The organism is Bhargavaea massiliensis (assembly GCF_050480245.1).
Taxonomy (GTDB): Bacteria; Bacillota; Bacilli; order Bacillales; family Anoxybacillaceae; genus Anoxybacillus.
Genome location: NZ_JBCNEQ010000002.1, coordinates 1 through 55,314, shown reverse-complemented (window position 1 = coordinate 55,314; position 55,314 = coordinate 1). Strand labels below are relative to the sequence as shown.

General features: G+C 43.1%; 58 protein-coding genes, 6 pseudogenes and 1 riboswitch. Of the genes and pseudogenes, 18 read left to right on the top strand and 46 right to left on the bottom strand.

Going from position 1 to position 55,314, the window contains the following annotated elements:
* Positions 1 to 181 precede the first annotated feature (181 nt).
* From ABEV15_RS00720 to ABEV15_RS00695, 6 genes are all read right to left on the bottom strand, one after another.
* Entirely contained in the window at positions 182 to 379 is a 198-nt protein-coding gene (locus ABEV15_RS00720; RefSeq protein WP_498852107.1) for a CZB domain-containing protein, read from the bottom strand.
* A gap of 6 nt (positions 380 to 385) precedes the next feature.
* Complete coding sequence (locus tag ABEV15_RS00715) at positions 386 to 2,554, bottom strand: PAS domain-containing sensor histidine kinase (protein ID WP_498852110.1); 2,169 nt, start codon at positions 2,552 to 2,554, stop codon at positions 386 to 388.
* Between the two features lie 149 nt (positions 2,555 to 2,703).
* Positions 2,704 to 3,369, bottom strand: a complete 666-nt coding sequence (locus ABEV15_RS00710; RefSeq protein WP_498852106.1) for a LutC/YkgG family protein — start codon at positions 3,367 to 3,369, stop codon at positions 2,704 to 2,706.
* Positions 3,370 to 4,788, bottom strand: a complete 1,419-nt coding sequence (locus ABEV15_RS00705; RefSeq protein WP_429632135.1) for a LutB/LldF family L-lactate oxidation iron-sulfur protein — start codon at positions 4,786 to 4,788, stop codon at positions 3,370 to 3,372.
* Positions 4,789 to 4,800: 12 nt separating this feature from the next.
* A complete protein-coding gene (locus ABEV15_RS00700; protein ID WP_498852105.1) occupies positions 4,801 to 5,517 on the bottom strand; it encodes a (Fe-S)-binding protein in 717 nt (238 codons plus the stop codon).
* Between the two features lie 106 nt (positions 5,518 to 5,623).
* On the bottom strand, positions 5,624 to 6,388 hold the full coding sequence (locus ABEV15_RS00695) for a FadR/GntR family transcriptional regulator (protein WP_498852104.1): 765 nt from the start codon (positions 6,386 to 6,388) through the stop codon (positions 5,624 to 5,626).
* Positions 6,389 to 6,421: 33 nt separating this feature from the next.
* On the opposite strand from ABEV15_RS00695, the gene ABEV15_RS00690 reads away from it, so the two are divergent.
* Positions 6,422 to 6,676, top strand: coding sequence for an L-lactate permease (locus ABEV15_RS00690; RefSeq protein WP_498852103.1), 255 nt, complete (start codon positions 6,422 to 6,424; stop codon positions 6,674 to 6,676).
* On the top strand, positions 6,673 to 6,927 hold the full coding sequence (locus ABEV15_RS00685; RefSeq protein WP_498852102.1) for an L-lactate permease: 255 nt from the start codon (positions 6,673 to 6,675) through the stop codon (positions 6,925 to 6,927). The genes ABEV15_RS00690 and ABEV15_RS00685 overlap by 4 nt, the downstream gene beginning before the upstream one ends.
* A 37-nt stretch (positions 6,928 to 6,964) precedes the next feature.
* Here ABEV15_RS00685 and ABEV15_RS00680 read toward each other — a convergent pair whose 3' ends face one another.
* Positions 6,965 to 7,675 (bottom strand): HEPN domain-containing protein, encoded by a 711-nt coding sequence (locus tag ABEV15_RS00680; protein WP_498852101.1) that lies wholly within the window; start codon positions 7,673 to 7,675, stop codon positions 6,965 to 6,967.
* Positions 7,662 to 8,921: an AAA family ATPase gene (locus tag ABEV15_RS00675; protein ID WP_498852100.1), complete on the bottom strand. Its 1,260-nt coding sequence runs from the start codon at positions 8,919 to 8,921 to the stop codon at positions 7,662 to 7,664. Before ABEV15_RS00675 ends, ABEV15_RS00680 begins: the two co-directional genes overlap by 14 nt.
* A 197-nt stretch (positions 8,922 to 9,118) precedes the next feature.
* On the opposite strand from ABEV15_RS00675, the gene ABEV15_RS00670 reads away from it, so the two are divergent.
* Entirely contained in the window at positions 9,119 to 10,846 is a 1,728-nt protein-coding gene (locus tag ABEV15_RS00670) for a B12-binding domain-containing radical SAM protein (protein WP_498852099.1), read from the top strand.
* A 12-nt stretch (positions 10,847 to 10,858) separates the two neighbouring features.
* On the opposite strand, the gene ykzE is transcribed toward ABEV15_RS00670, so the two are convergent.
* Genes ykzE through ABEV15_RS00655 form a run of 3 tightly spaced genes read right to left on the bottom strand, consistent with a single transcriptional unit; the run spans position 10,859 to position 11,288 of the window.
* The gene (gene ykzE / locus ABEV15_RS00665; protein WP_498852098.1) at positions 10,859 to 10,993 is read right to left on the bottom strand and encodes a protein YkzE; all 135 of its coding nucleotides are present in this window, start codon (positions 10,991 to 10,993) and stop codon (positions 10,859 to 10,861) included.
* Complete coding sequence (gene ykzP, locus ABEV15_RS00660) at positions 10,990 to 11,145, bottom strand: protein YkzP (RefSeq protein ID WP_035018793.1); 156 nt, start codon at positions 11,143 to 11,145, stop codon at positions 10,990 to 10,992. The genes ykzE and ykzP overlap by 4 nt, the downstream gene beginning before the upstream one ends.
* Before the next feature lie 2 nt (positions 11,146 to 11,147).
* Positions 11,148 to 11,288, bottom strand: a complete 141-nt coding sequence (locus tag ABEV15_RS00655) for a hypothetical protein (protein WP_498852097.1) — start codon at positions 11,286 to 11,288, stop codon at positions 11,148 to 11,150.
* Between the two features lie 83 nt (positions 11,289 to 11,371).
* Between ABEV15_RS00655 and ABEV15_RS00650 the strand changes: the two genes are divergently transcribed.
* Both ABEV15_RS00650 and ABEV15_RS00645 read left to right on the top strand, forming a co-directional pair.
* Positions 11,372 to 11,707 carry a DUF3905 domain-containing protein gene (locus ABEV15_RS00650; RefSeq protein WP_498852096.1) on the top strand — a complete coding sequence of 112 codons (336 nt, stop codon included), beginning with the start codon at positions 11,372 to 11,374 and terminating at the stop codon, positions 11,705 to 11,707.
* A 58-nt stretch (positions 11,708 to 11,765) separates the two neighbouring features.
* Positions 11,766 to 11,903: a hypothetical protein gene (locus ABEV15_RS00645; RefSeq protein ID WP_171700663.1), complete on the top strand. Its 138-nt coding sequence runs from the start codon at positions 11,766 to 11,768 to the stop codon at positions 11,901 to 11,903.
* Here the strand turns inward: ABEV15_RS00645 and ABEV15_RS00640 are convergent.
* Positions 11,883 to 12,014: pseudogene (locus ABEV15_RS00640) on the bottom strand (carbohydrate ABC transporter permease); the annotation flags it as partial. The gene ABEV15_RS00645 and the pseudogene ABEV15_RS00640 sit on opposite strands and share 21 nt — an antisense overlap.
* 141 nt (positions 12,015 to 12,155) lie before the next feature.
* Between ABEV15_RS00640 and ABEV15_RS00635 the strand changes: the two are divergent.
* From ABEV15_RS00635 to ABEV15_RS00620, 4 genes are all read left to right on the top strand, one after another.
* Entirely contained in the window at positions 12,156 to 13,922 is a 1,767-nt protein-coding gene (locus ABEV15_RS00635) for a methyl-accepting chemotaxis protein (protein WP_498852095.1), read from the top strand.
* Between the two features lie 77 nt (positions 13,923 to 13,999).
* Entirely contained in the window at positions 14,000 to 15,103 is a 1,104-nt protein-coding gene (locus tag ABEV15_RS00630; RefSeq protein WP_429634220.1) for a CdaR family transcriptional regulator, read from the top strand.
* A gap of 96 nt (positions 15,104 to 15,199) precedes the next feature.
* Positions 15,200 to 16,612, top strand: a complete 1,413-nt coding sequence (gene glcD, locus ABEV15_RS00625) for a glycolate oxidase subunit GlcD (protein ID WP_498852094.1) — start codon at positions 15,200 to 15,202, stop codon at positions 16,610 to 16,612.
* Positions 16,609 to 17,955, top strand: coding sequence for a (Fe-S)-binding protein (locus ABEV15_RS00620; RefSeq protein WP_498852093.1), 1,347 nt, complete (start codon positions 16,609 to 16,611; stop codon positions 17,953 to 17,955). Before glcD ends, ABEV15_RS00620 begins: the two co-directional genes overlap by 4 nt.
* 11 nt (positions 17,956 to 17,966) lie before the next feature.
* On the opposite strand, the gene ABEV15_RS00615 is transcribed toward ABEV15_RS00620, so the two are convergent.
* The 5 genes and pseudogenes from ABEV15_RS00615 to ABEV15_RS00595 form a co-directional block, all read right to left on the bottom strand.
* Entirely contained in the window at positions 17,967 to 18,833 is an 867-nt protein-coding gene (locus ABEV15_RS00615; RefSeq protein ID WP_498852092.1) for a DnaD domain-containing protein, read from the bottom strand.
* 63 nt (positions 18,834 to 18,896) lie between these two features.
* Positions 18,897 to 19,400 carry a ferritin gene (locus ABEV15_RS00610; RefSeq protein ID WP_429634213.1) on the bottom strand — a complete coding sequence of 168 codons (504 nt, stop codon included), beginning with the start codon at positions 19,398 to 19,400 and terminating at the stop codon, positions 18,897 to 18,899.
* Positions 19,401 to 19,451: 51 nt separating this feature from the next.
* Positions 19,452 to 20,237 carry a TerC family protein gene (locus ABEV15_RS00605; RefSeq protein WP_498852091.1) on the bottom strand — a complete coding sequence of 262 codons (786 nt, stop codon included), beginning with the start codon at positions 20,235 to 20,237 and terminating at the stop codon, positions 19,452 to 19,454.
* A gap of 55 nt (positions 20,238 to 20,292) precedes the next feature.
* A riboswitch (yybP-ykoY riboswitch) is annotated at positions 20,293 to 20,446 on the bottom strand.
* Between the two features lie 57 nt (positions 20,447 to 20,503).
* Positions 20,504 to 20,710 (bottom strand): annotated as a pseudogene (locus ABEV15_RS00600) (amino acid permease C-terminal domain-containing protein); the annotation flags it as partial.
* A 32-nt stretch (positions 20,711 to 20,742) separates the two neighbouring features.
* The gene (locus ABEV15_RS00595) at positions 20,743 to 21,999 is read right to left on the bottom strand and encodes a sensor histidine kinase (RefSeq protein ID WP_498852090.1); all 1,257 of its coding nucleotides are present in this window, start codon (positions 21,997 to 21,999) and stop codon (positions 20,743 to 20,745) included.
* A gap of 137 nt (positions 22,000 to 22,136) precedes the next feature.
* Here ABEV15_RS00595 and ABEV15_RS00590 point away from each other — a divergent pair, with 137 nt between their 5' ends.
* Positions 22,137 to 23,303, top strand: coding sequence for an MFS transporter (locus tag ABEV15_RS00590; protein WP_498852089.1), 1,167 nt, complete (start codon positions 22,137 to 22,139; stop codon positions 23,301 to 23,303).
* Between the two features lie 67 nt (positions 23,304 to 23,370).
* Here ABEV15_RS00590 and ABEV15_RS00585 read toward each other — a convergent pair whose 3' ends face one another.
* Positions 23,371 to 24,042, bottom strand: a complete 672-nt coding sequence (locus ABEV15_RS00585) for an N-acetylmuramoyl-L-alanine amidase (RefSeq protein WP_498852088.1) — start codon at positions 24,040 to 24,042, stop codon at positions 23,371 to 23,373.
* A 391-nt stretch (positions 24,043 to 24,433) separates the two neighbouring features.
* Between ABEV15_RS00585 and ABEV15_RS00580 the strand changes: the two genes are divergently transcribed.
* The gene (locus ABEV15_RS00580; protein ID WP_498852087.1) at positions 24,434 to 25,069 is read left to right on the top strand and encodes an FMN-dependent NADH-azoreductase; all 636 of its coding nucleotides are present in this window, start codon (positions 24,434 to 24,436) and stop codon (positions 25,067 to 25,069) included.
* Between the two features lie 747 nt (positions 25,070 to 25,816).
* On the opposite strand, the gene ABEV15_RS00575 is transcribed toward ABEV15_RS00580, so the two are convergent.
* A complete protein-coding gene (locus tag ABEV15_RS00575) occupies positions 25,817 to 26,116 on the bottom strand; it encodes a MerR family transcriptional regulator (RefSeq protein WP_111645790.1) in 300 nt (99 codons plus the stop codon).
* Positions 26,117 to 26,292: 176 nt separating this feature from the next.
* On the opposite strand from ABEV15_RS00575, the gene fbpA reads away from it, so the two are divergent.
* A complete protein-coding gene (gene fbpA, locus ABEV15_RS00570; protein ID WP_111645820.1) occupies positions 26,293 to 26,469 on the top strand; it encodes a Fur-regulated basic protein FbpA in 177 nt (58 codons plus the stop codon).
* 2 nt (positions 26,470 to 26,471) lie between these two features.
* Positions 26,472 to 26,609, top strand: coding sequence for a protein YkzB (gene ykzB / locus ABEV15_RS00565; protein ID WP_181502894.1), 138 nt, complete (start codon positions 26,472 to 26,474; stop codon positions 26,607 to 26,609).
* Positions 26,610 to 26,708: 99 nt separating this feature from the next.
* Here the strand turns inward: ykzB and ABEV15_RS00560 are convergent, their stop codons facing one another.
* The 6 genes and pseudogenes from ABEV15_RS00560 to ABEV15_RS00535 all read right to left on the bottom strand — a co-directional run.
* Positions 26,709 to 27,926 carry a nitrate/nitrite transporter gene (locus tag ABEV15_RS00560; protein WP_498852086.1) on the bottom strand — a complete coding sequence of 406 codons (1,218 nt, stop codon included), beginning with the start codon at positions 27,924 to 27,926 and terminating at the stop codon, positions 26,709 to 26,711.
* A gap of 177 nt (positions 27,927 to 28,103) precedes the next feature.
* Positions 28,104 to 30,245 (bottom strand): assimilatory nitrate reductase catalytic subunit NasC, encoded by a 2,142-nt coding sequence (gene nasC, locus ABEV15_RS00555; protein ID WP_498852085.1) that lies wholly within the window; start codon positions 30,243 to 30,245, stop codon positions 28,104 to 28,106.
* 15 nt (positions 30,246 to 30,260) lie between these two features.
* Entirely contained in the window at positions 30,261 to 30,566 is a 306-nt protein-coding gene (gene nirD, locus ABEV15_RS00550) for a nitrite reductase small subunit NirD (protein WP_035019520.1), read from the bottom strand.
* Positions 30,567 to 30,578: 12 nt separating this feature from the next.
* Positions 30,579 to 33,008 (bottom strand): nitrite reductase large subunit NirB, encoded by a 2,430-nt coding sequence (gene nirB / locus ABEV15_RS00545; protein ID WP_498852084.1) that lies wholly within the window; start codon positions 33,006 to 33,008, stop codon positions 30,579 to 30,581.
* A 650-nt stretch (positions 33,009 to 33,658) separates the two neighbouring features.
* Entirely contained in the window at positions 33,659 to 34,423 is a 765-nt protein-coding gene (locus ABEV15_RS00540; RefSeq protein WP_498852083.1) for an enoyl-CoA hydratase, read from the bottom strand.
* Between the two features lie 179 nt (positions 34,424 to 34,602).
* Positions 34,603 to 35,355: pseudogene (locus tag ABEV15_RS00535) on the bottom strand (aldehyde dehydrogenase family protein); the annotation flags it as partial.
* On the opposite strand from ABEV15_RS00535, the pseudogene ABEV15_RS00530 reads away from it, so the two are divergent.
* Positions 35,353 to 35,478: pseudogene (locus ABEV15_RS00530) on the top strand (GNAT family N-acetyltransferase); the annotation flags it as partial. The pseudogenes ABEV15_RS00535 and ABEV15_RS00530 sit on opposite strands and share 3 nt — an antisense overlap.
* Before the next feature lie 202 nt (positions 35,479 to 35,680).
* On the opposite strand, the gene ABEV15_RS00525 reads toward ABEV15_RS00530, so the two are convergent.
* The 16 genes and pseudogenes from ABEV15_RS00525 to ABEV15_RS00450 all read right to left on the bottom strand — a co-directional run.
* Complete coding sequence (locus ABEV15_RS00525) at positions 35,681 to 36,313, bottom strand: urease accessory protein UreH (protein ID WP_498852082.1); 633 nt, start codon at positions 36,311 to 36,313, stop codon at positions 35,681 to 35,683.
* Between the two features lie 23 nt (positions 36,314 to 36,336).
* Positions 36,337 to 37,152, bottom strand: coding sequence for an urease accessory protein UreD (locus ABEV15_RS00520; RefSeq protein WP_498852081.1), 816 nt, complete (start codon positions 37,150 to 37,152; stop codon positions 36,337 to 36,339).
* Positions 37,149 to 37,763 (bottom strand): urease accessory protein UreG, encoded by a 615-nt coding sequence (ureG, locus tag ABEV15_RS00515; protein WP_339170705.1) that lies wholly within the window; start codon positions 37,761 to 37,763, stop codon positions 37,149 to 37,151. Before ureG ends, ABEV15_RS00520 begins: the two co-directional genes overlap by 4 nt.
* A 26-nt stretch (positions 37,764 to 37,789) precedes the next feature.
* On the bottom strand, positions 37,790 to 38,461 hold the full coding sequence (locus ABEV15_RS00510) for an urease accessory protein UreF (protein WP_498852109.1): 672 nt from the start codon (positions 38,459 to 38,461) through the stop codon (positions 37,790 to 37,792).
* Between the two features lies 1 nt (position 38,462).
* A complete protein-coding gene (ureE, locus tag ABEV15_RS00505) occupies positions 38,463 to 38,912 on the bottom strand; it encodes an urease accessory protein UreE (protein ID WP_064220633.1) in 450 nt (149 codons plus the stop codon).
* A 12-nt stretch (positions 38,913 to 38,924) separates the two neighbouring features.
* Positions 38,925 to 40,634: an urease subunit alpha gene (gene ureC / locus ABEV15_RS00500; RefSeq protein WP_498852080.1), complete on the bottom strand. Its 1,710-nt coding sequence runs from the start codon at positions 40,632 to 40,634 to the stop codon at positions 38,925 to 38,927.
* The gene (locus ABEV15_RS00495; RefSeq protein ID WP_498852079.1) at positions 40,631 to 40,960 is read right to left on the bottom strand and encodes an urease subunit beta; all 330 of its coding nucleotides are present in this window, start codon (positions 40,958 to 40,960) and stop codon (positions 40,631 to 40,633) included. The genes ureC and ABEV15_RS00495 overlap by 4 nt, the downstream gene beginning before the upstream one ends.
* 12 nt (positions 40,961 to 40,972) lie before the next feature.
* Positions 40,973 to 41,275: an urease subunit gamma gene (locus ABEV15_RS00490; protein WP_498852078.1), complete on the bottom strand. Its 303-nt coding sequence runs from the start codon at positions 41,273 to 41,275 to the stop codon at positions 40,973 to 40,975.
* A gap of 34 nt (positions 41,276 to 41,309) precedes the next feature.
* On the bottom strand, positions 41,310 to 42,011 hold the full coding sequence (urtE, locus tag ABEV15_RS00485; protein WP_064220636.1) for an urea ABC transporter ATP-binding subunit UrtE: 702 nt from the start codon (positions 42,009 to 42,011) through the stop codon (positions 41,310 to 41,312).
* Entirely contained in the window at positions 42,005 to 42,754 is a 750-nt protein-coding gene (gene urtD / locus ABEV15_RS00480; protein ID WP_498852077.1) for an urea ABC transporter ATP-binding protein UrtD, read from the bottom strand. Before urtD ends, urtE begins: the two co-directional genes overlap by 7 nt.
* Positions 42,711 to 43,784, bottom strand: a complete 1,074-nt coding sequence (urtC, locus tag ABEV15_RS00475) for an urea ABC transporter permease subunit UrtC (protein WP_042535400.1) — start codon at positions 43,782 to 43,784, stop codon at positions 42,711 to 42,713. Before urtC ends, urtD begins: the two co-directional genes overlap by 44 nt.
* 13 nt (positions 43,785 to 43,797) lie before the next feature.
* The gene (gene urtB, locus ABEV15_RS00470; protein WP_064220639.1) at positions 43,798 to 44,697 is read right to left on the bottom strand and encodes an urea ABC transporter permease subunit UrtB; all 900 of its coding nucleotides are present in this window, start codon (positions 44,695 to 44,697) and stop codon (positions 43,798 to 43,800) included.
* A gap of 60 nt (positions 44,698 to 44,757) precedes the next feature.
* Positions 44,758 to 46,017: an urea ABC transporter substrate-binding protein gene (gene urtA, locus ABEV15_RS00465; RefSeq protein WP_064220640.1), complete on the bottom strand. Its 1,260-nt coding sequence runs from the start codon at positions 46,015 to 46,017 to the stop codon at positions 44,758 to 44,760.
* 357 nt (positions 46,018 to 46,374) lie between these two features.
* Positions 46,375 to 46,864: pseudogene (locus tag ABEV15_RS00460) on the bottom strand (IS66 family transposase); the annotation flags it as partial.
* Complete coding sequence (locus tag ABEV15_RS00455) at positions 46,857 to 47,015, bottom strand: DUF6444 domain-containing protein (RefSeq protein ID WP_498852108.1); 159 nt, start codon at positions 47,013 to 47,015, stop codon at positions 46,857 to 46,859. The gene ABEV15_RS00455 and the pseudogene ABEV15_RS00460, both read right to left, overlap by 8 nt.
* 6 nt (positions 47,016 to 47,021) lie before the next feature.
* Positions 47,022 to 47,252: pseudogene (locus tag ABEV15_RS00450) on the bottom strand (ISNCY family transposase); the annotation flags it as partial.
* A gap of 570 nt (positions 47,253 to 47,822) precedes the next feature.
* Between ABEV15_RS00450 and ABEV15_RS00445 the strand changes: the two are divergent.
* On the top strand, positions 47,823 to 48,353 hold the full coding sequence (locus tag ABEV15_RS00445; protein ID WP_429633757.1) for a helix-turn-helix domain-containing protein: 531 nt from the start codon (positions 47,823 to 47,825) through the stop codon (positions 48,351 to 48,353).
* Positions 48,354 to 48,379: 26 nt separating this feature from the next.
* The gene (locus ABEV15_RS00440) at positions 48,380 to 48,883 is read left to right on the top strand and encodes an IS630 family transposase (protein ID WP_498852076.1); all 504 of its coding nucleotides are present in this window, start codon (positions 48,380 to 48,382) and stop codon (positions 48,881 to 48,883) included.
* 105 nt (positions 48,884 to 48,988) lie between these two features.
* Here ABEV15_RS00440 and ABEV15_RS00435 read toward each other — a convergent pair whose 3' ends face one another.
* The 5 genes from ABEV15_RS00435 to ABEV15_RS00415 all read right to left on the bottom strand — a co-directional run bounded on the left by ABEV15_RS00435 (position 48,989) and on the right by ABEV15_RS00415 (position 53,832).
* A complete protein-coding gene (locus tag ABEV15_RS00435) occupies positions 48,989 to 49,426 on the bottom strand; it encodes a GNAT family N-acetyltransferase (protein ID WP_339170717.1) in 438 nt (145 codons plus the stop codon).
* Positions 49,427 to 49,575: 149 nt separating this feature from the next.
* Positions 49,576 to 49,995, bottom strand: coding sequence for an Rpn family recombination-promoting nuclease/putative transposase (locus ABEV15_RS00430; protein ID WP_498852075.1), 420 nt, complete (start codon positions 49,993 to 49,995; stop codon positions 49,576 to 49,578).
* A gap of 138 nt (positions 49,996 to 50,133) precedes the next feature.
* The gene (locus ABEV15_RS00425) at positions 50,134 to 51,273 is read right to left on the bottom strand and encodes a conserved virulence factor C family protein (protein WP_064220790.1); all 1,140 of its coding nucleotides are present in this window, start codon (positions 51,271 to 51,273) and stop codon (positions 50,134 to 50,136) included.
* A 17-nt stretch (positions 51,274 to 51,290) separates the two neighbouring features.
* Complete coding sequence (locus ABEV15_RS00420; RefSeq protein WP_498852074.1) at positions 51,291 to 53,189, bottom strand: ABC-F family ATP-binding cassette domain-containing protein; 1,899 nt, start codon at positions 53,187 to 53,189, stop codon at positions 51,291 to 51,293.
* Entirely contained in the window at positions 53,170 to 53,832 is a 663-nt protein-coding gene (locus ABEV15_RS00415; RefSeq protein ID WP_498852073.1) for an HD domain-containing protein, read from the bottom strand. The genes ABEV15_RS00420 and ABEV15_RS00415 overlap by 20 nt, the downstream gene beginning before the upstream one ends.
* Before the next feature lie 489 nt (positions 53,833 to 54,321).
* On the opposite strand from ABEV15_RS00415, the gene mntA reads away from it, so the two are divergent.
* On the top strand, positions 54,322 to 54,717 hold the full coding sequence (mntA, locus tag ABEV15_RS00410) for a type VII toxin-antitoxin system MntA family adenylyltransferase antitoxin (protein ID WP_268853069.1): 396 nt from the start codon (positions 54,322 to 54,324) through the stop codon (positions 54,715 to 54,717).
* Entirely contained in the window at positions 54,707 to 55,126 is a 420-nt protein-coding gene (hepT, locus tag ABEV15_RS00405; protein WP_014195290.1) for a type VII toxin-antitoxin system HepT family RNase toxin, read from the top strand. Before mntA ends, hepT begins: the two co-directional genes overlap by 11 nt.
* Positions 55,127 to 55,314 lie beyond the last annotated feature (188 nt).

The window sequence follows — 55,314 nt, the reverse complement described above, 5'->3', positions numbered from 1 at the left end:
CTTGCACGACAGAGGAACGGGCTGGAGAAGCACCCGAACGTGTCATGACATCTATAACGTAGGCTCTGTTTCAAGCCTTGGTCTGGTCAACATGGGGCTTACAAGCCCATGACTTTAGTCATTGGGTTGTTGACTTCTGCAGATGCTTGCTCAAGTTCGATTAATTGCGCTCCGGCACCTTTTAGATCGCCTTTGGTGTACGCTTCCACTGCTTTTTCGCCGCAACGTGCACCCGTTCGTGCGGAGCGTTTAATTTTTCATGCGCTGGCGTGCCCTGCAGTTGTTTTTTCGTCTGTTCATCAAAATACCATTTGCCTAATCGGCATTGATAGTGCGAAGCAACATCTTCAGGTCGTACAGTTTCATAGCCAACGATCATATCGGCTCATCTCATGTCATTATTTATTGGTAAAGTAATATAAAACGTTGTGCCCACGCCGACTTCGCTTTCGACATCAATGCGTCCATGATGTTCTTCGATAATTTTATAGCTGACCATTAAGCCAAGTCCGGTTCCCCGCTCTTTCGTCGTATAAAACGGCGCGCCTAATTTTTTGATTTTATCTTTCGGAATGCCGCTTCCTTCATCGCGAATGGCGATGCGTATGTCGTCTCCGACATGCTCAACGGAGACGGTAATCGTTCCGCCGTTTGGCATCACTTCAATCGCATTTTTTAATATGTTAATAAATACTTGTTTTAATTGTCTCGGCTCGCAATATATAGGCGGCACTTGTTCATACGTTGCTTCAATTTGAATGTTATGCATCGTCGCTTGCACGCTTAATAAATCAACCGTCTCTTGCATAATTTTCGCCACGTCGCCTCGTTCATAATGAATCGCTTGCGGTTTCGCTAATACGAGAAATTCGGTAACAATCGACTCAACGCGCTTTAATTCCGACATAATGACGTGAAAGTACGTATTATATTGCTCGCAATCATTGCCTATACTTCCTTGTAATAGTTGAATAAACCCTTTTAACGCCGTCATCGGATTGCGAATTTCATGGGCGATGCCAGCCGCCAACTGCCCGACGGCGTTTAACGTATCAGACTTCCGCAGTTGCTCTTCCATTTCTTTTTTCTCTGTTATATCGCGCACCATCATAAGCCCGACATGTTCAATAATGTTCGGTTTAAACGATAATTCAACAATTTTTTTCTTTCCTTCGCCGTCCGTAATCGCAAATTCTTCTTCTTCCTCTCCATGCTTTAGCCACGTTTGAAATTTAGCTAAATCGTTGCTTCCGATAAAGGCGTGTACGCACTTTTCAACGAGCTGTTCTTTCGGAAGGGCAAAAATGCGGCATGCCACCGAATTGGCATCAAAAATGCGCTGCTGATCGTCAATCAACACAATGCCGTCCATCGCATGATTAAATACGCTGCGAAATTTTTGTTCTTGTTCGCGCAACTCTTTTTCCATTTTTCTTCGTTCGCTTACGTTGCGAAAAATCGTTAAATGATAGCCGTTAATGACGCTTTTTTTCGAGGTAAACTCGAGTTGCTTTATTTCTCCGTTCGGCATATGAAATGTTAATTCATCGCGAATTTCTCCGTCGCGGAAAAATTGTTGTAATACGTGGCGTACTTTGTCTTGTTTTAAATCAATAAACTGCCTTAAATTCGCACGAACGAGATCGTGAAGCGGCAATTCAAACGTTCGGCTTGCGGCAGGGTTGGCGCGCAAAATGTTTCCGAAATCGTCGCAAATTAAAATCGCTTCATGGGCTTGTTCAAAAATGGCGCGAAACTGCTCTTCACTTCGTTGTAAATTGATTTCCATATTTCGCTTTTCGGTCACGTTGCGCATAATCGCCATAAAAAAGCCGCTATGTACGTTCGTTGTTAACGTCAGTTCAAACAGCTTTTGCATGCCGTCCCTTGAAATAAACGGAAGCTCGCTCGATACCGTTCCGTTTCGTTTTAACGTAAGCAATAGTTGGTCGAACAAATCGTGATATTCAATTGGGATAAATGTTTGGATCGAAAGTTCGAACAGATCTTCTTTTTTGACGTTGATGCTCGCACAAAAGGAAGGATTCGCGTCAATAAAGCGCCCTTGCTCGTCAAAAATGACGATGCCGTCGCCAGCATGATTAAACAAATCTTTAAATAACGTTTCGTTAATCGTTCGTTCACGCTCTAGCGCTTTTTTTGAGGTAATATCGCGAATGATATATACATCAAACGGTTGTTGTTCATGGCGGCGCATAAACAATTGCACATGCTTCAATTCGCCGTCCGTTAAACGAATGGTCAACTCATCATCGTATGCGCCAAATTTGCGCAACATTCGTTTTTGGAATTGGAAAATATGTTCGGGAACAAGATATAAATAGTCTTGAAAATTTTTTTGCAATAACTCTTCTTGCGACGCACGGAACAAACGGCACGCCGCCTCATTCACGCCAACGAACGTCCCGTCATCTTTCACTAAAATAATCGCATCTGTCATTTGCTTTAAAATAATTTCATATCGGCTCATTCGCTCACTCAACTCTTCCATTTCCTGTCTAGAAAGCTGAACAAATGGCGAATCTTCCAACATACTTCTATTCAAACTCAAACGTTTTCCCTCCCCACAAACTCCCCCGTCATAGTTATGATGTATATTCGCTACATATTTTGTTATTCCTTCTCATATTTCTAAAAATTTCACTAATCTTATCTTTTAAAAAAGAGCAGCTGATTTGCTGCTCAACGATCTGTAATGACGATATATGTTGCTTTCACCGGTCCGTGTACGCCAACGACTAAGTTCATTTCAATATCTGCCGAGTTGCTCGGACCTGTAATAAAGTTGATACATGACGGTACGTGTCCTCGTTCGCGAATGGTGCGAGCCGCTTGCGTCATGCGCGGAACGATAGTACTTCTCGGGATGATCGCAACATACGTTTTTGGCAAAAAGCTAATCGTCCGCCCTTGATCGCGGTTGTTTAATAGCACAACCGTTCCCGATTCGGCTAATGTGATGTCGCTAAATGTTATGCCGATGTTTGCCCGCTCTGCCGCTTCAATATTTTCACGCCCAAGCGCTGCGTTCCATACGTGCACATCTTCTCGCTTTAAAAAAGAAGATAGACCAAACTGCTCGTAACGCTCATCGTTGGCGACGACAATCGGGCCGCCGCCATGCGCAGCCACGACGTGTTCGATCGCGTCATGAAGCTCGGCTATTGTCGTTTCAACGAGCGTCGTATGAATGCGGGCACATTGTTTTTTTAATACGTCAAGCAGTTCATCTTGGCTATATCCTTGAAACACTTGATGTTGCGGTGCATGTTTCCACTGCGGGCGCTCAACGGACGTGCGCACATCGCGTCCAAGCCGGGATGCAATGCGCTGTAAAAAAGCTTCCATTTATTCATTCCCCCTTTGTTTCAACCAGTCGCGGAATCGCTCTTTTTCTGGTGCTGGAAATTCACGAATGTCCGTCCACGCTTTTAACGGTCCCGGACCTTTCGAAATGCGGTCGTTTGCCGTAAATGGATGGACGGCGGTCGGCGCAATTTTCGAACCGAGCTTATATAACAGCGACGATGCCGCACCTAATCCGAACGCTTTCATCGCCAACTTTTCCGAAATTGGCGCTTTTCCTTCCCGTTCGACAATCGTTTGACGATGTTTTAATAACAGTTCATGAAGCGGAATTTTTACCGGACATGCTTCCGTACAAGCGGCGCATAATGTTGACGCATACGGCAATTCTTTATAGTCATCATATCCGCCAAGAAGCGGCGACAACACCGCCCCGATCGGTCCTGAATAAATGGAACCGTACGAATGACCGCCAATATGGCGATATACCGGACAGACGTTGACGCAAGCAGCGCAACGAATACATTGCAGCACCGACTGAAATTCTGTTCCTAATATGTCGGAACGTCCGTTATCGACGATGACGAGATGAAATTCCTCTGGTCCGTCCACTTCCCCTTCTTCTCGCGGACCTGTTAACACCGTAATGTAGCTCGTCAATTTTTGCCCGACCGCACTTCTTGTCAGTAAACTAACGAGCACTTCCATTTCTTCAAACGTCGGTACGATGCGTTCCATCCCCATGACCGTAATTTGCGTTTTCGGCAATGCGGTCACTAAATCGGCGTTTCCTTCGTTCGTCACAAGCGTAATCGAACCGGACTCGGCAATCGCAAAATTGCATCCGGTAATGCCCACATCAGCTGTCATATATTCATGGCGAAGCATATGGCGCGCATGAAGGGCAAGCTCTTCCGGCTTTTCCGTTTTTGTGTACGCTAACTTTTCCTTAAATACGTCGCGAATTTGTTCTTTATTTTTATGAAGCGCAGGCGCAACGATATGAGACGGTGGATCGTGGTCGTCGACTTGCAAAATGTATTCACCAAGATCCGTTTCAATGACTTCACAGCCAAGCTTCTCTAGCGCAGCGTTCATATGAATTTCTTCCGTCACCATCGATTTCGATTTCACAATTTTTTTCGCTTGTTTGCTTTCAACGACGCGACAAATGTAGTCGTTCGCTTCTTCCGCTGTTTGCGCAAAAAAGACGTGTCCGCCACGTTTTTTTACGTTTTCGCTAAGTTGCATTAAATAGTAATCTAAGTTTTCGAGCGTATGTTGGCGAATTTCTTCTCCGAGCGCGCGCCATTCTTCCCAATTGCCAAGCTCAGCAGCTGCTTCCAACCGCCGCGTGCGCAGTCGCTCTTGCGCTCCAGCAACCGCTCCACGCATAAACGTATTATGAATTCCTTTCTCGACCCGCTCGTGAAATTCTCCCATGTTAATTTTCATCGCCATATGAGTCCCCCCTTATCTGCTATTGAGCACTTCGGCAATATGCATGACGCGAATCGGTTTGCCTTTTCGCTCGATTCGCCCACCGATATTCATTAAACAGCCACAGTCTGCACCGATTAAATAGTCGGCTTCGACTTGTTCAATACATTGAATTTTTTCATCGACCATCTGTTCCGAAATCGGTCCCATTTTTACTGAAAACGTACCGCCAAATCCACAACAATTGTGCGCGTTCGGCAAAGGGACAACTTCAAGCCCTTTTACGTGTTGTAAAAGCGTAAGCGGCGCATCTTTGACGCCAAGTAAGCGCGTCATATGGCATGACGTGTGATACGTCGCTTTTCCTTCTAGCCGCGCCCCCACATCTTCTACCTTTAACACATCGACGATAAATTGTGTTAATTCATACGTTCGATCGGCAACGCGTTTCGCTCGCTCTTCCCATTCGCCGTCGCCTTTGAAAATGTGCGGATATTCTTTAAACATCGTCGCACACGAACCCGATGGCGTGACGATATATTCCGCATGTTCAAACGTGCGAATCATATGTTTCATCGCTTCTTTCGCTTCTTTTACATAACCGCTATTGTACGCTGGCTGACCACAGCATGTTTGCGCCTCTGGAAAATGAATTGTACATCCAAGCCGCTCTAACAGCTCTACTGTCGCTTTTCCGACATTGACGTGAAATAAGTCGACTAAACATGTAACGAATAATGTGACGTTCATCCGAAATCCCCTCTCCAAGAAAACGTTTTCTTTTCTTTCACTTTACATGCAATTGCAAAATTAGTCAACCGGTCATCTGATGATTAAGGGCGGAGGGAGCCCCCCATCATAAAGATATGTAGTTAGCAAGCACTTTTTCAACATGTCCTAAATGTTCTTTCATTCGCTCTTGGGCAAGTTCAGCGTTTTGGTCGCGAATCGCTTCAAAAATGGCGATATGGTCTTCAAGTAGCTGTTCTGTCGTCGCTTGTTTGGCAAACAGCCAAATGCGTCGCGTTTCACGCATCGTCTCCATCATCATGCCAGATACGTTGTTCATTAAGCTAACTAACAACGGATTTTTCGTTGCCTCCGCAATTGCCATATGAAATAAAAAGTCGGCTTTTTCGCCAAGCTCTTCATCGCCGATCACCTCACGCATTTGCGTAAGGGCGCTTTGCATGGCGCGCAAATCTTCTTCCGTCCGTTTTAGCGCCGCCAATCCAGCTGCGCCAACTTCAAGTAGTTTTCTTACTTCTAATAAATGGGCCACGTCTTCTTTGCTCATCAGTATAGCGGTAGAAATCGGGAACGATAACATCGCTGGGTCAAATTCACGCACGTATGTGCCTTCCCCTTGTCTCATTTCAATAAGCCCCATCGCCCTAAGCGCCGTTAACGCTTCGCGAATGGCTGCGCGCCCAACTTGGAAATTTTCAGCTAGTTGTTGAACGGAATCGAGTTTATCGCCCGGTTTTAACTGTCCCGTTTGAATCATATGTAAAATGGCTTCGGCTACTTCTTCATATATTTTTTTCGGTTTAATTTGTTTGTACACTCTGTCCACCCCATCATCTCTTGTTTGCTCCCCCCCACACAAATAGAATATCATATCATATTTTTTTGCAAAACAAAGGGGATTCATATGAGCATCGGTATGTTATCTTTTATCGTACTATTGCCAATTTTAACAATTTTCTTATTTCTTGTTGTGCTGAAATGGCCAGCGAGTCGCGCGATGCCTGTTGCGCTCATTGTCACCGCAGCTATTGCCCTATTTGTTTGGGGAACGAAAAGGAACGTTGTCGCCGCCGCAAGCGTCAACGGTATAAAAACGGCGATTGAAATTATGTTTATCGTCTTCGGTGCGGTGTTGCTTTTAAATACGGTGAAAATATGATTTGCGTCCATAACGTCGTCGCTGCTTCTGCAACAGTCGGCCTCGTCGGTCAAGAAGGAAATTTAATTCGTAAAGCGCTCATTCCGATGACATATTACGTTTTAGCCGCGGGTATGCTTGGCATGGGGCTTGTCGTTGGCGGCTTCAACATATGGTTCATTTTATACGCTGGCGTCGTCGTCGCATTCATTTTGTTTATAATGTCAAACCGCGGCAAAACGAAACAGGCCGAAAACCAAATTTCAACATAGTACAAAAGGGTGTCCTACGAAAAGGGCACCCTTGCGATTAATCTTTACTTTCTTCTTCCATCAACAAGCGATGAACGTGTTGGACAAACTTTTCAATAAAGTCGATATACTGCTCCACTTCTTCTTTACATATGCGGTGTTGCTTCTCCTCATTATGTGGGCGATCGGCTTGATGAGCAATTTCGTTTCTTCGGCGATATATGTCATCCATGTACTTAGTGGCCGTCGTATGTTCTGTTTGCAACGCTTGACACGCTTGTGCAAATATTTTCTCCCTCGATATTAAAGAAAGTACTTCTTTAATCGCTTTACTTGCCATAAATGTTTTATGGCTATGTCGAAGGATAATTTCTTCTGACAGCCAGTCGATCGTCTCCGGATTTTTCAACGCTTCTTCCACTGTTTCAAGGGAGACGATAAATGTTTTGTAGCTCTCCGTTTTGCGTATTTCTCCGGAAAACATTTTTAATAAGCGATATCGTACTATTTCATGCATATAAAAATCAAGTGCGCTCATCAAAAAGACGATTTGGCTTCGTAAAACATCTTCCGCATGTTGTTTTTTTCCGTTCTCAAACAACTCATCATAAATAGCGAACTTCTCTCTAATCGATTGAATGTTATATTGAAATTGGTTCATGATGTCGTTTGCTTTTTGTTCCGCAATAACCACTCGTCTTTTCTCTAACTGTCTTGATTCACGCGTTAAAGAAATATTTTTTAAAAATCGCTCTTTACTCATGAACATAATCAACCCACTTATTTAAAAAGTTCGTTTGAATAAGCGGAATACCACCGTACTTTCCTTTCATATATCCTTTTTCAATATTTTCATCTTTCCGCACATGTTTGACATCGGAAATGGAATATAAGTCTGTACTCGCTAATGTGCTATTTTTTTCTGTAATCCATATTTGATCTCTCCGTAAAATTGACAAATCTAATAAATTTGTATCATGTGTTGTGAAAATGAGTTGTGCGTGTTTTGGATTTAAGTTTGGCGTTTGGAATAGTTGAATAATTTGTAGCACTAATAGCGGATGTAAACTCGTTTCCAATTCATCAAATATTAAACATTTCCCGTGACTTAAAATATCAAGAACAGGCCCCATAATTTCAAATAAACGTTGAATGCCTCGTGATTCTTCTGAAAGATGAATGGTCATGTCAGGATAGACGAGTTTCACTTCGTAGTTGACATGAGATCCTTTAAGCAATAGCATTTTGATTTCCTCGGGCATTTGTGGAGGCAAATCTTTGTAAGAAAGCTGCTTTTTCTCTACTTTCGTTATAATGTTTTCAACAGGAATATGAAAGTAGTTTAACATATGCAAAAGGATATTTTTATTCGTTTCGTTTGTCGAAATTTGTTCGATCGTATAATGCAGCCAATTTTCATTGCTTACAAACTGATTAATGACAAGGTCATTGCGTAAAAATAAAAATGGATGTTTCACCTCTTCCGTATTTGACCAAACCCCTGCAGTCGCTAAAAAAAGACGGTTTGGCTTCGTTTTTGATGCTTTAATTTCATCCAACTCTTTTTGAAACTTATTGCCGAACGTATATTGTTCTTCTATTCGTTCAAAAATTCGCGTTTGTCTTCCGTTTGGAAAAAAGTATAAATACTCTTCTAAAATTTTTTCGCGTGTAATCGAAAAACCGTATGCGTAGCGAATACCATTAGAAATAAATTGTAGTTCAAATGTACTTGGGTAATTTTCGTTTAGTTTGTGAGGAAAAGTCGGAATGGAATCTCCTTCATGAAACGAGTCAACCTCAGTAATTAAAAACTTAACGAAACCGATCGCCTGCAATACATTCGACTTCCCTGACCCATTCGCACCATATATAGCAACTAAAGGAAGAAGTTGTATCTTTTCATCTACTTTGATGATACATTCTTTATGCTCCCCATCTTTCGTTGCAAGCATCGAGAGCGTCACTTTTTCACGTATCGACTTAAAGTTTTCACATGAAAATTTAATAAGCATACATATCCCTCAAATCATCATTTTTTATCTATGTTATCACGTTATACGGATAGTTTATTCGTTATTTTTGCGAAAAATCCTCTAAAATATAAAATAAAATTATCATTATAACTATTTTATACTGTCTATCTTTTTTCCTTCCTTACCAATATGATATAATATTTCGTTGCAACCTACATATGAAGGAGTCGTTTGCAGTGAACATTATCTGTACAACGTTAAATGCGAAATATATTCATACAAACTTAGCGATCCGGTATTTGAAAGCATACGCCCAACCGGAGTTTCATGTGGAGCTTGTCGAATATACAATTAAAGACCCGGTGTTAAACATCGTCACCGATTTATATCGCCGCAAACCCGATGTCGTCGGGTTTAGCTGTTACATTTGGAACATCGAACAGACGATTGAAGTTATTCAGCTTTTGAAAAAAGTGCATCCGAACGTGACAATCGTCGCCGGCGGACCGGAAGTGTCATATGACGTCGCTTATTGGCTTGAGCGCGTGCCGGAATTTGATTATATCGTCATCGGCGAAGGAGAAGAAACGTTTAAGCAGCTTCTGACAGCGCTTCAAAATGGCGATGATGTCGCAAACATCGCTGGTCTTGCGTTTCATCAAGACGGCAAAGCGGTCATTAACCCGCAACGAAATAAAATCAACTTAGCGAACATGCCGTCGCCGTTTCGCTTTCCGGAAGATATTCCGCATTTGTCGAAGCGCGTCACATACGTCGAGACGAGCCGCGGCTGTCCGTTTAGTTGCCAATTTTGTTTATCGTCGATTGAAGTTGGCGTACGCTATTTTGACCGTGAAAAAATAAAGGAAGATTTACGTTATTTAATGAAACATGGAGCAAAAGTCATTAAATTTGTCGATCGCACGTTTAACATTAGCCGAAGCTATGCGATGGATATGTTTCAATTTTTAATTGACGAGCATGTGCCCGGCGTCGTTTTTCAATTTGAAATTACAGCCGACATTATGCGCCCAGAAGTCATTCAGTTTTTAAACGAACATGCGCCACCGGGACTATTTCGCTTTGAAATTGGCGTGCAGTCGACAAACGATGAAGTGAATAAACTCGTCATGCGAAAGCAAAATTTTGAAAAGCTCACCCGCACCGTCACGATGGTCAAACAAGGCGGAAAAATTGCCCAACATCTTGATTTAATTGCCGGGCTTCCGGAAGAAGATTACACATCGTTTCGCAAAACGTTTAACGACGTATTTGCGCTCCGTCCTGAAGAATTGCAACTCGGCTTTTTGAAAATGTTGCGCGGCACAGGCTTACGCCATAAGGCAAACGAGTACGGTTACATCTTTATGGACCGCGCACCGTATGAAATTTTGCGAAATAACGTGTTGTCGTTTGATGACATCATTCGCCTAAAACAAGTCGAAGATGTGCTTGAAAAATATTGGAACGATCATCGCATGGACGAGACGATTGAATATATCGTCACCCATTTATTTGACACACCGTTTGACTTTTTCCAATCGTTCGGCACGTATTGGGACGAACAAGGATGGGCGCGCATCGGACATCAGCTTGAAGATTTATTCCGCCGTCTCTATTCGTTTTTACAAACGTTACACACGAACGACTTGCCGATCGTCGAAGCGCTCATGAAATACGACTATTTGCGCAATCAAAAACAAAAACCACGCAAACCGTGGTGGGACGAAAAAACGGACAAGAGTGCGCGCGCGCGCGTATACGAAAAACTGTCCGAACAACCGCATCTTCTTTCCCTAAGCGAAAAAGAATTATTTAAACATACCGTCGTCGAAATGATTCCTTTCGACTTGCCGCATTATTTACAAACGAAACACATTCGCCGTTGCAACATGGCGATGATCGTATACTTTAACCAAACGACAATGAAAGCAGAGACGTATTTTTTGGAAATGGAAAAGTAGGAGCCTCCACTCCTACTTTTTCTTCTTTGCCTCTTCCATTAACTCCATCACTTTATGCGCATTAATGTCGCCTTGTTCGCTCCCGAATTCTTCCTTTAATATATCGCTTGGAATCGGAATCGTTTTCCCTGCTTGTTTCTTTTTCATTTTCCTTGCCGTCCTTTTTTCGAGTTTCGGTTCGCCCCTCGGCTCATATCTTCGCCACCGGCGTATTGCGCAGCAAATTCGTCTTTTGGCATGCTTTCCGTCGGTGTTTGATTGTTCGTCTTCGCTGCATCGTGTGTCACTTTTCGCTTCATCATCATTCACCCCGTCCGTCTGTTTGTTCTTTTTTGTATGCAATGAGTATGATGTTTTCGCCTGTTTGTTGGCGAAGTTGTCGTTCAAATTGTTGCACTTGGGCGATGTCGCGTTCATGCAACTGCGCAATAGGAAAACGCATGTGAATCCCCCCTCATGAGTAATGTCACGCAAAGCGACATATTTTATACGCCATTTAGCCACATTAATAGCGAGGTGATAACAATGAAAAAAGAAATCGAATCGCCCATTTTCGATGAAACGCAACCGCATCAAATCCATGCCCCTTCATTTAAAGGAACAGGCATGCGCATGCAGCCGCCGTTTGTGAACAAATATGGCGTCGTCATTGGCGATAGTAAATACAATTCGCCAAACTCCCCACTTCATGAATGGAGCGACGAAACCGATCCAAGCGTCATGGCGGGTGATGAATGGGTGCACCCGACAAACGACATCGGTTGGAATACACCGGAAAACCGCGCCTTACTCGAAGAAAAACGGAGCGAACTAGCACCGTTTACCCATCCAGATAAAGACGTCGGATACGGGGCGGATTGATACATTCGCCCCGTTTTCGTCATACATTGAAGGAGCAATACATGACGAGGTGGCGTATATGGACCGCGAATGGATTCAACTTATGGAAGTGATTGGTGTCGGCATTATTGTGACGGGATATATTCTTTTATTTATAGGCGAATATCGTGAGCTAGAAGAAATGAAACAAGAGGGATCATTTTCCCCCTGTAAATGAAATGCCTTTAATGAAATAGCGATTGAAAAATGCATAAATGACTAATACAGGCATCGTAAACACCATCGACGCCGCCATAATGTAGTTCCAATAGCTAATGTATTGTCCTTGTTAATTTGAATTTCAACCGAACTTGAAACCGATTGCAACAAAAAATTTGTAACAAAATTCGTGGCATTTTGTCCAAAAATGTTCTCCCCTTCCCACGAACTATCGTGCTATAATGATACAAAAAGTAAAGGGGGCTTCTTCATGAAAGGCCGATGGATGAGCCGTTTTCTGAAAAAAGCGAAAACGGATGAGCAGAAAAACAAAACGACGATCGGGAGAAAGTACGGGATCGTTTTCAGCTTTGCTACACTTTTATTTGTCAGTGTTTTCATTTTTGTCGCCTTGCTTATTCATAACTTAACGAACGTCGTAAAACAAGTGGAGCAAAAAAGCGACCAAGCTATTTTAATTACCGATCTGAACGCTTTATTTGAACAAAAATATATTGTCATCACCGACTACATGACAAACCCTCGCCCTGAAACATTATGGAACTATGAAGATTTAACGAAGCAATTTAACGATAAAATGAAGCAGCTCGAACCGTATATGCAAACGGAAGAAGCGAAAACGATTTACCAATCAACGATTTCTATCGAAAACCAGCTGAACGAACTGCTTCATAAAACGATTCAACCGACCGTCTTATCATACCGCGACCGTGGGGAAATTATAGACCTTTCTCAAATTATAAGCTTCCAAAATAAAGCGGCGATGATTCGCGATATGAGCATTGAAAAGCTCGACATATTAAAGCAGCTCGTTACTCGTGAACGTCATGACCTCGTCGCGCAACTGCATGATACGATCACGAAAAATATATTGATGATGGTTATAGCGGTCGTTGTCGCCCTCGCCTTATCGGTCGTTTCTCTTACCGTCGTTAGCCGTAAAATAAGCAATCGGTTAAAACGAGTTGTGCACATTTGCCATGAGCTTGCGCGCGGCAATTTGCGCGTTGAGCGTTTGACGGATACGAACAACGATGAAGTCGGGCAAATCGCTCATGCGATGAATGAATTAATGGACGGACTAACGCAATCTATCGCCCAAATTCAAGCGGCAGCGAAGTATGTAAACGATATGTCACAAACGTTGCGATTGAATGCAGAAACGACGACGGAAGCGAACGAGCAAATTACACAAGCGATATTGCAAATCGCTTCAGGTGCTGAACAACAAGTTGACGTCTCACAAAAAACAAACGACGCGGTGCACGATGTGTCCAATGCATTAACGAGCGTAATAGAAAAAGTAACCAATACGACGAAAGTAACGACAGAAGCGGCGGCGCGCGTCAACGAAGGAACATCTTTAGTAGAGCAAACGGTTGCACAAATGAAAGTCATTCACGAACAAATTGAACGGCTTGCGACAGTTATTGAATCGCTAAACGATAAATCGAAAGAAATTCATCAAATCGTCGGCTTTATTGCAAACATTTCCGATCAAACGAATTTGCTTGCGTTAAACGCCGCCATTGAAGCGGCGCGCGCCGGAGAGCACGGAAAAGGATTCGGCGTCGTTGCGGAAGAAGTGCGCAAACTTGCGGAACAAACGGCCCATGCGGCAGGTAATATTCGCGCGCTTGCCGAACAGTCGCAAACGCAAACAGCCCATGCGGTGACAGTGATGAATGAAAGCAGCGAATCGTTCCAAGCTGGACATTCGCTCGTCGAACAAGTCGGAAACATTTTCTACTCGATTTCGACTCATATGGCGCGCGTCCAAGCTGAAAGCGATGCGGTGCACGATACGATTCGTTCCGTAGAAGAAAAAGTGAAAACGATGACGGCATTCGCTGACCAAATTATTGATATTTCATCTCAATCCGCCCATAATATTGAACAAGTCGCCGCAACGACAGAAGAACAAAACGCAACGATGCAAGAGTTGCTCGCCTCGTCGCAAGAGCTCGCAAGCACAGCGGAGCAACTTCGTCAGTCGGTCGCACGCTTTCAAATGTAACAAATAGATAACCGTCCTTTCGCATCATCAAAAGGACGGTTTCTTCGTTTGTATTCACTCAGAAAGGAAGTGAACGTATGCTTTCCCCTCACCTTGCGAAAAAAATTGTGTCTGACGTGCGGCGCCTGATCAATGAAGATATTATTATCGTCGACACGCATGGCATCATTATCGCCAGCACCGACCCGACGCGCATCGGGCAATTTCATGAAGGCGCGTTTCTCGTTTGCCAAGAAAAACAAAAACGAATCATTACGAAAGAAGACGAAGGAAAGCTCAAAGGAGTAAAAGCTGGCATCAACTTACCTGTTTTTTTTCACGGTGACGTCATCGGCGTCATCGGCATTACAGGCGACCCGGCAAAAGTGTCACCATATGGAGAACTATTAAAAAAAATGACCGAGCTACTCATTCAAGAAAACTATTATACGGAACAACTCCAGCTTGAAGCGCGGGCGCTGGAAACGTTCGTCTTCGATTGGCTGCAAGCGCACGACTGGTCGCCATCCTTGCACGAGCGAGCCCAACTGTTTCATATCGACCTCGCTAGCTCGCGGCGCGTCATTATCGCTTCGTTAAATACAACAAAACAAACGATTTCCATTGACATGTGGAAATACGTTCAAACCGTTTGGAGCGATGCACGTGATGTCATCGTCCGTTGGGGAAACGATCGCCTACTTATTTTACAAACAGACGACGACAAAGAACGAACGACCGCTAAACTCAAAACGATGCAACGCGCATTATTAGACAAATACGATGTGACGCTTCATATCGGATGCGGAAAAATGGGAGATAGTAAACAGGTGTACCATTCGTATAAGCAAGCTGAACGTGCCCTTCATATCGCCAAACAAACAGGCGACATCGTTTTCGATGAAGATTTACGATTGGACATGTGTTTAGAAGACATTTCGCTTGCGACAAAACAAGAGTTGATTAAACGAACGATTGAACCGCTCATACACGATGAAGAATTGTTGCATACGCTGCGGACGTTGTTCGCTAACGACTTATCGCTCAAACGAACAGCAGAGGCGCTTCACATTCACATTAATACACTTCATTACCGGCTAAAAAAAATACAAGATTATACGAAACTGAACGTGCGCCATCTCGAACATATCATCACCTTATACTTAGCTGTCCGTTTTTTAGATGAAACAACAAAAAAATAACGTGTAAGCGTTTTATTTTTTATATGTTTATACATAGCGGGTTTTCCCGCTTTTTTATATGCTTACAGTACAAACAAAGGAAAGAAGGTGGATGATATGATTACTGAACAAGTGAAACGACAGTTCATTGAAATTGTTGGCGCAGAAAACTACGACGATTCGAAAGCCGGACGGCTCGTTTATTCATATGACGCCACCCCAAACTTTCAATCGCTTCCTGACGCAGTTATCGCCCCGCGCAACACAAAAGAAGTGAGCGAAATTGTAAAGATTTGCAATGAGCACCGCATTCCGATCGTGCCGCGCGGATCAGGAACAAATCTTTGTGCAGGCACATGCCCAACCGAAGGCGGCATCGTCATGTTGTTTAAACATATGAATCGCATATTAGAAATTGACGAAGAAAATTTGACGGTGACCGTTCAACCGGGCGTTATTACACTCGACCTCATTCAAGCGGTCGAAGCAAAAGGACTATTTTATCCGCCCGATCCAAGCTCGATGAAAATTTCAACGATTGGTGGAAACATTAATGAAAATTCCGGCGGCTTGCGCGGCTTAAAATACGGTGTGACGCGCGATTACGTCATGGGGCTTGAAGTCGTGCTCGCCAACGGTGACATCATTCGCACGGGCGGAAAGCTCGCGAAAGACGTCGCTGGCTACGACTTAACGCGCCTTTTTGTCGGCTCAGAAGGCACGCTCGGCATTATTACAGAAGCAACGTTAAAACTCATTCCGATGCCGGAGACGAAAAAAACGATGCTCGCGCTATACGAAGATTTAGAAGCAGCGGCACGTTCCGTTTCTGCCATCATCGCCAATAAAATCATTCCGACGACGCTTGAATTTTTAGACCAGCCGACGTTACAAGTCGTCGAGTCGTTCGTCAACATCGGCTTGCCGACGGACGTTAAAGCGGTGTTGCTCATCGAACAAGACGGCCCGAAAGAAGTCGTTGAGCGCGATATGGAAGCGATGGCGCGCATTTGTCGCGAACAACACGCCATTTCCGTCCAAGTAGCCAAAACAGAAGAAGAAGCGAATAACTTGCGCACAGCGAGACGTTCGGCACTATCGGCGCTCGCTCGCTTAAAACCGACGACGATTTTAGAAGATGCGACCGTTCCGCGCTCGCAAATTGCCAATATGGTAAAAGCGATTAACGACATTGCAAAAAAATATAACGTCACCATTTGTACGTTCGGCCATGCTGGAGACGGCAACCTTCATCCGACATGTCCGACCGATGTGCGCGACAAAGACGAACTACATCGTGTCGAGCAAGCATTCGAAGACATATTCGCCAAAGCCATTGAACTTGGCGGCACGATTACAGGCGAACATGGCGTCGGCGTCATGAAAGCGCCGTATTTAGAATGGAAGCTCGGCAAAGAAGGGATCGCTGCGATGCAGGCGATTAAACGAGCGCTCGATCCGAACAACATTATGAATCCGGGAAAAGTGTTCGCAAAAAGCACGCGCAAACGGGTGGTGGTGACAAGATGAAAAATAAACAGCACATCCAACAACAATTTCAAGCGCGCATGAATGAAGACGAGTTATTAAACTGTATGCGCTGCGGCTTTTGTTTGCCGACATGTCCGACGTATATTGAGTCGGGCTTTCAAGAGTCACACTCGCCGCGCGGACGCATTGCGTTAATGAAAGCGGTCGTCGACGGGCTCATTGAACCGGACGAAGATGTCGAACGTTCGCTCCAATTATGCCTCGGCTGTCGAGCGTGCGAGCCCGTTTGCCCTTCTGGAGTGCGCTACGGCCATTTACTAGAAGAAGCGCGCGATATTATTGCGCAACATAAACGATATCCGTGGTTCGTTCGTCTCGTTCGCCACATTGTATTTAAACAACTTTTTCCGCATCCAAAGCGGATGCGCATGTTGACGGCACTTATCGGCTTTTATCAACGCTCTAGGTTGCAAGCACTCGTTCGCAAACTCGGCTTATTGCGCGTGTTGCCAAATCATTTAGCGATGATGGAAAAAGTGTTACCGAACGTGCCGACGTGGAAACAAATGAACGAACGACCAACGCACATCGAAGCGGAAACGAAACGAAAAAAACGGGTCGCCTTTTTTAGCGGCTGTTTAATGGATACGATGTTTATGGACACGAACGATGCGACGATGAAACTATTGCAGCTTGCCGGCTGCGACATCGTCATTCCGCCATCGCAAACATGTTGCGGGGCGCTTCATGGGCATAGCGGCGAAAAAGCGGACGCCAAAGAACTAGCGAAGCGTAACATTGAAGCGTTTGAAGCGCTCGATGTCGACTATATCGTCACAAACGCTGGCGGGTGCGGGGCGTTTTTAATCGAATACGACCATTTATTAAAAGACGATCCTGTTTGGGCGGATCGTGCGAAGGCGTTTGTCGCAAAAATAAAAGATGTGTCCGTCATTTTAGTCGAACTCGGCTTTCATAAGCAAGGATGGCGCTTGCCTGAGCAAATCGTGACGTATCAAGATTCATGCCATTTACGCAACGTCATGAAAACCGCAAACGAGCCGCGCCTTCTTCTTCAATCCATTTCCGGCGTCGAGTTTCGCGAAATGAAAGATGCCGATCGATGCTGCGGCTCAGCAGGCATTTATAACATCATCGAGCCAGACATGTCGATGCAAGTGCTTGATTACAAAATGGCACAAGTGAAACAAACGAAAGCGACGACGATTGTGACCGCCAATCCGGGTTGCTTGCTGCAAATGAAGCTCGGCATTGAACGAGAAGGACTCACAAACGTGCGTGCCGTTCACCTCGTCGAGCTGCTTTTAGAAGCGGTAGAAGCGACAAAAGAAGCAAACGAGCCGGTGAAACAAACAGGGTAAGGGTATGACCTTCATGCCCTTTTCTTTTTTAATCGTTCTTCTAACTCACGCCGCTTTTGTTCGAGTTCCGCTTCGTTATACGTTCTCCGCTCATATTGCGTATAGTCGATATGTAGCCATTCCGGAATCAATTCCGTTCGCACCGCTCGTTTTTCTTTTTTTATGCGACCATGCTTCTTCCAATTGCGCAAAATCCCCTCGGCATATTTCCACGTTTTCACTCCGTTTTTTAACGCGATCGTTAACGCTTCGAGCACCCATTCCGCTGACGTGTCATTCACCCATAGCGCCATCTGTTCACCGACATAGCTACTGATCGTCCCGAAACCGTTTTGTTCATAAAAATAAATCAAGTTTTGTAACGTATGATCTGTTGTTATTTCTGTTTGTCTGTTCATATTGCGACGTGCGTCTTGGCAAGTTGACGCGTGCGATGCGTCATGTTGCATCGTCCGCTCGTCATGTTGACCGTTCGTTTTTTCGATACACATGTTCTCGTCATCTTCCGTCACTTGCTCGTCATGTACAACGTTTGTGTCAAGCACTTTGGCAAGCACATCGTAGTCAATGCGATACCATTTCGTTTTATCCATCTGTGAGCGATAGCGCGAGACGACGATCCCTTTTTTCTCAAGCCGTACGATCGTGCGCCGAATCGTACTTTCTGACCAAAACGGAAATTGCTTTTTCCACCCTTCGTACGTGTTGTACACCCATACATGTCCATCATGCGTATGCGTGCTTTTTCCGAGCCAATAATGAAGCTGCTGTAAAAAAATGCTTTCATTTAGTCCAAGCTTTACCGCCACCGTCGGCAATACGAACAACGGCTCATCATCGACTAACCACTTCTTCATCACAATCCCCCCTATATCCATTTATCGCCTCATACACGACATTTGGTTAGGGGGAATAAAAAAGAGAATGCCTTTGCATTCCCTTTACGGTTCTGGTGTGAATGTGCGCTGGGCAAGTTCGTTGTCGAGCATAAACAACGAATTGCTGTCGCCTTCGATGCGTTTCAGTTTTTGAATAAGCGTATCAAACATCGACTCTTCTTCTACTTGTTCGTCAATGAACCATTTTAAAAAGTTCATCGTTGCGTGTTCGCGCTCGTCCAACGCTAAGTCGGATAGTTGGTAAATGCGGCGCGTCACTTCTTTTTCGTGAGCGAGCGCTTTTTCAAAGCAGTCGCGAACGGAAGTGAATTCGTTGTTTGGCGATGGAAGGCCGGTCATGATCGCACGCTCGCCAAGCGCGTTAATAAAGTTGTAAAACTTCATCGCATGGAAACGCTCTTCTTCCGCTTGGACTAAAAAGAAATTCGCGAAACCGTCCAATCCTTCTGCCGAGCAATATGCCGCCATCGCCATATACGCATGCGCAGAATAAAATTCAAAATTCATTTGTTCATTTAGTCCGTTTAACAATTTTTCACTTAACATCCATATCAACACTCCTTTCTTTCCCATTATAACAAAAAGTGGAGGAGTGTCTTACTCTTTTTGTGCTTTTTTTAGCGTCTGTATCGCTTCTTTTTGCTGTTTTGTTTCTTTTCCCGAGAAAAACCATCCGCCAGCCGCAATCGCTAAAAGCACGGTCCAGAATATCGCTTTCCATAGCCCCGAATGTGCAAAATGCTCAGAAATGACCGCTAAACTTGGATGCGCTAGCGTATATACCGCCAATTTCACTCCAACCCAGCCAACGATTAAAAACGCAGCCGATTCTAAACTTGGGCGCTTTTGTAATATTTTGACGAACGCATTCGCCGCAAAGCGCATAATAATGACACCAATCAAGCCACCGGCAAAGATAACTAAAAACTTTCCGCCGTCCAGGCCTCCAATAGGCGGTAAGTTCGTATCTGGCAACGTCATCGCTAAAGCGACCGCCGCTAAAATCGAATCGATCGCAAATGCTAAGTCAGCAATCTCCACTTTCAGTACAGTCATCCAAAAACCAGATTGCTTTTTCCCTTCTTTAAGTGAACCATCTTTATTTTTTGTCATAAAATGATGAACTGCAATAAACATTAAATATAGCGCACCGAGCGCTTGAATTTGCCAAATGTTCACTAAATACGAAATGACAAAAAGCGCAGCGAAGCGAAGAATAAACGCTCCGGCAAGCCCATAAAAGAGCGCTCGTTTTTGTTGTTGTTCTGGCAAATGTTTCACCATCACCGCCATCACAACAGCGTTGTCAGCTGCTAAAATGCCCTCTAATCCGATTAAAACGAGCAGCACCCAGCCGTACTCTAATAACATTGACACATCCATGAACAATCCCTCCTGCATATATAGTTTTCCCATATGTAGTCTTCCCACGGCCGTCGGCAAAAATCATGGAAACGCAAAAAAGACCTTTGCCAAACGGCAAAGGTCTCGCCAGACACGTCGTTGTGCCAACAAAGCCGATGGACGATGTCCATGAACTGACGACTTTGTTTTCAGGCAAAGCCTGAACGCTACTCCCCTTTGCGAAGGAAAACAATTGTCGAATTGTATTTTCATTATAAAAGCACCAAATTTATTTTGTCAACCTATCAACTCGCCTGTTTTTGCTCGGCGTTCGCTTTATTTAATTTGCTATGTTTGCGACCGTATAAGAAGTAAATGACAAGACCGATCGCAAGCCAACCGCCAAAGCTAAGCCATGTTGTCGCAGGAAGTTGCAACGCTAAATACATACAAAACGCCACTGCAAGCAACGGAATGACCGGCACAAACGGCACCATAAAGTTTCGTTTTAAAGACAATATCTTTTTATTATTTCATAATATTTTTATTTCTCTAATAATACCGGAAGCGTCACCGTCATTGTCGTTCCACGCCCGATTTCACTTTCAATCGCCCACGTGCCGTTCATCATTTCAATAATGCGGATCGACACCATCGCCCCAAGACCTGTTCCTTTTTCTTTCGTGCTGAAATACGGCTCTCCGAAGCGCGCGAGCTGCTCTTTCGTCATGCCGGCCCCTTCATCGCGCACAACGATCGTCACCGTTTTTTCATCGCCATGCACATCGACATATACCGCACCGCCATTTGCTGTTGCTTCAATTCCGTTTTTTATTATATTTAAAAAACATTGTCGAAAATGTTGGGTGTTGCCACTTACTTTCGCAGGCATGAGCGTTGACACGATGTCTACTCCCGACATGTTCGCTAACGGACGCAACATATCAATGACTTTCGTTAACTCGTGATGTACGTCAAGCGGCTCCATTTTTTCTGGAAACGGCTTCGCAAACGTTAAATAATCGTCAATAATAGCGCAGGTGCGGTTTAATTCTTCAAGGGCGATATTGATATATTGTTCTCTCGTTTCCGCTAATATGTCTTTTGATTTCATGAGTTGCAAAAATCCTTTGACGACGGTTAACGGATTGCGTATTTCATGAGAAATGCTTGCAGCAAGCTGGCTGACGACTTCCATTTTTTCAAGCTTAATCGCTTTCGAGCGAATGAGCAACGCTTCACGCAACGTTTCAACGATAAGCACAACGAACGATACGGCAAAAGGAGGAACGAGAATAAAGTGAATGATGTACGACTCTGTCACTTGAAAATCAGAAATGATGATCGCCAAAATCGTAGCAGCAATCGCTAATATAAACGTCACCACCGCCGAAGCGAATAATCGTTGTTTTCTCGACAGCCGTTGGAAAATAGGAGAAAACAAACTACCGAAAACGAACATCATGACATAAACAGCGACAGTAATGAATTGATAGCCGTACATCGCCCAGCGCGCGAGCAGCAAAATAAGCAAGAGGGGAAAACTGACCGTCCATCCGCCGTAAAACGTGCCAAGTAAAAACGGAACTTGCCGCAAATCGTGCACGCAATCAGGGGCGATGTAAATCGGATATTTCATACATAAAATGATCGGAACGCTTGAACATGCGATAAGCAACAATCGTTGATGCGCCTTTTTTCGCTGGAAAAACCGAACGTGATCGTATAAAAAATAAAAGAAAAAAATGCTTACTAGCATGTAAAATAAATTGTCTAACACGTTCCCATTTATATATGTCATCTCTCATCTCTCCCGGCGTCATTTATACACGTTCAGTTTCGCTAAAATTTTTTCTGTTGTCAACGCATCGACATCTTTGAAAAATTGCATCGTTTCCATTATGATAAAAATACAAACTACATAGTGGAGATGGTCATATGAACGAACGGCGTTACTTGCCGCTTTTATTTGTTGTTATGTTTTTCGTCATGGTCGGGTTTGGCATTATTATTCCCGTTCTTCCATTTTTCGCAGAAAACATCGGTGCAACCCCAACAGAGCTCGGTTGGCTCATGGCCGTATATTCTTTCATGCAATTTTTGTTCGCACCGATGTGGGGAAACTTATCTGACCGATACGGGCGGAAGCCGATGATACTTATCGGTATTTCCGGCTTGGCGCTGTCGTTTTTCTTATTCGCCATGGCGACGAAGTTGTGGATGTTGTTTGCGGCTCGCATCATTGGCGGCTTCTTATCTGCCGCAACGATGCCGACAGCGATGGCATACGTTGCCGATGTGACGACAGAAGAAAACCGTGGAAAAGGGATGGGCATGATTGGAGCAGCTGTCGGACTTGGGTTTATTTTCGGTCCAGCGATTGGCGGTGTGTTTTCGAAGGACAGCTTAACCACTCCGTTTTGGATCGCCGGCTGTTTAGCGCTCTTGACTACCGTGTTCGTTTTCTTTTTCTTGCATGAGTCGCTTCCGAAAGACAAGCGTTCAACCGCACAAGCGACACGTCCATCGCTTATATTAGCCCTGCAAAGCCCGTTGGCTAAACTGTACGTCCTGCAACTCATCGTCACCTTTTCGCTTGCCGGTCTTGAAGCGACGTTTGCGTATTTTGCCGCCAAGCGTGCGGGACTTTCGTCAACCGAACTCGGCTACATTTTTATGATTATGGGACTTGCTGGTGCGATCGTTCAAGGGGGGCTGCTTGGAAAACTCATTCAATCGTTCGGCGAAGGAACGGTCATTCGCGGTGGATTGTTTCTTTCGGCACTCGGCTTCTTTCTTCTTTTGTTCATCCATAACTTTTGGACAGCTACACTATATTTAACGATTTTTGGTATCGGCAACGGCGTCATTCGCCCGTGTGTATCGTCTTTATTAACGAAGCATACAACAGATGGACAAGGAAGCGCGACAGGCGTATTATCATCGTTCGATTCGCTCGGGCGCATCGGCGGTCCGGCAATCTCAGGTTGGCTGTTTACGTTAAAACCGAGTTTGCCGTATGTGACAGGCATATTGCTGACGTTCGTTTCGTTCGCTCTATTTCAGTCGTTTCAACGAGCAATGATGCAAAAAGGCTCCGCGTAGTCGGAGCCTTAGATTATGACTTGTATTTTTTAACAACAAATAAAAAATCCCCTGCCAATCGCAGAGGTTAAACAATGATCGCATCGTATCCTTTTTTTCTTAACTCTTCAACGAGACGTTCTGCGTTTTTTTTATCGCGAAATGCTCCGACTTGCACGCGGTATAACTTTCCATCGTCTTTCGGTGGAGCAGGCGGTTTCTTTTGCAATCCGAACGCTTTCGCTATTCCTTCTACATGACCGCGGGCAATTTGCGACAGAAATTCGTCTGATTTCAGCTTTGCGGCATCTCCTGCGTTGTCGATAAATAAGTTTTCCGTCAATAAAGCTGGCATATTCGTTTGACGAAGCACCGCATAGTTGGCACGTTTTTTTCCGCGATCGCGCACATCTCCAATCGCTTTCATCACTTCATCATGAATGATGTTTTGATATGAAACAGTTTCTTTTCTCACATTTCCATTGAATATATATGATTCAAATCCTGTTCCACCACCTGCGTTCACATGAACGGATAAAAAGAAGTCCGCACCGATCCGATTCGCTATCGCTGCCCGTTCCGAGAGTTCAACAAACTGATCGTCTGTCCGCGTATAGTGTACATCGACACGTTCATACTCTTTCAACATCTCCCCTATTTTCGTCACAATCGTTAACGTTACATCTTTTTCACGAAGTCCGTTTCCAACCGCCCCCGGATCACGCCCTCCGTGCCCTGCATCTAAAACAATTTTTACCATTATATCCTCACACCTTTCTAACAAATTTTCTCTCTGCTAATAACATATACATGATCTCGGACAAAGGATACGGCCTTTTTCTATTTATCCATTTTTTCTTTCGCTCGCACATGAAAAAAGCCTAAGCCATGCTAGCTCAGGCCAAAGCTATTTGCAACATTTATGGATAAGATGTGGAACGACATGATCACGCCTATACACGAGCGTATGAATCATCTGCTCTTTTATTTTTATACCTACATATGTATTTTGTCTATTCCTTCGCTGTTCATCATCTAATCAGCAACCTTTTTACTTTACAAAAGTAAGTAACAAACTATATTATAGTTATAGCTTTTTATATCAAAGCGAAACATAAGTAAGTATAAACTTACGTCAAGGAGGAACTGTTATGGCAAAAGTATTGTATATTACCGCAAATCCAAAACAAGAACATGAATCGTTTAGCTTGTCAGTCGGTCGCGCATTTTTAGAAACTTACAAACAACATCATCCAGAAGATGAAATCGTTGAACTACACTTGTACGATATCGACGTCCCTTACATTGATGCTGATGTATTTAGCGGCTGGGGCAAACTACAACAAGGACAATCATTTGATCAATTAAGCAAAGATGAACAACAAAAAGTAGCGCGCATCAACGAATTATGTGAACAATTTATGGAAGCTGACAAATATGTATTCGTCACACCACTGTGGAACTTTAGCTTCCCTCCAAAATTGAAGGCATATATTGATACGTTTTGTATCGCCGGAAAAACGTTTAAATATACAGAGGAAGGGCCTGTTGGACTACTAAAAGGAAAAAAAGCGATCCACATTCAAGCGCGAGGAGGTATATATTCTGAAGGTCCGGCGAAAGAATTGGAGTTTGGTGACCGCTATTTAAGAGCTGTTCTCGCTTTTGTCGGCATAACAGACGTTCAAACGATTGCGGTCGAAGGCATGAACGCTTTTCCAAACGAAGCAGAAGCCATTAAACAACAAGCGATCGAACGAGCAAAAGAAGCAGCGAAACAGTTTTAATAACAAACAAAAAAGTCAGCGCTGAACACGCTGACTTTTTTATTTCCTCACAGGTACGATACAAGCAACCCCCAAAAAGTACTGATAAATCAATAATTGGAAAATATATACATCATCATTATATATACATCCGAAAATTCAGTCAATATCCTTTGCACGTTGACACACCTAAAAAAGTTGCAAAAAGCAAATGGTCGTCGATCCCTCGGAGTTTTTGCAAGATTGGAGGTCGACGACAGCTGTGAAATGATGAACAAATTACTTATTCCTTCTCTAACAACTTCTGTATTTCTTCTTCCGTAAGGTCTGTGATGTTTGCAATATCTTCTACACTCATCCCTTTTTTCGCCATAAAAAATCCCCTCCCAGATAAACTTCTAAGAACATCATACCAAATGTTCCCTTTTTTTACTGTCTACCTGTAGGGGATAATACCACTCATCGAATATATACTTCCTTTTTTATTGATCGTTCAGATAAAAAATTACATTTCTAAGCGATTCTAAAAAGTAAAACAAGTTGCTTCTTCTGAGACAAGTATTCTGTTAATCGGTCCGCCCGGTGCAGGAAAAGAAGTAAACCCCAATCTCCTCCATAATTTATAACTTATGGTTTTTTTTAAACAATTATCACTATTAATGTAAGAAAACTGGAAAACATAGTTGTTTCTGTTCTATCCCAGCTCATCAATCAAAATGATCGACCTCTACATATTTACAGCCAAGCCACCGCCCCATCTATACACAATTATGACCGAAAGTGAAAATGAGCATTCATCTGTCCCTTCAACATTTTTTCACGTACTTCTTTTGTCATTTCATTGCGGATTTCTCGTGTTGTCACTCCTTCTTCCCGTTTATCAGCAATTTCCATTAATCGTTCAACATCGGCAAACGAGTATTTACGAATTCCTTTGGATCGTTCAGGAAAAATGAGCTTCCGCTCTTCATAATAACGAATTTGCCTTGGGGATAATCCAGTCAACTCACTCACAATTCCAATAGAGATGACTTTTTTAAATTTATATGGGTCATTTTTCTGAGCCATATCGTTCACCTCCGTAAGAAGATATTTAACATAAGTATAAATAGATTTGTTAGAAATTGTTACTTTTTTGTTAAAAAATCTTACATTAATTATTTTTTATGTCATAAAACATAACAAATTAAATATCGGAATCTAAAAAAAGAGGTATAATGCAAAATAAGAAAGGAGTGGAAAAAATGGGGAACCTCTTTCAGAAAGCAATAGCAAAACAGAAACAATTTTATATTTACGAACTAATCAAAACAGGCATGTTTACGGATATTAGTTCACTCACACAATGGACTGTTAAAGAATTGCGCCATGAATACGAGCGAAATGTATTACAGAGGAAAAAGAAAAAAATAGGGGGATAGCAATGGATCTAAAAGCTCTTGAGCTGGCAAAGCGAATTGTTGAGTTGGATCGGCAGAGGGACGCTACTTTTGAACAGTTGATTCGTTTAATTGGCGAACGCGCTTATGAAGTGATACGAGCAGTACAAAACCGTATATAAGTTTCATTAGCCAAAGGGGCTGACACTTGTTTTGTGTGTCAGCCCTCCCTTTCCTCGGATTGGCGGAGTATTGGCACCGTCGCCAACCATCTTATTTCCTTAAACGTGTTCCACCCTTGCTCTTCCTCCAGCGCCAATCCATGATTTTCTCCACTGTTTTTGTACAATCGTGATGAGTACCATACATAAAACAGCGATTCCGCTTAAAACGAGAAACCCATGAGTAAAAGAACCTGTTGCTAACTTCAAGTTCCCCAAAATTTTTGGGAGAAAATAACCTCCAAAACCTCCTGCTGCACCTACAATACCGGTAATGACACCAATTTCTTTTTGAAAGCGCTGAGGAACGAGCTGAAATACAGAACCATTACCCATTCCTAAGCTCATCATAGCTACAAACAGTAAAATTGTTGCTATTGTTAATGTTGGAAGAGTGGAAAGTAACGCCATCATAACGCAAACGACACTGTATAGAATGATTAACATTCGAATTCCACCAAATTTATCCGCTAGCCAACCTCCAATCGGTCTGAAAAAGCTACCGGCGATAACACAGATAGTCGTAAAATCGGCTGCTTTTACCGGATCCAAACCGTACTGTGTATTAAAGAAGATGGTCAAGTAGCTTGACATACCAACAAAACCGCCGAAAGTGACGCTATAAAATATACAAAACAGCCATGTATCTCTTTGCTTCAAAACTTTTATATAATCGACTACCTTTTTCGGTGCAGGTTGATTAGGACTGTCTTTAGCTAAAATTGAAAAGATGATGAATGTAATGACAACAGGGATAAGAGCAAATCCGAAAACAATATTCCAGTCTCCATAATGTTGGGCAATACGATTAGCAAACAGTGTAGTGATAACAGTCCCGCTGTTCCCTGCTCCAGCAATCCCCATCGCCAAACCTTGATACTGCGGAGGATACCAGCGGCTGGCCAGCGGTAACGCCGCGGCAAAACTCGCCCCGGCAATTCCCAGCAATAAAGCAACAATATAGAGCTCTGACAAATTATCAGCAAATTTCCATCCCCAAATTAACGGAACAAACGTAACAACCATGCCGATTTGGGCTGTTTTTTTCGGGCCGATATAGTCTGTGAGAAATCCAAGAACAATTCTAAGAATAGAACCGCCCAATATAGGCAAAGCGACCAAATTCGCTTTTTGTGCAGCATTCATCTGAAAATCATTCGCGATGATGACGGAAAGCGGACCAAGCAAAACCCATACCATAAAGCTGATGTCAAAATACAAAAATGCACTAAATAATGTAGGAGTATGACCGCTTTTCAAGAAACTTCTTTGCTCCATCACACATTCTCCTTCACCCATTTTTTTATATAAAATCTATATTCTGTTTGTACTATGGAATCCTGCTGCGTTTTCATCGAAGTTTTGAATACACCGATTTTTCCATCCGTGTTATAATGACTATGAAAGCATTTTCTTCGAGCGCTTCCTAATCTAATTTATAAGGAAGTGCTTTTTTTAATTTTTTTCTAAATTAACAATCGGGCTTATTCTTACAGCACAAATTTTAAATCCAGGCATTTTGCAATGAGGATCTAATGAATCATCGGTAATTTGATTAATATTTTGTATTCCACTCCAATGAAACGGCACAAAAACAGTATCCTCACGAATTTTGTATGAGTATTTGCTTCTTACAACAGCCGCGCCTCGTTTTGTTTCCAGCTTAACTAATGTATTATTTTCAATTTTATATTTTTTAGCTGTATTCGGATGGATTTCGACAAATGATTCAATATGACGTGACGCTAATGCTGGACTGTTCCTCGTCTGGACACCAGTTAAGTAATGGGATAAAACTCTTCCGGTGGTTAAGTAAAGCGGATACTGTTCGGTTATTTGCTCTTTCGGAAATTGATTTTCAACAACAGCCAGCCGCGCTTTTCCATCACGGTGGGCAAACGACTGTTCGAACATTCTTGCCGTTCCGGGATGGTCAAAAGACGGACACGGCCAATATACCCGCTCCTTCCGCAAGCGCTCATAAGTGATACCGTAGTAGTCAGCCTTTCCTCCCCGGCTAGCGAGCCGTAGTTCATTGAAAATTTCTTCCGCTGATGAAAAACGAAAATATTCTCCCCTGCCTAAAACATCTGCGATTTCACAAAGAATCTCCCAATCGTGCTTCACTTCTTTCGGGGGTATTTTCGATGCCGGTCTTAATGTTACCCTTCCTTCTAGATTAGTTATCGTTCCTTCATCTTCTAAATAAGAAGAAGTTGGCAATACTAAATCAGCTAGTTGTGCCGTTTCTGATAAAAACGAATCGACAACAACTAAACACTTTAACGTTTTTAATGCCTTCTCTACAAATTGCGCGTTCGGACTCGATACAATAGGATTAGATCCCATAATAAACATTCCAGTAATCTCTCCAGCGGAAATTTTTTGCATCATTTCATAAGCGGAAACCCCTTTTCGAGGCAATTCATTTTCAGAAATTCCCCAGACGTCGGCGATATATTTTCGATGCTCTTCATTTTCAATATCGCGGTAACCCGGGAGCTGATCGGCCTTTTGCCCATGCTCCCGTCCTCCCTGTCCGTTTCCTTGTCCGGTGATTGCCCCATAACCGCAACCCAATTTACCAATTTTTCCTGTTACTAATACTAAATTCAAGAAATTACGTACGGTCATATTACCATTTGTTTGTTGCTCCACGCCTCTAGCAGTAAATACCATCCCGGTTTGCGCGCTTGCATATTGAATCGCAGCAAAACGAATAACTTCAGGAGCAATTCCTGTTAATTGTGCGATTTCATCTAACTGGATTCGATCTATATGCTCCTTTAGCTCCGCAAATCCTTCCGTTTTCTCATCTACAAAAGCATAATCTACATATCCTTCGTCAAAAATAACTTTAAGAAAACCATTCACTAACGCAGCATCGGTCCCTGGTTTAATTTTCAAATGTAAATCAGCTAATCCACATGTTGCCGTTTCCCTTGGATCGATTACGATGAAATACGAACCGTTTTGTTTCGCTTGATGAAAATACGGCATGATCGTCGGCTGACATTCAGCAATATTCGTACCCGCTAAAATAATACAACGGGCAAACGGAATTTCCGATAACTTATTAGTTAGTCCTCGGTCGATTCCAAACGTATCATTCATCGCCGATGCTGCTGCGGACATGCAAAAACGTCCATTATAATCAATGTGTTTCGTCCTCAGCGCAACGCGGGCAAATTTCCCTAGCAAATATGCCTCTTCATTTGTTAACGAACCGCCCCCATAAACTCCTAATGCGTTGAGCCCATCATATTTTTGAATTTTCTTAAAATTTTCTTTAATAAAATCTAAAGCATCTTTCCAACTCACACGAATAAATTGTCCATTCACCTTTAATAACGGAAATTTCAAACGCTCCGAGTGCAAAGCATGTTGATGAGCGTTTAACCCTTTGATACAAAGCCGGCCGTGGGAAGTAGGGTTATCCTTCGGAATCACTTTATAATGAGCCCTTTCAACAACACGTTCCTCAACAAGCTGCATCGTACATTGAACACTGCAAAACGGGCATTGTGTATCAAACAACATTTCCGACGCGCGATCTTTTTGTTTTAGCCGAAAATAATTTAACAAATCTTTTGTCATATTCATTCACCTTATTTACAGTTGTATATATATTTTTCCATTTTCAATTTCTACCTTATATGTTTTCACACAACCGTGATCAGGTGCTTGCACTTTCCCATCTTTTATGGAAATTTTCCAATCATGAAGAGGACAAAACACAAACTCCCCGCTGACAATTCCTTGAGACAAATCCCCTCCTTTGTGCGGACAGCGGTTTTCAAGCGCATAAATACGGCCGTCTGACAACCGAAATAACGCCAGCTCCATTTGTCCCACTTTTACGCATTTTCCTAATCTTTCAGAAAGGCGTTGTACTGTTCCGATCTCCATTCGTGTCATCTAACTCTCCTCCTACCTATTCACTGGCACTTTGACTTGTAGACTTGTGAACAACTTTTCTTGCATCTCTTTATTTTCAACTATCTCTTTCCATGGATCTTTCGTGGCTGCTAGCGCTTCCTCCAAACGATCCAGCAATTGCCGGCGAGTTTCCTGATCAAAAATCACTTCGCGAATATGCTCAAGCCCGACTCTCTCGACCCATTTAGATGTTCTTTCCAAATATTTAGCCGACTCGCGATAATATTGAAGAAAAGCACTTGTAATTTCAATGACCTCTTCTTCGGTTTGAACGGTGCATAATAAATCCCCTGCACGTAAATGAGTACCGCCGTTTCCGCCGACATAAATTTCCCAACCGCCATCAACACCGACGATGCCAACATCTTTAATTCCTGATTCCGCACAATTGCGCGGGCAGGCAGACACCGCCATTTTCACTTTATGAGGGGTATTGATGCGCTCCAATTTCTTTTCTAAATCAATGCCCAATTGAGTAGAATCTTGCGTTCCAAAGCGGCAAAATTGTTTGCCGACACACGTTTTTACCGTTCGCAACGCTTTTGCATACGCATATCCGGACGGCATATCCAGCTCCGCCCACACTTTCGGCAAATCTTCCTTTTTAATTCCTAATAAATCAATGCGCTGACCACCTGTTAATTTAATCATCGGAACATTGTACTTTTCAGCGACATCGGCAATTTTCCGCAATTGCTCCGCTGTTGTCACCCCTCCGTACATTCTCGGGACAACGGAATATGTTCCATCTGCTTGAATGTTAGCGTGCAGCCGTTCATTGACAAACCGAGATTCATATTCATCCTGATATTCTGTCGGATATAACATACTTAAATAATAATTTAAAGCAGGACGGCATTTCGAACATCCTTCTTCATTTTTCCATCCAAGTACATTCATAACTTCTTTGACGTATTTTAAATTTTTAGATTTAATTTCCTCAATTACCTCTTCACGGCTTAATGTTGTACAGCTGCAAATGGTTTCTTTCTCCACGCTGCGATCAAATTCTTCTCCAATCGTATATTCTAAAAGCTCCGCGACAAGTCCTTTACATCCTCCGCAAGAACGGGAGGCGTTTGTACAATCTCTTACTTGTTCAACCGTTTTAAGCCCTTTTTCCACAATCGCCTTGCAAATCGTTCCTTTCGTCACACCGTTACATCCGCAAACCACTTCATTATCTGCCATTTCTGCCGCCATACTTTTGTTTGATTGATTGGATGATGGCCGAAAAAATGACACTTGGAATGATTCTGAAATATTCTCGTTTTTCTGAATCATGTCGAACAGTTTTCGTCCGTCACTTGTATCACCAAATAAAACGGCACCGATTATTTTTTCATCACGAATAACAACTTTTTTATAAATCCCGCGGAACTCATCATATACTTTAATAGATGATGTTCCTTCTTGATCCATAAACTCCCCGGCAGAGAATACATCGACTCCAGACACTTTTAACTGGGTAGAAACGACAGACCCTGTGTAAGTTCGTCCTTTAATTCCGTAAAGCCTCTCCGCCAAAACTTTTCCTTGCTCATAAAGAGGAGCGACAAGACCGTAAACTATTCCGCGATGTTCAGCGCACTCGCCGACTGCATAAATATGGGGGACACTCGTTTCTAAATAATCATTTACGATAATGCCACGGTTCACAGCGATACCGCTTTGCCGTGCAAGTTCAACATTCGGCTTGATCCCAACGGCCATAACGACTAAATCGGCTGCGATTTCCGTTCCATCTTTAAAGCGAAGACCTTCTACTCTGTCATCCCCGATAATTTCTGCTGTCTCCTTTTGCAAAAGAAATTTCATTCCTTGTTTTTCCATCTCTCGTTGTAATAATTTAGATGCAGTCGGATCAAGTTGACGTTCCATTAAATGTTCACAAATATGAACAACATTCACTTCCATACCTAGATTTAAAAGACCTCTGGCAGCCTCTAAACCTAACAATCCACCGCCAATAACCACTGCTTTTTTATATTTTTTTGCATACTCCATCAACATTTCACAGTCTTTTATATCACGAAACGCAGTTACTCCTTGTTTATCGCCCCCCGGTATCGGGAGAATGAAAGGTTTAGAGCCTGTAGCAATAATTAATTCGTCATATTCGGCAACCCGCCCCTTGTCCGTAAACACAAGCTGTTGTTCTTTATCGATTTTGACTACCGTTTCCCCGACAAAAAGATGAATATTATTTTTCTCGTACCATTCCCAATCATTCATTGTAATATCATCAATCGATGTGTCTCCTTGTAATACCGTTGATAACAAAATACGGTTATAATTCGGATAAGGCTCGCTCCCGAAGATGGTAATTTCAAATAAATCGCGATCAATTTTTAAAATTTCTTCGATACAACGCACACCCGCCATACCGTTACCGATGAGCACTAATTGTTTTCTCTTCATCTAACGATCCCTCCATAACATAGCAGTTGAATTTTCAACAATGAAACCATATTACGTACCAAAAGAATAAATATGAATGTTAAAATTTTGAACAATATCATTGCTCCCCCTTTCTTGTTGCTACGTACCTCTATCTTATCAAAACGTTAAATTTTATCACTATTCATGTCATAAAACTTAACATTGTTTTTTATAAGAACTTTTTTGAAATATGCGATAAGACTTATACCAGGAATGTTCAAGCCACGAAATCGTTTCAGGCAAATAAACACTCTCTCCAATAATGACAGGCACAAGGAATAATTTGTTAATGAAAATAATAAAGAAGCTGACCCATCATCGCTCAAAAGCGATGTTTTGAGTCAGCTCCTCGCTGTTGTTCATATAGTTTCAAATGATGATAAACCGCTTTTAGCAGCGGTGTGTCAATATGATACTGTTGGGCAAGTGTAAAATCGGTAATACGGTACTCACCAACACTCCATCTCCTTATCTTTTTAGTACTTTCGCAGAAAAATAGGTTCCTCTTGAAAACATTCTTCGCGAATAAACTGATGAATCATTTGAAAAATCGTTTCAATCACATGCGTTTCATGAAAACAGCCCTTGTCTAAGAATCTTTATAAAGATTTTAGACAAGGGCTTCTTGATTATCTCCCCTGAAACTTCGGCTTCCGTTTTTCTAAAAACGCGCGCACGCCTTCGCGGTGGTCTTCGGTTTGCCGCATTTTTTGCTGCGCTTCTGTTTCGAGCTGAAGCACTTTTAACAATTCGTCTTTTGTCAACTTAGCGTACAACGTTTTCGTGGCGATCATCGCCTGAAGCGGTTTTGCCTGCCATTCGGAGATTTTTTGTTCGATTTGCTGTTCGTCTTCAACGATGAAATCAACAATGCCAAGTTCATACGCTTCGTCAGTGTTCATCGGTTTTCCTTCCCAAATGATATGCTTCGCTTTCACTTCGCCGACTCGTTTTGCTAACAGGAAGTGGCCGCCGCCGTCTGGAATCAGGCCGATGCCGATAAAATTCATCGCCAGTCGCGCCTCTTTTGTCGCAATGACGTAATCGCTAGCTAGCGCAAAGCTTAATCCCAACCCCGCCGCTGGTCCATGGACGACAGAAACGACGATTTTCGACATGCTGTATAATGTCATAATGACTTCTTGAATGGTGTTCATGATTTCAGGAAATTTTTCTGGATCATCTACACCTAGCATCGTTTTAATATCGCCGCCGGCAGAAAAGCCCCTCCCTTTTCCGCGAATGAGAACGATCGACGCATCGCTTTGTTCGATTTGGCGCAATGCTTGTAGCAGCTCATTTAACATTTGCTCATTCATCGCATTTAACGAATCTGGACGATTGAGCTCCAATACAGCTGCATTTTCTGAAAACGAAAGAACGACAGTTTCCATGTCCATCCCCCTTGTTTGGCCATTATTCTTTTATTCATTTCCCCATATACCCGCCAAATTCCTGTTTTTTGATGAAAAAACACATGCATCAAATTCCTATGTTGCAACGCTTGATGTAGAACCGATTCCCCACATCTCTCAAAAAAAGGGACTGGCCACTTCGCCAGTCCTTTCAGCGTTTATTCGTTTTTATTAAAAATGACTAGTTTTAGTTCTGTCATCTCTTCAATCGCATAACGAAGCCCTTCGCGGCCAATTCCGCTTTCTTTCACGCCGCCGTATGGCATATGGTCAACACGGAATGTCGGGATGTCGTTAATGAGTACACCGCCGACATGCAATTTTTCCACTGCTTCCCAGGCGATATGCACGTTATCCGTATAAACACCTGCTTGCAATCCGTAGCGAGAGTCGTTAACGAGCTCAATCGCCTCTTCGATCGAACGAACGCGGTTAATAAGGACGAGCGGCGCGAACACTTCTTGGCACGATACTTTCATCGTTGGTGTTGCGTCTAAAATAACAGTTGGAAGCAGAATGTTTCCGTCCCGTTCACCACCAAGCGCGACGGTTGCCCCGCCTTGTTTGGCCTCCTCGATCCATGCAAGCGCCCGATCGACGTCTTTTGGAGTAATCATTGCTGAGACATCCGTGTTTGGATCCAATGGATCGCCCACTTTCAATTGCTTCGCAGCGGCAATAAATTTTTCGACAAACTCCTCATACCGCTTTTCATGCACGTAAATGCGCTGAAGCGAAATACATACTTGACCTTGGAATGAAAACGCACCAAACACGCAGCGCGGAATAATGCGGTCGATATCGACTTGTTCATCAACTATGACTGCGGAGTTGGAACCAAGTTCGAGCGTCACCCGCTTCAATCCCGCTTTGTTGCGGATGCCGATTCCAACTTCCGGACTGCCAGTAAGATTGTTAAGGTTTTCCCGAATGCTGTGGAAAAAGCAAGACAAATGAAACCGAGCATTCCGCTCATTAGCGCAGACGGCATTCCAATTCGGGATGAGATGATGCTTGTTAAACAACTAATGTAAATAACGGATGAAAGCAGCGACGTTTCTAAATGTCTACCATCATCCTTCTTCTACACAAAAATTGATCCAGCCCATTTCGAAATGGGATATATATTTTCATGATATTGCAATTGCGAAAAACATCCGTTTATGTTTATGTTTTAGTCACGATAACAAAAACCATCCCCTTCTCTCTTTAGAAAGACGGGGATGGTGTATTTGTTTAAAATAACAGTCCTTCTTCTATACCAATGTTATACATATAGTATAAGCCATATATGATACTAATTAGCGAAACTACTTTTACAATGAACTGATAAATCGTTTGCTTCTGTTTCATCCAGATGAACGGAAGCCCTAGAAAAGTAGTGAATAACATCATGCCAATGATCGTTCCTACGCCAAATATGAGTATAAACAGCAGCGCCTGCCATCGATTATCAACAGTTGTTAACGTTAAAAGCACCATCCCGGCACTGCCGGCTAATCCATGAATAATTCCAATTAAGGTCGACTTTAAATGCAGATGGTTTATATTCATTTCTTTTCTAATAGGAATCATATAAGCGGAACGAAAGCTTGTAATTCCTAAGACTACGATCATCACTCCAACGACTAGTTCCAGCCACATTGCTGTGGTTTCTGGTATTTGTTGCTCCATCCCTATTATAACCATGCCAATGACAAACAGGGTTACGGTATGGCCGATCCCCCAAAAAACCCCTGCAAGCGATGAAAGCGAAAGCTTATTTGTTCGGCTGGCAATGGTGGATACAGCAATGACATGATCCGGTTCGGTTGCATGTTTGATGCCTAAGACAAATCCAAAAAGTAAAATCGGTAATACGGTACTCACCAACACTCCATCTCCTTATCTTTTTAGTACTTTCGCAGAAAAATAGGTTCCTCTTGAAAACATTCTTCGCGAATAAACTGATGAATCATTTGAAAAATCGTTTCAATAGCATGCGTTTCATGGGCCAAAACACGAATAACCAATCCAGGGATCATAGGGATGGACCAGCCAAGGTGTACAGAAGCAGGAAAACGCGCTGCCATCGATTCAAATTTTTGAAGAAGATCCCGTGTCATAAAAGGGCTAATCACAAAAAGCGAACCAAAATGAGTATATCCTTCCATCTGAAAAATTCCTGTCATCCCTGTGCTTGTCTCTAAATAGAGATGGTCAAACAACTTTAAATTGTCCTCATAATATATCTTTAATTTAGAGCGGATCCAATCGTAGCGAAACAACTCGCCACTTTCTGACCACCCTGGCGTAATAATATCCCCATAAATAAATGTAGAACTTTCTTTCATATAAACGGTCATTTCTTGATAAAATTGAGCTTTTTCATAAGCAATGACTGGATCGGGAAAAAATTCGAGCACACTTTGATCATCCAAGTAAACTGACGTATATTGTTGTACCGGCACCTTGACTGTCTTGTATATTTTCGTTGCCGATTGGGTGGTGGCAATCAGATGTGCTCCTTCTTGCAACATTATTTCCGTTTTATATCGATCCCCGTCTACATACCCTCCCCCTACATGAATCAAGTAAATCGTCGGCTGAGACGGATGAAGGTATACCGGCCGGGTCAACTTCAACGCTCCTTCATAATAGCAATCGGAAATAACCGTACGGCCGTTTTTCTCCACAGCCGTACACTGCAACAGTCCTGACCAGCTCATTCTTCTAACCCTACCAACATCACTTGTTTTTTAATCCACTCCACTACTTCCGCTAATCCAATCTCTTCTTTTAAATTGGTGAAAATAACTGGTTTTGTTCCGCGCGCCGCTTTTGCATCGCGCTCCATCACCTCTAAAATTGCTCCTACATAAGGGGCGAGGTCGATTTTATTAATAACCAACAAGTCGGATTTAATCATTCCTTGTCCACCTTTGCGTGGAATTTTTTCCCCTTGCGCTACATCAATCACATAAATAGAGAAGTCAACGAGCTCCGGACTGAATGTGGCGGCCAAATTATCGCCGCCGCTTTCGATAAAAATAATTTCTACATCCGGGTGACGTTCTTTTAACTCGTCAATCGCCGCAAAATTCATCGAAGCATCCTCACGAATGGCTGTATGTGGACATCCTCCGGTCTCCACGCCAATAATCCGATCTTCCGGCAACACACTATGTTTCACTAAAAACTGCGCATCTTCTTTTGTATATATATCATTTGTTACTACTGCCAGGCTGAATTCACGGTGCAACGCCCGAGTAAGTTTTTCGACAAGCATCGTTTTTCCAGCTCCAACCGGTCCGCCGATTCCTATTCTTACTGGTTCCATCTCCATTTCATCTCCTTTTCGAAAAATTAAGACATAAATAAGCGAACGGAAAGTTGTTCATGCTGCATTTGCGCAATTTCCAATCCCGGCGCTGTAGCTCCTAACTCCTCTTCTGTTAACGTATGGATCTTCTGTACCGCTTTTATCAAATGCGGTTGTACGAAAACGAGCAGCCGTTGCCCATCGGTCTGGCCGAGCGGAATACCGCGAACCGCATTTTGAACAAGAGCTTGGACAGAAGTATACAAATACGATAAAACCGTCGTATCTTTCGGTATTTCTAAATTATAGCAAACTATGGCGAAAACAAGAGCAGGATGCATATACCCACGTTTCTTTTTATCATCATTCCATATGTCAAAAGGATAGATTTCGCGGCAAATTTTCCACATTCGTTCCCCGATCATCCGTGTTCCTTCTCTTGTTTCTCTCGCCAGGCAAAGCGCAGCCAACATTTCATTTAACTGCCATACATCCTCTTTCGATTTTTCCTCTAAAAAATCGTACGTTAACCGGCACGCCAATCCATCGGTATACGTCAGTTGCGTTTGAATATAAGCACAGAGCGCATCGCGAAACGTTTCATAGTTATTGATTTTTTCATTGGAAATATACGTTTCAAAACCAAAGGAATGAGAAAATGCTCCGGAAGGAAAGTTCGAATCACACAGCTGCAATAAAGGCAACAGCTTATCCATCTTATCCAGCATGGCTATGTCCTATATGGCGAAATGCTTGCTTTACTTTTCGTTTTTCCCTCTGATATGGGATATGTAATTGTTTTAGCAGCTCTTCTACTAAGTAGTCATATTGAACGAGCATTTCCTCCCCTTCGAATTGAGCAGGCAAATGACGATTCCCAAGCTGATGCGCAATTTCTCCCATTTGTTTCATTGATGTGGGCCGAATGACAAGCAAATCATCAGGCAACACGCTCACAACAATCATATTTTTCTCATCCATAAATAAGATATCGCCATCGGTCAATTCCTTTGTCTCTTTTAAACGAATTCCTAGTTCTGTTCCGTGATCGGTGACAACGCGCTGAATTCGTTTTACTAAATCATCGCTACTTAAATATACTCGCTCTATATGCGGGGGTAATTGGTCTAACTTTTTAATATTTCCGACTATTTTTTCTACAATCATTTTCTTATCACCTCAAAATAAAAAATATCGTTGAGCCATTGGAACAACTTCGGCTGGTTCACACGTAATAAGTGTTCCATCGACTCTTACCTCGTACGTTTGCGGATCCACATCAATCTTTGGCATCGCACTGTTATACACCATATCATTTTTCGACAAGTTGCGAATGTGCTCTACCGGTTGAATCATTTTTTGTAAATTAAGTTGTTGCGAGATTCCAAGTTCAAAAGCTGTTTTCGATACAAATGTAATAGAAGTTCTATATAAAGCTTTTCCATAACTTGCAAACATCGGTCGATACATGACCGGCTGCGGAGTCGGAATGCTAGCATTTGGATCTCCCATTACGCTATAGGCAATCATTCCACCTTTCAAAACAAGTTCCGGTTTTACACCAAAAAATGCAGGATGCCAAACGACTAAATCGGCTAATTTGCCAACTTCGATCGATCCGACGTACTTCGCAATCCCATGGGTAAGCGCCGGATTAATCGTATATTTGGCAATGTAACGCTTCACTCGAAAATTATCACCTCTTCCTTTTTCTTCTGGCAGTCTTCCAAATTGTTTCTTCATCTTATCCGCCGTTTGCCATGTGCGCAAAATCACTTCTCCGACGCGTCCCATCGCTTGCGAATCAGAGCTGATCATGCTAAAAACGCCTAAATCATGGAGAATATCTTCCGCCGCAATCGTTTCTTTACGAATGCGCGAGTCAGCAAATGCAATATCTTCCGGGACAGACGGGTCTAAGTGATGACAAACCATCAGCATATCTAAATGCTCATCTAACGTATTTTTTGTATAAGGTCGCGTTGGATTTGTAGAAGAAGGCAATATATTTGGAAAACTCGCTACTTTAATAATATCCGGCGCATGTCCCCCGCCCGCTCCTTCCGTATGATATGTGTGAATGACGCGCCCGTTAATCGCCCGTAACGTATCTTCGACAAATCCCCCTTCATTCAGCGTATCGGTATGAATCGCCACTTGCACATCATATTCGTCCGCAACCTGCAAACTCGCATCAATGGCCGCCGCTGTTGTCCCCCAATCTTCATGAAGCTTTAAGCCAATGGCTCCCGCACGAATTTGTTCCGCCAATGGCTCTTTCGCTGATGCGTTGCCTTTTCCTAAAAATCCAAGGTTCATCGGAAACGCTTCGGCCGCTTCCAACATGCGATGGATGTTCCATTCCCCGGGAGTACACGTCGTCGCATTTGTGCCTGTCGCCGGTCCTGTTCCGCCGCCGATCATTGTCGTGATCCCCGATGACAAGGCTGTTTCGATTTGTTGCGGACAAATAAAGTGAATATGGGCATCAATTCCTCCTGCAGTGACAATTTTCCCCTCTGCAGCAATAATTTCTGTCGATGCTCCGATTGTCATATCTACCCCGTCCATTAACAACGGATTGCCCGCTTTCCCGATCGCGGCAATCTTGCCGTCTTTAATCCCAATATCTGCTTTATAAATTCCCGTGTAATCTACAATGATTGCATTCGTCAGCACTAAATCCATCGATTCGGAACGGGTTGCAAGAGGATGCTGTCCCATCCCGTCACGAATCACTTTTCCGCCTCCAAACTTCACCTCGTCCCCATAAACGGTAAAATCTTTTTCAATTTCGATCCATAAATCGGTATCCGCTAAACGAACACAATCACCTGTTGTCGGTCCAAACATGTCCGCATATTGTTTTCGCGGCATTTGAAAGCTCATGATTCTCCCCCTCTTTCTTGATCAAGCGGGCCGTTGACAAAGTTGTTTAACCCATAAACATGTCGCTTCCCCGAAAACGGGACAAGTTCCACTTGCTTTGCATCCCCCGGCTCAAAACGCACTGCTGTACCTGCAGGGATGTTCAAATGTTTTCCATACGCCGCTTGACGGTCAAATTCAAGAAACGAGTTCACTTCAAAAAAGTGAAAGTGAGATCCAACTTGAATCGGGCGATCTCCACGATTTGTCACGACCAGTTTTGTAATCGATTTATGGCGATTACAAACGATCGTATCTTCTTTTAACAAATATTCTCCTGGAATCATCGTATCCCCCCTTCAACGAATTGGCTGATGAACCGTCACGAGCTTTGTGCCGTCGGGAAATGTGGCTTCCACTTGTATGTCTTCAATCATTTCCGGCACTCCTTCCATCACATCATCACGGGTTAAAATCGTTGTCCCGTATTGCATTAACTCTGCCACTGTACGCCCATCGCGCGCACCTTCTAAAATTTCATATGTAATTAGAGCGACTGCTTCGGGATAATTTAGCTTCAACCCTCTTTCTTTGCGGCGGCGTGCGAGATCCGCTGCAACGACAATAAGCAACTTCTCCTGTTCACGTGCAGTTAATTTCAATATTCTCCCACCTTCCTTATTCATTACGTTCGACTTATACGGTTAAAAACCGCTGAACGTCACTCATGCTCGTTTCACTCACATGCCCTTGCGCAACAACTATGCCGCGATCGAAAATGTAAAAGTAGTCGGCGCATGAAAAAGCTAAATCTAGGCTATGCTCGACAAGTACAATTCCGACCGTTTTTTCTTTTGCAATTTTCATGATGACATCACGAATCAGTTGTACGATCGATGGCTGAATGCCTTCCATCGGTTCATCAAGCAAAAGCAGCTTTGGCTGTCCAATCAGCGCACGGGCAATGGCAAGTTGCTGCTGTTGCCCACCGCTTAAATCTCCTCCTTTTCGATGCAACATGTCTTTTAATATAGGAAATAATTCATAAATCTCTTCTAAAACGTGTGACGAATTGATTTTTTTAGGAAGCGCCTCGAATCCTAACAATAAATTTTCTTCGACCGTTAACGAAGGGAAAATTTCTCTACCCTGAGGAACATATCCAATTCCTCTTCTTACCCTCTGTTCCGGCGGCAATGATGTAATATCCTCACCCTCCCATTCGATGTTGCCACTCATCGGTTTGATCAATCCGATGATGCTTTTCATAAGCGTCGTTTTTCCGACACCATTTCGCCCTAGCACTGCCGTCACACATCCTTTTTGTACGTCCATGCTTACGTTTTCTAACACAACGCTTTGTTCATATCCGGCTGCCATATTTCGAACGCTTAACACGCTTTCTCCTCTCTTCCTAAATAAATTTCGACTACTTTTTCATTTTGCTGAATGTCTTCCATCGTCCCTTCACACAATACTTTCCCTTCATGCATCACCGTCACTTGCTTTGAAAAACGACGCACAAAATCCATATCATGTTCGACAATCACAACTGCACAATCGCGAGCAATTTCATGGATCAATTCCCCTGTGCGTTCCCGTTCCGCGGCACTCATTCCTGCAATCGGTTCATCAAGCAGCAACAGTTGAGGAAACTGAATCAGCTGCATGCCGATTTCGAGCCACTGCTTCTGACCGTGCGAAAGAGAACAAGCCTTTTGGTCAGCATAATCGAGTAATTCGATACGTTGTAATAACGTGATGATCATATCCCGATCTGCCTCTGACATCTTTACCCGTAAAACAGCAAATAGCCCGCGATCTTGTTTTAAAGCTAGTTCCATGTTTTCCCATACAGTCAACTGATGAAAAATCGATGGGCTTTGAAATTTCCTAGAAATACCAAGCTGTACAATTTTGTGTTCCGGCATATCGGTAATATCGTGTGAGTAAAATAACACTTTTCCGCTGCTTGCCCTTGTTTTACCGCAAATCACATCTAATAGCGTCGTCTTTCCCGCTCCGTTTGGCCCGATTAAAAATCGTACTTCATGTGGATAAACTTTCAAATCAGCCCCTTGCAACGCATAAAACCCGTCAAAATCTACTGACACGCTGCAGCACATGAGAACTGGCTTCATTTGCTCTCACTTCCCCTTGTTTTTTTCGTTGTTTAACAGACTGATATACGCCTGCTAGCCCGTTTGGCAAAAACAGCACGACAGCAATAAATAATCCCCCTAAAAACAGCAGCCATATATCAGGATAATTTTCGCTAAAAAAGCTTTTCGCACCGTTCGTCACAATGGCACCGATGATCGCTCCGATTAACGAACTTCTTCCGCCGACGGCAACCCATAGCACCATTTCAATGGAAGGAATAATTCCCATCATTGCCGGAGAAATAAGCCCTACCTGCAGCACAAACATCGCTCCTGCTATTCCAGCAAAAGCAGCGGAAAGGCTATATACAAACACTTTATACGTAGTCGGATTAAATCCTAAAAAGCGGACCCGGTTTTCACTATCCCGAATCGCAACAAGCACCCGACCGAATCGACTCCTCGTTAACCAGCGAGAGAAAAGAAACATCGACAAAAGCAAAACAACGGTTAATAAATAAAGAACGATTTGTGTAAGAGGAGAAGATAGCGAGAACCCAAAAACGGTAGAAAAATTCGTTAACCCGTTTGTTCCCCCGGTCCATTCTTGCTTTCCGATAAATAACGTCACAAAAACAACCACGATCGCTTGGGATAATAATGAAAAATAAACACCTTTAATTCGGTTTCTAAACGTAAAATAGCTTAAAAACATCGCTAGAAGCACCGGAACGATAATGGCGGAAGATATGGAGATGATTGGATGTTCAAACAGTTTCCAAAACCAAGGTAGATTGTTTACACCGCTCCATTCCATAAAGTCGGGTAACCGACCACCGGAAGCCTCCAGTTTTAAATACATCGCCATACAATAAGCTCCTAAGCCAAAATATACACCGTGACCTAAACTTAAAATGCCGGTATAGCCCCAAATTAAAGAAATGCCGATCGCAATCATCGCAAAACAAAGAAATTTCCCAAGCAGCGACAAACGAAATTCTGTTAAATAAAACGGCGCTAAAAACAAAGCAAGAAAAAACATCCAATACATCCAGTTCTTTTTGATCATTTTTGTCCCCCCCTTAATCGAGTGATCTCGTTTTCATGCTCACAAGTCCAGAAGGCTTCCATTGCAAAAAGACAATAATCAACGCAAACGTAATCACTTTTGCCATCGTGGCACTTGTCGAATATTCGGTCAATGTACCAATCAATCCGATTCCAAATGCCCCTAAAACTGTTCCGATTACTTTCCCTACTCCCCCTAAAATAACGACCATAAATGCATCGACAATATAATACGTTCCGATCGTTGGACCAATCGGACCGAGCAGCGTTAATGCACAACCTGCCAAACCCGCAAAGCCGGATCCGATCGCGAAAGCGTATGCGTCTACTTTTTGCGTAGAAATGCCAAGGCATGCGGCCATATCCCGGTTAAGTGTAACCGCCCTTATTCTTCGGCCAGCTGCTGTTTTATTTAAATACATATAAAGTACAAAGATTGACACGGCGACAAATGTTAAAATGAACAACCGTTTATACGGAAACACCATTCCCGCAACATGAACCCCGCCATCTAACCATTTGGGAGGAAGTACCGCCACATTGGGCGCACCGAAAATCGTCCGCGCCATTTGCTGTAAAATCAAACTCACTCCCCACGTTGCCAGTAAACTATCCAATGGCCGGTGATATAGGTGGCGAATTAACGATTTTTCCAATCCTAAACCAAGGAGAGCAGAAACAAAAAAGGAGACAGGAATAGCGATGACATAATAATAGTCCATCGATTGCGGTGCATATTGCGCAAAAAACTGTTGAACAACGTACGTCGCATAAGCTCCCACCATAATCAATTCGCCATGAGCCATGTTGATGACGCCCATTAACCCAAACGTAATCGCCAACCCGATGGCAATGAAAAGCATGATCGAACCTAAGCTTAAACCGTTAAACAATTGTGTCACAAAAACTGACAAGGAAATACCCCCTTTCTTTTAGGAGAGGAAAGGAGCATAACCCCTTTCCCACAAATGTATTTAATTCATCAAGTCTTTTGCCCATGGATAGCTTTTTAAATAAGGATCTGGCTTAACAGCTTCCCCAGAATTCCATAATTCTTTAAATTGACCATCCGGTTGGATTTCTCCTATTCTCACAATCTTCCATGTATGTTGTGTTTCTCCGTCGATTTTTACCGTTCCGCCAGGCGCCTTATACTCGATGCCATCTGCTGCTTTTTTCACCTTATCTACATCAAACGAGCCGGCTTTTTTTACCGCTTCGGCCCATAAATGAACAGCAAAGTACGCTGCTTCGATCGGGTCGCTTGTGACGCGGTCTTTTCCATACTTCTTTTTATATTTTTCTACAAATACTTTGTTTTCCGGTGTGTCCGTTGACTGAAAATAGTTCCATACCGCAAGATGGCCGGCCAATACATCACCGCCAATTCCACGAATTTCTTCTTCGGCGATGCTCACAGACATAACCGTTAAATCCTTTGGTGTAATCCCGGCATCTTTTAATTGTTTGAAGAACGCAACATTGCTGTCCCCGTTTAGCGTGTTAAACACTACATCTGGCTTCACATCTTTAATTTTGCTAATAATCGTGCTATAATCTGTATGGCCAAGCGGCGTATATTCTTCACCGACCAATTGCCCGCCTTCCGCTTTTAATTGAGCTCTAATAATTTTATTTGCCGTGCGCGGGAACACATAATCCGAACCAAGCAAGAAAAATTTCTTTCCTTTATTTTGTAACAACCAGCTTACCGCCGGAACGATTTGTTGGTTCGTCGTGGCACCTGTATAAAAAATATTTGGTGAAGACTCCATCCCTTCATATTGGACTGGATACCAAAGCAACCCATTATTTTGTTCGACGACCGGAAGCATCGCTTTGCGGCTCGCTGATGTCCATCCACCAAAGATTGTCACTACTTTATCTTTCTGTAGTAGCTTTTTCGCCTTTTCCGAAAACGTTGGCCAGTCTGAGGCGCCGTCTTCTATGACAGGTTCAATTTTTTTCCCTAGCAAACCACCAGATTCATTAATTTCTTCAATCGCCATTAATTCCGCATCTCGCAACGATACCTCACTGATCGCCATCGTGCCGCTCAATGAGTGAAGTATCCCTACTTTGACAGTGTCGCTTGTTTCCGATGTGCTACTTTCTTTCTCCTTTCCTTTCGCCTCATCGACTGCCGATGATGCAGCACATCCGCTCAGTACCAATAAACTTCCGCATAAAAGCAAGCTGAGCCATTTCAATCCATTTCCTTTTAATCTCTTCATGTAAACACCCCTTACAAGATTCTAATATTTATAATATAATTAGAATCAGGCATGCACCGACGTATGTAATGCCCGATTTATAAGGAATTTTCTCATGACAGTGAGAAAATTCCTTTTTTCTTTTTCTCCACCTCCATTCGTTATATTTTATAACAACTAATGTAATATTATCTGACATTATATATATGTTTTTTTGCAGTGTCAACAGAAAATTCAAAAAATATTGTATTTTGTCATATAACCTAATATGGTTCTTTTTGATTGAATGGAAAACTGCAGAAAAGATAACTCTTCACCCCGATAGTAGTATGTAAAGAAACCCAACACAAATAGGGCATCCCCGTAATAGAAAATGCCCTAGGTAGCGGAAAGAACTCGATCGATCGTTTCGCCTGCCAACAGAAGACATAACGAATCCCACACGTTTTTTTCGTGTTTCGTCAGTGTGGAAACGATGCTTCTTGTGATACAAAAGGACTGGGAGAATGTTTCTTCGCGAAATGTACCCGAAATGTTCTCTTTCACTTTGACCATGCGGAGATCGCGTTCGGCTTGGTTGTTATCAAAGGGAACATGCACTTCACGTAAGAAACGCAGCGCTTCTTCCTTTCGTTTTTGAAGGCGTCGAACAAAAGCGAGTGCTTTTTTTCGGAAGAGGCGTCTTCGCTTCCAATCGGTGTTGTGCTCTTTCTAGGATGCGATCATACACTCGTTCCCACCGTCTCGCTTTTTCTTCGGAAAGTGCACCGTGATGGGCTTCGACGGCTTGTTTGGCGGCTAACAGAAACGTGGTCATGCGCATCGCCCACGTATGCCCTTGTTCGATGAAACCCTTCAATTCATGCAAATTTGTTGCCAGATGGTTGACGAGAAGAACGTGTGTTGGCAAAACGGTCAGAAGATGGGGGCAAATGGCTATTGGAGCTGTTTTTTTTCGTGCGTGCTTCCAGCTCTTGAACACGGTACTTCAGTTGTTCATTTTCTTTGCGTACGAACAGTGCCTGGCACCGTTCGCTAAAGCGATTCAGGATGTCTACTAACTGACGTAACGAATCAATGGAAAAATAAGTGTTTAAAATGAGACATTTTAACAATGATTTTTTCGAACCGGGTGATCTCCCTGTCACATAGGACGCTTCTGGTAAGGAAAGTTGGTCGAGGTACCGAAATAAAGCCTGTAAAAGAGGATCTATTTCACTATACGGTGCAGGTTCACTGATAAAATTGGAAATAATGATAGTATCCACCCATTGGAACTGAGTTTTTGGTCACTCTATAATGATTTCCAAAATGGGTGGATTTTTTGTTTTCTCTTTTTGCATCCATTATTATCCATTATGCATTTTGCAACACTTTCATAAAAACTAATTGATTAATTAAATTAATTTGTCTATAAATCTTATTACGGCCAAAGCTAAGAGAGCGTATATAATCCACCTTATTGCACTTTTTCCCATAGTTTCTTTGTTCATTTTTCATATCTCCTTTACACTATTAGTAATTATTACAAGTAATTATAACCTTTAAGAGTACATTGTACAAACCTAAGTTCCCTCCTAGGATGATCGATTGAATCTTAAGTTAACAGTATTGTAGAAAAATCACTTAAAGGTTATTCAATCGTGACTAATATCAGCTTTTGATTACTACATAATTATTAATTTAGATGATCAGGTTAGCTTTTACAGAAAATAATTAATTAAGTACTATATACATGCACTTTAAAACGATGACTTCTGTATGAACACCTTTTTTCATGGCTATACTGCTCCTAAATATTTCTATACAAAAGGAGCGGAATTGGCATGAAACGTTTGAAAATCACAAATGATCACGGTTGGACGCCTCGAACACTTCGGAAACAAGAACGGAAAATCAAAGACGCTTCCCTTCGTGTTCGGGTGACCGCTGTTCGTCTTGTCATGGAAGGTCACCTCGGTAAAGATGTCGCGAAAATGGTCAACGTATGCCGTCAATCGGTTGCCCTCTACGTTGCACGTTTTAATCAAGGTGGGCTCGATCATCTACTCGATCGTCGGTTGCCGCCTGGCCGTGTGCCGTTTCTTACGGAAGAACAACAACAAGAAATTAGACAACTCGTGTTAACCACCACACCTGTGGATGCTGGCTGGGGCATCGCTTCATCGTGGAACACGCGCATTTTACAATCTTACATCCAACATACCTATGGCGTTTCGATGTCACGTGAAGGCATTCGTAAGTTGTTGCATCGTCTTCGTTTGTCATGGACACGTCCGACTTACAAGCTAGTCAAAGGAGACGCCAAGCGTCAAGCTGCCTTTCAAAAAGAACTTGAATTTATAAAAAAAAACTAATTACCGAGAATGTCACGCTGTTTTATTTGGACGAAACGCATGTTCGCGCGTATCAAGCGCTACGTACGACATGGGCAGAAGTAGGGAATCAGAAACAAGTGCCAAGCTACGGACACCATGACCATGTGTCCATTTTTGGTGCAGTTGACGTTCAACAAGGCGATGTGGTATTTCATCGCGCATCATCCGCCAATGCCGAAACGTTCCTCAACTTTTTGCGCCGATTGAAAGAGAAATATGCCGATCGATTCCTCGTGCTTGTGTTAGACAATGCGCGTATTCATCATACCAAGATGGTACAAGCCTTTCTTGATGGCGAGGAAGGCGATGCTTTTCATTTCATCTTTTTGCCACCGTATTCTCCACAGTTAAATCCGATTGAACGGCTGTGGAAGTGGTTGAAAGATGAAGTGATTGCCAACGTTTTTCACAAGGATCAAAACGACATTGCCCAATCCATTACTCGCTTTGAACAGTACGTTCTACAACACCCGGATGAGGTGTTGCGCCGCATCGGGTGTACTGCGTGAACCAGAGGTTAAAATTTTAAATTAAAATTTTAAATTGGATGTATATAAAACGTTCCCCAATTCTCAATAAACCAGTCTATTAGATATTCAATAAAGATGTTTGTTTTATATGTTCATACTCATTGTAATGGTTCTATTTTTGAATCCTAATTTTTCGTACAGTTTAATCGCTTGATTTCCTGCATATACGCTTAAGCGAACCTCTGAATATCCATCTTGTTTAAGATGTTCGATACCAGTTTCCATCAATTGTTTTGAAATTCCATTTCCTCTAAATTCCTCTAACACAAACAATTCATAAATAAATCCATATATCTTTCCAGTAAATTGGTCTTTACTTGTTCCTATAAGAATCCAACCCATTAGATTATCGCCTTCAGTTGCTATCAAATAATAGCTTCCTTTCTGCAATAATGGTTCAATAAGTTGTTTGACTTTTTCATCTGACGGTTTTGCTTCGCCTAATGTACCTTCGAATAATGCTTGTGGTGAAAGTGATAAAATCTTTTTATATTCCGAATCGTTTGGTTTTCTAATTTCCATAAATTGAGTTCTCCTCTCCCAGTATTTATAAGCCGATTGCCCGTTAATGACCTTTTTAAGCACTGAACTTAGATAGACGGAGACTTTCAAAAGTTTCTGTCATTTCAAATACATACGAACAGTGCCTGGCACCGTTTGGACACCGTTCGCTAATCTCCCAACCGTTCCCGTACTTCCTCCTCTGTCATGTCGAGAATATGGGCAACGTCTGTTATACTCATTCCTTTTTCGACCATTTTTCGAATCGTTTCATTTTTCCCTTCTTCTCGACCTTGTTTCAACCCTTCTTGTCTTCCTTCTTCCCGACTGCCGCGAATGTTTGAGAGTTGATCAAGGAGCCATTTCAGCCGCATTTCGTACGCGTAGCGGTTTTCGGGGTCGACGCTTAAGCTTTGCCATTCTTCTAGCGCTTCTAAAATGTCTTGTTCTGTCATGGCTATTCCCTCCAATTCACGAAACATCTCTTCATCCATTTTTTTCGTTCGTCCATCGACAGCCGACAACATCGTTAGCCATGGCCATTCTGGTGACTGTTTCACTTCTCTCCGATATTTCTTCCATTTTACCATAAATTGTGACAAGTCGAGTACATGAACATCTTCCGCCTGTATTTCGTTTAGAGGCAAGAGATGAATCAGAAAAAATGTTAAAACGGCAGCAATTTCGCTGCCGTTTTTTGGTGATACCGCAATACCTATTTTTCTTTATCATTCACTGCTGTTTCCTTTTCTTCTGCTTTCTGTCATCTGCTTCCACACGGATCCTTTGGCTTCTTCGCCGCCTTCAATGCGTTCAATCGCCATTTTTATTTGCATGCTTACTTCAAACTCCGGATCATTTTCTGCCGCTTTTAAAGCAGGGAGGGCTGATTCATCGCCTACTTCGTATAAAAACATCGCTGCGCGCCAGCGGACTAATTTGCTTGGGTCTTTTAATGCCTCCATCATGACTGGCATCGCTTCAGGATCGCCAATATCAGATAGGCAGTCCCCCGCTGTGCGGCGCACAGAGACGGCTTTATCCTTCAGCGCTTCATAAAGATATGGGAGCACTTTTTTGCCGCCAATCATTCCTAAATATGCGGTGGCAAGGCGGCGAATCGCCACTTTTTCGTCTTTTAATGCCTTTGCCAATACCGGCAAATCTTCTTCGGTTGGCTCTGCCATTTGTTCTAAAGCCGCATAGCGTTTTGTCCAATCTGGGTCGTCAAGCATTTCTTCCGTTACTTTGTAGCTTACTCGTTTTTGCGTTTTCGCTTGCTCGCCGCTTTTAAACATTTGTACCATCCGCTCTAACCGTTCTGGCGGATAGGCAGCGGACAGTTCTTCAACTACTTCTGCACCGATTTCCTCGAACGTGCCGTAGCGCACGCCTTTTTCGACCCACTTTCGTTCAAGAACAATATTTCCGGCATGTTTCTGCGCTTCTAAAACCGCATCCATAAACGGCTGCGGCAAACCGAATCGTCTTTCTTCCTGACCGTCGGTTAACTTCACCTGCATTGGCAATCCATAAAGCATTTGCACATACACTTTCACTTCGCCAAAATGCTCGTTACGTACTTGTTTATCGTCTTGTGTGCTTTCAATCTCTTCACCAAATACTTCACGCACTTTTGTTAAAATCTCTTTCCAATCATACTTCGGATTTCGTTCAATCGCTAAAAAATCGGCAACATGGTAAATGCCTTTAACCCCTTCAATTTTCATTAATTCTTGAATAATAACTGGTGCATTCTCGACATTATCCGGCTTATAATTATGGCTTGTGCCAAATGGAAGCTCTTCATCTAACAGCACTTTCATTGTATTTGGGCTTGGTGTTGGTTCAATCGATTGAATGTTCATTCCTGTTCATCCCCCTTTTACTTCGATTGTAATGCTTCCACAAGTTCAGACAATTCCGCCCAGCGCTCAAGCAACGCATCGAGCTCTGCACTTAATTGCTCATGTTCGGATGCTAATCTTTGCACTTTTTCATAGTCGCTCGCCGCTTGTTCCATTTCCAGCGTAATTTCTTGCAATTTCGTCTCCAATGCCGCAATTTTATCTTCGATTTCTTCCCATTCTTTCTGTTCTTTATAGCTTAATCTGCGCTTGGCCGGCTTTGCAGGCTGAACTTGTTCTTTCATTATTGGCTGCTTAAGTTCTGCCTGCTCTCCTTTTTTCTTTAGCTGCTCCTCTAAATAATCGGAGTAATCACCAAAATAATGCGCAATTTTCCCATTTCCTTCAAAAATAAGTAATTGTTCTGCCACTTTGTCTAAAAAATAGCGGTCATGTGAAACCGTAATCACAACCCCAGGGAAGGTTTCTAAATAATCTTCAAGTACCGTCAATGTCTGCGTATCCAAATCGTTCGTCGGCTCGTCAAGAAGGAGCACGTTCGGTTCTGTCATTAAAATGCGCAACAAATACAACCGCCGTTTCTCTCCGCCTGACAATTTGTGAATGGGTGTTCCGTGCGTATTCATTGGAAATAAGAAACGCTCCAGCATTTGCGCGGCGGAAATTGTTTTTCCATCAGTTGTATGAATGACTTCCCCTGCTTCGCGAATGTATTCAATCATTCGTTTATTTTCATCCATATCAACATTTTCTTGCGTGTAATACGCGATTTTCACCGTTTGCCCGATTTCGATTTCTCCCTCATCAGGCTGGACTCGGCCGGCAAGCAAATTCAACAGCGTCGATTTACCGCTTCCGTTCGCCCCGACAATGCCGATGCGGTCTCCCGGTTTGACTAGGAAGCTAAACTTATCTAAAATCACTTGGCTGCCGAACGCTTTGCACACACGTTTTAACTCTAGCACTTTTTTGCCAAGACGGCTGCCGCTTAATGAGATATCGAGACTGCTCTTTTGTTCCATTCCAAGTGATTGCTCCAGCTCTTCGAATCGCTGGATGCGCGCCTTTTGTTTCGTTGTCCGCGCTTTTGCTCCTCTTCTGATCCAAGCCAATTCGCGGCGATATAAGTTTTGCCGTTTCGCTTCAGCGGCAAGCTCCTGATCCTCTCTCAGCGCTTTTCCTTCTAAAAATGCTGCGTAATTTCCTGTATAACTGTATAGTTTTCCATTATCCAACTCTAAAATGCGGTTGGTCACACGATCTAAAAAGTAACGATCGTGCGTCACAAGCAAAACGGCCCCGCTATAACGCGCCAAATACTCTTCCAACCAGCGGATCGTTTCGTAGTCAAGATGGTTCGTCGGCTCGTCTAAAATCAACAAATCAGGTGTTTCAATAAGCGCCTGCGCCAAAGCGACGCGGCGCTTTTGACCACCGGAAAGCTCCCCCATTGTTTTTGTCATGTCATCAATGCCTAATTTCGTAAGAATCGCTTTTGCGTTGGAGCTTGCTTCCCATGCGTTCATTGCGTCCATTTGCTGCTGGCAGCGGAAAAGACGTTCCTGCAGCTTATCATCAAGGGGATTTTTCTCAAGCTCGGCTAAAACTGTTTCATAGTCACGCAATAAACGAATCAGCGGTGTATCCCCGTGAAACACTTGTTCCAATACTGTTAAGTTTTCTTGAAAATCGGGCTGTTGCGGCAAATAACCGATTGAATAGTCTTTCGAATGCGTAATTTGTCCCGCGTCCGCAAGCTCAACACCGGCAATGATTTTCAGTAACGTTGACTTTCCTGTCCCATTCACGCCAATAATGCCGATTCGTTCCTGTTCTTTAATCGTAAACGAAATATCGCGAAATAACGTTTTTTCCGCATAGCTTTTAGATAAATGTTCAGCCGTTAACATTTTCATACTGCTCATCCCACTCTTGATAAAATTGATATAAAAAACGCTCCATAAATTCATGACGTTTGAGCGCGATTTGTTTCGCGCTTTCTGTATTCATCCATTCTTTTAGTTTTAATAATTTTTCATAAAAATGATTAATCGCCGTACTGCGGCCTTGCCGGTATTCTTCCTTCGTCATCTTCTCCCGGTAAGGAAGGAACGGATCATGCATAAGATGCCCGCGGCTTCCCGCATACATAAACGTGCGGGCAATGCCGATCGCACCGATGGCATCGAGGCGGTCCGCATCTTGTACAACCATCCCCTCAATGGTGTGTGGCTTTTTCCCGTGTCCTCCTTTAAACGAGACCGAAGAGATAATGTCAATGATATGCTCTTTATCGTCATTGGACAGCGGCATTTGTTCGAGCCAAGAGGTTACAACAGATAAGCCCTTCTCTTCGTTTCCTGCGATTTTTTCATCGGCTACGTCATGAAGAAGCGCAGCCATTTCGACAATAAATTCGTCAGCGCCTTCTTTCTTCGCAAGAGTGATGCCCATACGCCGAACACGGTCAATGTGCCACCAGTCATGTCCGCTTGCATCATTCTCTAGCAATGAACGCACATATTGTTCTGTTTCTTGAATGATTTCCCGTTTATCCATATCAGCCCTCAACATTCGATGGTTTTGTCGTTAACTATTGTAGCAAAGGGACGTTTTGTTTGCCTAACAAAAAACTGTCCATAAAACTATACTAGCACCAGTATCATATTGTCCAAACTGATGAACATAAACCCACATAACAGTAAAAAGAAGCCCAGGCAAGAAACGTAAACGCCTGGGTGTGACAGTCGAACAGTGCCTGGCACCGTTCGCTACGCGCACACCTATATCATCCATCACCCGAATGACTCGAACATCGCCCCATCCCGTTTTCGCGGTGAGGAAGTGTTTTAGGGAAGAGCAGCAAAAAGAGCCGCCCCGAAGTTTGTATGTAAGGAGGAAATGAATCAATCAGCCCCTGCTTCTTTCGCTCAGAGGGATTGGCGCATCATCGCCATCCCTTTTTCTTTTTCCATCTTTTCGCCAAGAACAATAAGATTTTGCTATAATGAAGAAAAACGCAAGGAGGCATCGCGATTGCCAAACGAAATGGAGACGATCATCATTCAGACGCTCCGCCCGGCTCTTCACCCGTTCGTCATCTACCTGTTCGGTTCAGCCGCCCGTGGGGCGATGCGCCCGGACAGTGATGTCGATATCGCCTTTGTCAGCGACGGCGAACCGCATGATCCGTATGAGCTGTTTCGGCTCGCGGGGCATTTGGCTGACAAGTTAGGGCGAGATGTCGATCTTGTCGATTTGCGCCAAGCCAGCACCGTGTTTCAAGCGCAAATCGTCTCGACGGGAAAAGCCATTGATTGCCGCGACGAGCGGAAACGGGCTGAGTTCGAAATGAAAACATTGAAAATGTATGTGAAACTAAACGAAGAGAGAGCACCGGTGTTAAAACAAATTACGGAAAGCGGGAGCATATATGAAAAGTGATGTCATTTTAAACAAGATCAGCGTGATCGAACGCTGCCTGAAACGAATTCGTGAAGAATATAACGGCGATCCAAAAAATTTACAAAATTACACAAAACAAGATTCGATCGTTCTGAATTTACAGCGGGCGTGCGAGGCATGCATCGATTTGGCCATGCATATTGTGGCCGAGCAGAAATTCGGATTGCCGCAGCATAGCCGCGATGCATTCGCTCTCCTCGAAGAACATGGGGTCATCTCCCCTTCCATAAGCAAAAAGATGAAGGCGATGGTCGGATTCCGCAACATCGCCGTTCACGACTATCAACAACTGAACCTTGGCATCTTGCAAGCCATCGTCGAACACCATCTTGATGATTTCAAACAATTTACGAAAGCCATCCTCGATTATGCTAAGAAAAACAGCTAGGCCGGCTTCAGTGCGGAAGCCGGCCGGTTAGCGCCGCAGACCGTTCATCAACACGTCAACAACCCAATGACTAAAGTCATGGGCTTGTAAGCCCCATGTTGACCAGACCAAGGCTTGAAACAGAGCCTACGTTATAGATGTCATGACACGTTCGGGTGCTTCTCCAGCCCGTTCCTCTGTCGTGCAAG

Bases quoted from the DNA above. Each gene is read 5' to 3' on its own strand.
- ABEV15_RS00675 (WP_498852100.1), bottom strand. From the start codon at position 8,921: ATGCTTATTAAATTTTCATGTGAAAACTTTAAGTCGATACGTGAAAAA.
- ABEV15_RS00520 (WP_498852081.1), bottom strand. From the start codon at position 37,152: ATGAGCTGGTCAGGACTGTTGCAGTGTACGGCTGTGGAGAAAAACGGC.
- ABEV15_RS00710 (WP_498852106.1), bottom strand. From the start codon at position 3,369: ATGGAAGCTTTTTTACAGCGCATTGCATCCCGGCTTGGACGCGATGTG.
- ureG (WP_339170705.1), bottom strand. From the start codon at position 37,763: ATGGAACCAGTAAGAATAGGAATCGGCGGACCGGTTGGAGCTGGAAAA.
- ABEV15_RS00635 (WP_498852095.1), top strand. From the start codon at position 12,156: ATGAAAGGCCGATGGATGAGCCGTTTTCTGAAAAAAGCGAAAACGGAT.
- ABEV15_RS00615 (WP_498852092.1), bottom strand. From the start codon at position 18,833: ATGGATATAGGGGGGATTGTGATGAAGAAGTGGTTAGTCGATGATGAG.
- fbpA (WP_111645820.1), top strand. From the start codon at position 26,293: ATGGGGAACCTCTTTCAGAAAGCAATAGCAAAACAGAAACAATTTTAT.
- ABEV15_RS00720 (WP_498852107.1), bottom strand. From the start codon at position 379: ATGATCGTTGGCTATGAAACTGTACGACCTGAAGATGTTGCTTCGCAC.
- ABEV15_RS00425 (WP_064220790.1), bottom strand. From the start codon at position 51,273: ATGAACATTCAATCGATTGAACCAACACCAAGCCCAAATACAATGAAA.
- ABEV15_RS00685 (WP_498852102.1), top strand. From the start codon at position 6,673: ATGATTTGCGTCCATAACGTCGTCGCTGCTTCTGCAACAGTCGGCCTC.
- ABEV15_RS00585 (WP_498852088.1), bottom strand. From the start codon at position 24,042: ATGGTAAAAATTGTTTTAGATGCAGGGCACGGAGGGCGTGATCCGGGG.
- nirB (WP_498852084.1), bottom strand. From the start codon at position 33,008: ATGAAGAGAAAACAATTAGTGCTCATCGGTAACGGTATGGCGGGTGTG.
- ABEV15_RS00580 (WP_498852087.1), top strand. From the start codon at position 24,434: ATGGCAAAAGTATTGTATATTACCGCAAATCCAAAACAAGAACATGAA.
- ykzB (WP_181502894.1), top strand. From the start codon at position 26,472: ATGGATCTAAAAGCTCTTGAGCTGGCAAAGCGAATTGTTGAGTTGGAT.
- ABEV15_RS00680 (WP_498852101.1), bottom strand. From the start codon at position 7,675: ATGTTCATGAGTAAAGAGCGATTTTTAAAAAATATTTCTTTAACGCGT.
- ABEV15_RS00435 (WP_339170717.1), bottom strand. From the start codon at position 49,426: ATGGAAATTAGAAAACCAAACGATTCGGAATATAAAAAGATTTTATCA.
- urtD (WP_498852077.1), bottom strand. From the start codon at position 42,754: ATGAAGCCAGTTCTCATGTGCTGCAGCGTGTCAGTAGATTTTGACGGG.
- ABEV15_RS00620 (WP_498852093.1), top strand. From the start codon at position 16,609: ATGAAAAATAAACAGCACATCCAACAACAATTTCAAGCGCGCATGAAT.
- ABEV15_RS00445 (WP_429633757.1), top strand. From the start codon at position 47,823: ATGAAACGTTTGAAAATCACAAATGATCACGGTTGGACGCCTCGAACA.
- ABEV15_RS00510 (WP_498852109.1), bottom strand. From the start codon at position 38,461: ATGGATAAGCTGTTGCCTTTATTGCAGCTGTGTGATTCGAACTTTCCT.
- ABEV15_RS00705 (WP_429632135.1), bottom strand. From the start codon at position 4,788: ATGGCGATGAAAATTAACATGGGAGAATTTCACGAGCGGGTCGAGAAA.
- ABEV15_RS00655 (WP_498852097.1), bottom strand. From the start codon at position 11,288: ATGCGTTTTCCTATTGCGCAGTTGCATGAACGCGACATCGCCCAAGTG.
- ABEV15_RS00590 (WP_498852089.1), top strand. From the start codon at position 22,137: ATGAACGAACGGCGTTACTTGCCGCTTTTATTTGTTGTTATGTTTTTC.
- ABEV15_RS00650 (WP_498852096.1), top strand. From the start codon at position 11,372: ATGAAAAAAGAAATCGAATCGCCCATTTTCGATGAAACGCAACCGCAT.
- ABEV15_RS00495 (WP_498852079.1), bottom strand. From the start codon at position 40,960: ATGATTCCAGGAGAATATTTGTTAAAAGAAGATACGATCGTTTGTAAT.
- ABEV15_RS00695 (WP_498852104.1), bottom strand. From the start codon at position 6,388: ATGATATTCTATTTGTGTGGGGGGGAGCAAACAAGAGATGATGGGGTG.
- mntA (WP_268853069.1), top strand. From the start codon at position 54,322: ATGGAGACGATCATCATTCAGACGCTCCGCCCGGCTCTTCACCCGTTC.
- urtC (WP_042535400.1), bottom strand. From the start codon at position 43,784: ATGATCAAAAAGAACTGGATGTATTGGATGTTTTTTCTTGCTTTGTTT.
- ABEV15_RS00605 (WP_498852091.1), bottom strand. From the start codon at position 20,237: ATGGATGTGTCAATGTTATTAGAGTACGGCTGGGTGCTGCTCGTTTTA.
- ABEV15_RS00540 (WP_498852083.1), bottom strand. From the start codon at position 34,423: ATGGAAACTGTCGTTCTTTCGTTTTCAGAAAATGCAGCTGTATTGGAG.
- ABEV15_RS00595 (WP_498852090.1), bottom strand. From the start codon at position 21,999: ATGACATATATAAATGGGAACGTGTTAGACAATTTATTTTACATGCTA.
- hepT (WP_014195290.1), top strand. From the start codon at position 54,707: ATGAAAAGTGATGTCATTTTAAACAAGATCAGCGTGATCGAACGCTGC.
- ABEV15_RS00690 (WP_498852103.1), top strand. From the start codon at position 6,422: ATGAGCATCGGTATGTTATCTTTTATCGTACTATTGCCAATTTTAACA.
- ABEV15_RS00575 (WP_111645790.1), bottom strand. From the start codon at position 26,116: ATGGCTCAGAAAAATGACCCATATAAATTTAAAAAAGTCATCTCTATT.
- glcD (WP_498852094.1), top strand. From the start codon at position 15,200: ATGATTACTGAACAAGTGAAACGACAGTTCATTGAAATTGTTGGCGCA.
- nirD (WP_035019520.1), bottom strand. From the start codon at position 30,566: ATGACACGAATGGAGATCGGAACAGTACAACGCCTTTCTGAAAGATTA.
- ABEV15_RS00420 (WP_498852074.1), bottom strand. From the start codon at position 53,189: ATGAAAATGTTAACGGCTGAACATTTATCTAAAAGCTATGCGGAAAAA.
- ykzE (WP_498852098.1), bottom strand. From the start codon at position 10,993: ATGAAAAAGAAACAAGCAGGGAAAACGATTCCGATTCCAAGCGATATA.
- ABEV15_RS00415 (WP_498852073.1), bottom strand. From the start codon at position 53,832: ATGGATAAACGGGAAATCATTCAAGAAACAGAACAATATGTGCGTTCA.
- ureE (WP_064220633.1), bottom strand. From the start codon at position 38,912: ATGATTGTAGAAAAAATAGTCGGAAATATTAAAAAGTTAGACCAATTA.
- ABEV15_RS00630 (WP_429634220.1), top strand. From the start codon at position 14,000: ATGCTTTCCCCTCACCTTGCGAAAAAAATTGTGTCTGACGTGCGGCGC.
- urtA (WP_064220640.1), bottom strand. From the start codon at position 46,017: ATGAAGAGATTAAAAGGAAATGGATTGAAATGGCTCAGCTTGCTTTTA.
- ureC (WP_498852080.1), bottom strand. From the start codon at position 40,634: ATGAGCTTTCAAATGCCGCGAAAACAATATGCGGACATGTTTGGACCG.
- ABEV15_RS00560 (WP_498852086.1), bottom strand. From the start codon at position 27,926: ATGGAGCAAAGAAGTTTCTTGAAAAGCGGTCATACTCCTACATTATTT.
- ykzP (WP_035018793.1), bottom strand. From the start codon at position 11,145: ATGAAGCGAAAAGTGACACACGATGCAGCGAAGACGAACAATCAAACA.
- ABEV15_RS00645 (WP_171700663.1), top strand. From the start codon at position 11,766: ATGGACCGCGAATGGATTCAACTTATGGAAGTGATTGGTGTCGGCATT.
- ABEV15_RS00610 (WP_429634213.1), bottom strand. From the start codon at position 19,400: ATGTTAAGTGAAAAATTGTTAAACGGACTAAATGAACAAATGAATTTT.
- ABEV15_RS00715 (WP_498852110.1), bottom strand. From the start codon at position 2,554: ATGTTGGAAGATTCGCCATTTGTTCAGCTTTCTAGACAGGAAATGGAA.
- ABEV15_RS00430 (WP_498852075.1), bottom strand. From the start codon at position 49,995: ATGGTAAAATGGAAGAAATATCGGAGAGAAGTGAAACAGTCACCAGAA.
- ABEV15_RS00700 (WP_498852105.1), bottom strand. From the start codon at position 5,517: ATGAACGTCACATTATTCGTTACATGTTTAGTCGACTTATTTCACGTC.
- nasC (WP_498852085.1), bottom strand. From the start codon at position 30,245: ATGACAAAAGATTTGTTAAATTATTTTCGGCTAAAACAAAAAGATCGC.